This window comes from Cupriavidus sp. 09_S30, assembly GCF_056930435.1.
Window position 1 is genome coordinate 4,268,517 of sequence record NZ_JBXOWI010000001.1, and the last position, 54,743, is coordinate 4,323,259.

Here is a 54,743-nt window from a genome sequence, read left to right on the forward strand (position 1 = left end):
CGGCCGACCTGATGACGCAGGCCTGCGCCGAGTTCAGCAAGGAGGTGCGCCACCGCGCCACGCGCATGGTGCCGCCGCGCGTGGCGGCGCGCAGCGGCGGCCGTCCGGCGGCCTGAAGCCCTGCGCAGCGCCGGCCGCGCGCATCCGCCGTATCTTCGACATCGCGGCGCAAGCATGCCGGCCCGGCCCCGATGGCCCACAATGGCGTCGAGGAGACTAAGCAGACATGGATAAACTCAAACAGATCGAGGCCTTCATCGCCGTGGTGGAGCACGGCAGCATGGCGGCAGCGGCGCTCACCCAGGACGTCACGCCGGTGATGATCGGACGGCGCATCAACGCGCTGGAAGCGCGCATCGGCGTCAAGCTGCTGCACCGCTCCACGCGCCGCATCGTGGTGACCGAGCAGGGCGCCGTCTTCATGGAGCAATGCAAGAAGGCGCTGGCCGACCTCGACCGCGCCGAGCTGCTGATCGCCGAGGGCAAGCACAAGGCCACCGGCCACCTGATCGTGTCGGCGCCGGCCGCTTTCGGCCGCAAGCACGTGGCGCCGCATGCGCCCGCTTTCCTGGCCGCCAACCCCGAGGTGCAGATCTCATTCAACCTGACCGACCGCGTGGTCGACCTGGTGCGCGAAGGCTATGACGTGGGCATTCGTATCGGCGGCGCCATCGACCCCAACTTCGTCGCCATCAAGCTGGCCACCAACAAGCGCGTGGTGTGCGGCACGCCGGCCTATTTCGCCAGGCACGGCGTGCCGCAGACGCTGGACGACCTGGCCCAGCACAACTGCCTGGCTTTCAACCTGCAGGGCGGGCAGCAGCGCGGCTGGTATTTCCGCCAGAACGGCAAGACGGTGACGGTACGCGTGAACGGCAACCTCGATTGCAACGACGGCGAGCTGCTGCACCGCTGGACCGGCGAGAGCCTGGGGCTGGGCTGGCGCTCGACCTGGGAAATCCTGCCGCAGCTGGAGAGCGGCGAACTGGTCACCGTGCTCGACGAGTACGCGCTGCCCGACTACGACATCCTCGCGGTGTACCCGCAGCAGCGCCCGGTGCCGGCCAAGATCCGCTTCTTCATCGAGCACCTGAAGACGCAGTACGCGCAGCCGGGCTACTGGACCGGCCGCACGGAGACCTAGCCATGGCGGCGATGGAAGCGGTGGCAGCGATCGCAGCGGCGCTGGCAGCCGATGCGGTGCTGGTACTCCACCTCGCCTTCATCGCCTTCGTCGCGGCGGGCGCGCTGCTGCTGCTGCGCTGGCCGCGCCTGGCCTGGCTGCACCTGCCGGCGCTGGCCTGGGCCGTGCTGCTGGAATGGAACGGCTGGATCTGCCCGCTGACGCCGCTGGAGAATACGCTGCGCCATGCCGCAGGCCAGGCCGGCTACAGCGGCGGCTTCATCGCGCGCTACCTGCTGCCGCTGATCTATCCGGCCGGGCTGACGCCGGCCATCCAGTGGTGGCTGGGCACCCTGGCAGTGGCGCTCAATCTGGCGCTGTACGCGCTGTGGTGGCGCCGCCGCCACGCGCGCGGGCGGCGCTAGGCGGGTGCCGCCGTTCTGGCGCGGCACCCGGCTTCGCGGTGGTTCAGCCCTCGGCCGGCACGAAGCGCGGCGCGCGCTTCTCCATATTGGCCAGCACGGCCTCGCGCTGGTTGGCGCTGCCGATCAGCCGTTCCTGCTCAACCGATTCCGCCAACAGGATGGCGCCCGCGTCCCCGCCGGCCGCCACCTGCATCAGCCGCTTGGCGGCGCGGATTGCGTCGGGGCTCCTGCCCGCGATCTCGCGTGCGGCAGCGAGCGCCGCCGCGCGCGGGTCCTCGACCACGCGCGTGGCCAGGCCGAGTTCGCAGGCCTCGGTGCCGCTGACAATGCGCCCGGTGTAGATCAGCTCGCGCAGCACATCGTCGCGCACCAGGCCGCGCGTCAGCAGCATGCCGGCCATGTCCGGCACCAGGCCCCACTTGATCTCCATCACCGACAGCTTGGCATCGGCGGTGACGTAGCGCAGGTCGGCGCCCAGCGCCACCTGCAGCCCGCCGCCGAAGGCCACCCCATGCACCGCCGCGATCACGGGCACCGCCAGCTCGCGCCAGACGGTGCAGGCATACTGCGGCGCGTTGCTGATGCCGTGCGTGCGCGGCGCCAGCCGGCCCATGCTGCCGCCCTGGCCAGGCTCCTTGCCGGCGAGGCCGGACATGCTCTGCATGTCCAGCCCCGCGCAGAAAGCCTTGCCCTCGCCGGACAGCACCACCGCGCGCAGGTCCGGCTCACGTGCCAGCCGCATGCCGGTATCGACCAGCGCAGCGAACATGGCCGGGTCCAGCGCGTTCATCTTGTCGGGGCGGTTGAGGCGGACCTCCGCCACGCCGTCCTCGATGGTCAGCGCGATGCGCTGACTGCCTTCTGCACTCATCTGCGTTTCCTCTTTCGTTGTCCTTGTCCTGTCATGCCGGGCCTGCCGCCTGCTCAGGCCGCGCGCGCGCTGGGCAGCACGTAGTCGCGGAACTGCTCGCGCAGCCTGACCTTGAGCAGCTTGCCGGTCGCCGTGTGAGGCAGGCTGTCGACGAAGGCGACATCGTCCGGCACCCACCACTTGGCCACCTTGCCGGCCACGAAGGCCAGCAGTTCGTCGGCACTGACGTCCTGCCCCGGACGCTTGACGATAACCAGCAGCGGCCGCTCCTGCCACTTCGGATGCGACACGCCGATCACCGCGGCCTCGGCCACCGCCGGATGGCCCATGGCGGCGTTCTCCAGGTCGATCGACGAGATCCACTCGCCTCCGGACTTGATCACGTCCTTGGCGCGGTCCACCAGCTGCAGGTAGCCGTCCGGGTCGATGTTGGCGACGTCGCCGGTGTCGAACCAGCCTTCGGCGTCGAGCGCATCGCCCTGCGCCTTGAAATAGGCCGAGGCGATCCACGGCCCGCGCACCTTAAGCCGGCCGAAGGCCACGCCGTCATGCGGCAGCGCGCGGCCTTCGTCGTCCTCGATGCGCAGTTCCACGCCCCACACCGCGCGGCCCTGCTTGGTCTTGATCTTGAGCTGCTCGTCCGCCGGCAGCGATTCCAGCCGCGGCAGCAGCGTGTTGATGACACCAATCGGGCTGGTCTCGGTCATGCCCCAGCCCTGCACCACGCGCGCGCCGAACTGATTCTCGAAGCGCTCGACCATCGCCGCCGGCGCCGCCGAGCCGCCCACGCCGGCGATCTTCAGGCCGAGCGCGCGCGGGTCGATGTCGGGATGCGCGTCCAGGTACTGGAACAGCATCAGCCAGACCGTGGGCACCGAGGTGGAGAAGGTCACACGCTCGTCGCGCAGCAGGGTGTAGACGCTTGCGCCGTCCAGGTGCTGCGCGGGCAGCACCATCTTGGCGCCGGTCATGGCGCAGGCGTAGGGCATGCCCCAGGCGTTGGCATGGAACAGCGGCACCACCAGCAGCACGCTGCTGTCGACGCCCACCGAGAAGGTGTCGGCCGAGCAGGCCTTCAGGCTGTGCAGCACGGTGGAGCGGTGCGAGTAGAGCACGCCCTTCGGATTGCCCGTGGTGCCCGACGTGTAGCACAGCGACGACGCGGTGCGCTCGTCGAACTGCGGCCATTCGTATTCCTCGCTGCTGGCCGCGAGCAGATCCTCGTAGCACAGCAGGTTGGGCAGGTCGAGCGCCGGCATGTGGGCGCGATCGCACATGGCGACGAAATGGCGCACGGTGCTCAGCTTCGGCGCCAGCTTCGCCACCAGTTCGGCGAAGGTGGTGTCGAAGAACAGCACGCTGTCCTCGGCGTGGTTGATGATGTAGTCGATCTGCTCCGGGAACAGCCGCGGGTTGACCGTGTGCAGCACCGCGCCCGAGCCCGACACGCCGAAGTACAGTTCCAGGTGGCGGTGGGTGTTCCAGGCCAAGGTGCCCACGCGGTCGCCCTCACGCACGCCCAGGCCGCCCAGCGCATTGGCCACGCGCTTGGCGCGGCGCTCGACCTCGGCATAGTTGGTGCGCACGGTGCCGCCCTCGACCGTGCGCGACACGATCTCCTGGTCGGGATGGTAGGCCGCGGCGTACTCGATCAGCGAAGAAATCAACAGCGGTTGGTCTTGCATGAGGCCCAGCATGATGTGCGTCTCCTTGTCTTGTGGTGGCGCCGCACCCGGTGGCCGGCGCAGGGCGTGCAGGACGGTGCGTTCAGCGCCCCTTGAAGGCCGGCGCGCGCTTCTCCAGGAAGGCCGCCACGCCCTCGCGGAAGTCTTCGCTGCGGCTGGCCTTCGATTGCAGCGTCGCCTCCAGCTCGAGCTGGGCCGGCAGGTCGTTGCGCATGCTTTCGTTGAGCGCCTGCTTGATCAGGCCGTACGCGAAGGTGGGGGACTGCGCCAGCTTGCGGGCCAGCTTGCCGGCCTCGTCCTGCAGCGCAGCGTCCTCGTGCACCTGCCACACCAGGCCGATGCGATGGGCGTCCTCGGCGCTGATCTTGTCGGCGAGGATGGCCAGCGCGCGGGCGCGCATCTCGCCGGCGTAGCGCGGCAGGAAGTACGTGCTGCCGGCATCCGGCACCAGGCCGATCTTGGAAAAGGCCTGCAGGAAGCTGGCGCTGCGCCCGGCCAGCACCACGTCGCCGGCCAGCGCCAGGCTCATGCCGGCGCCTGCGGCCACGCCGTTCACCGCGCTGACCACCGGCTTCGGCATATTGCGCAGCGCCAGGATGATCGGGTGATAGCGCTCGCGCAGCAGCGTGCCGGAGTCGGCCAGCGCACCGCCGCTGCCTGCAGCGCGGTCGGCAAGGTCGGCACCCGCGCTGAAGCCGCGGCCGTTGCCGGTCAGCACCACCGCGCGCACGGCGTCGTCGGCGGCGGCACGCTCGACCGACTCGCGCAGCGCGCGCATCAGGTCGGCGTTCAGCGCGTTCAGCACGTCGGGGCGGTTCAGGGTAATGGTCGCCACGCCGTCGGCGAAGTGATAGAGCACGGGCGAAGTCATGGGGTCTCCTGGTTGGGGAAGCGGTTGGTTCGGATCAGGCGCGCGGCGGCGGGTTCAGCGCATCGGCCGAGGCGTCGCCCAGCTTGCTGCCGCCGTCGCAGTCGACGATGGTGCCGGTGATGTAGCGTGCGTTGTCGCTGCACAGGAACAGCGCGGTATCGGCGATGTCGCTCTTGCTGCCGTAGTCGCGCAGCGCCAGGCGGGCCTTGTAGCGGCGCTCCATCTCGGGCGTGGGAGCGAGGCGGGCCATGCCCTCGGTGTCGGCGATCGGGCCGGGCGAGATGCCGTTGACACGCACGCCGGCCGGGCCCCATTCCATCGCCAGGCACTTGATCATCATGTTGATGCCGGCCTTGGCGGCGCAGGCATGCACTTGGAACATCATGGCGTTGACCGCCTGCGGCGCCGTGATGGCGAGCAGCGAGGCGCCCGGCTTGTTGAGGTGGGCGAAGCTGGCGCGGAACACGTTGAAAGTGCCGATCAGGTCGATGTCGACCACGGTCTTGAAGCCGTTGGCGGACATGCCCAGCGCCGGCGCCAGGAAGTTGCCGGCGGCGCCGGAGATCACGATGTCGATCGCACCCAGTTCCGCCTGCGTGCGCGCCAGCGCGGCGTCCACCGCGTCGAAGTCGCGCACGTCGGCGGCGATGCCGAGCGCGGTGCCGCCCGCGTCGCGAATGGTGGTGGCGGCGGCCTCGATGCGCGCCGGGTCGCGACTGATCAGCCCGACCTTGGCGCCCGCGCGCGCCAGCGCCTGTGCGATGCCGAGGTTGATGCCGGACGAGCCGCCGGCGACGAATGCCGTCTTGCCGGCGAGTACGTTATCCCTGAATGCGTTGGACATGCGCTTCCCTTCCTCTGGATGGATCAGACAACATGGATTGGACAACGAAATCGAGGGGGATGGCTCGTCGCTTCCGACGAGCGCAGTTCATGCGCGGCCGGCCGGCGCCGCGTGCGAGGGAATCGGCATGCTTGTCTCCTGTCTTGTCATGATGCGTGCCTCTGTGGCGCGGGCCGCTGGTCTGCCGTGGGCGGCACATGGCCGCAGGCTGGCGACATCGTAACCCGAAGCGGCCCGTTGTTCACGCGTGCACTGCACAATGGCTTACGGCGACTGGAGAAACAATGGCTGGAGGGGAGGGGAGGGAAGTCACCGGCGTGGTACGCCGGCGGCCGCAAGGCGGCGCCTCAAAGAAAAAGGCCCGCACCCATTGCGGTGTGCGGGCCGCCCTATAAGGGCACGACTGCCATGAAGCGCGCCCCCGCAGCTACATGGCGATGCCATCATCGCCCGCCGCGGCCCGGCGCGTCTTGACCCAGGTCAAGCGGCCTGCTCGGTAGCGGCGTCAGGCGAGCAGGGCGGCGACCAGGTCCTTGCCCCTGGCGGCCGGCACCTCCTCGAAATGCAGGGCGCCTTCCACATGCCCAAGATGGTCGACCATCAGCGCCACGGCGCGTTCGGTGTCGCCGGCGCGAGCCGCCTCGATGAACTCGCGGTGCTCTGCGGAGGAGCAGGCCGCATCCCGGCGCGACTGATACAGCATCGTGATGACCGCGCTGCGCGTCGACAGCTCGCGCAGCATCTCCGTCAGCACACCATTGCCCACCACTTCGGCCAGCAGGATGTGAAAGTCGCCCAGCAGGCGCGTGCGCAGCTGCGCATCGCTGCCGGCCAGCGCCTTCTTCTCCGCCGCCAGATGCCGGTCGATGCGCTTGTAGTCGGCGGCGCTGGCATGCGCCACGAACTCGCGCGCCAGCGCCGCTTCCAGGATGCGGCGCACGGCGAACACCTCGCGCGCCTCCTCGGCGCTCGGCTTGGCAACGAAGGCGCCCTTGTCCGGCACGATCTGGATGACCTTGTCCTTGGACAGCATCAACAGCGCGGCGCGCACCTTGGTGCGGCTGACGCGGTAGACGCTGGCCAGGGCCTCCTCGCGCAGCTTGGTGCCCGGCGGCAGGCGGTGCGAGACGATCGCGGCGACGATGTCTTCGGCGATCGCTTCTGCGGTCATGTCGGGATCGATATGCTCGGGCATGTGGGTGCGCGCTTGGGGGAATGCCGAGATTCTAGCGCTAGCGCCCCGTAATGGTCTCGGGCAGCGCCGGCGCGGGCTCGGCGGGCATGGGCGGCGACAGGCCCTCGTCGAGTTCGCTGGCCTGCACCCGGCCGTCGAGCACGGCGTGGGCGCGTTCGCGGTCGATGTCCTTTTCCCAGGCGGCCACCACCACGGTGGCCACGCAGTTGCCGACCAGGTTGCCCAGCGCGCGGGCGATGCCGATGAACCAGTCCACCGACAGCACCAGCACCAGGCCGATGGCGGGGATGGCAGGGTGCGCCGACAGCGTGGCGGCCAGGATCACGATGGCCGAACCGGGAATGCCGTGCGCGCCCTTTGAGGTGATCAGCGCCACGGCGAGGATGCCGAGCAGGTCGCCGAAGGCCAGCGGGGTGTTGGTGGCCTGGGCAATGAAGACCGCGGCCAGCGTCAGGTAGATTGAGAAGGCGTCGAGGTTGAAGGAGTAGCCGGTGGGAATCACCAGGCCCACCACCGACTTCTTGATACCCATGAACTCCAGCTTCTTCATCACCTGCGGCAGCACGCTGTCCGAAGAGGCCGTGCCCAGCACCACCAGCAGCTCGGCGCGCAGGTAGCGGATCAGCTTCAGCACGGAGAAGCCGCACAGGCGCATCACGGTGCCGAGTACCACCAGGACGAAGATCGCCACCGCGCCATAGAACAACACGACCAGGAAGCCAAGCTGCTTGAGCGAGCCGATGCCGTACTTGCCCACGGTGAAGGCGACCGCGCCAAGCACGCCCAGCGGCGCGAGCTTGATGATGAAGCCCATCATCTTGAACAGCGTGTGGGAGAAGGTATCGATCAGCGCCACCAGCGGGCGGCCGCGCTCGCCCACCAGCGACAGCGCGCAGCCGAACAGCACGGACACCAGCAGCACCTGCAGCACGTCGCCGCTGGTGAAGGCGCCCATCACGGTGTTCGGGATCAGCTTGAGCAGGAAGTCGACCGCACCGGAACTCTGCATCTTCTGCGCGTTCTCGATGTAGGCGGCCATGGCCGAGGCGTCGAGCGAGCGCGGATTGACATTCATGCCGGTGCCCGGCTCGAACACGTAGGCCAGCACCACGCCCAGCGCCAGCGCGATGGTGGTGACGGCCTCGAAGTAGACCACCGCCTTGATGCCCACGCGGCCCACCTTCTTCAGTTCGCCGGCACCGCAGATACCGGCGACCACCACGCAGAACACGATGGGGCCGATCAGCATCTTGATCAGCTTGATAAAGGCGTCGCCGAGCGGCTTGAGCTTGGCGGCGAACTCGGGGGCGAGCAGGCCGAGCGCGGCGCCGATCACCAGGGCGATCAGGACCTGGCCGAACAAGGAGCGGGTGAAGCGGACGTGGAACGGTGCGCCCTGGCCCTTGCCGGACAGGCCGGAGCCGGGGCGCGACTGGTGTGCGTGCTGCATGGTTGTCTCCATCTCGGCCAGTCCATGCGTGGCTGCGTGGCGCCCGCGTGGCTTGCCGTTTTATCTATGTCGGTGATGCCGGCCGCACGGACCGGCCGGCTTGGCACGCCTGGCCTTGCTTCCGGTGGCAGGAAGCCGGGCCCGCGGGGTGCCGCTCCTGTTGGGGCGGAACCCACGCAATGCGCTCGCCGGACCGGATTGTCCGCGGCGCATTGTCGGCGCGTGCAGGCCAATATAGTGCATATCATTTTTGTATGCAATTTTTGAATTCACTGTGCTAACATGAATCGCACAGAATAGAGAGCCAGGGCTCGCGGGCGCATGCCCCGGGGCCGCCGCCCGGCGCACCGCCGGACGACCGAACAGGCTCGGCACGGTGCTTGCGTCCGGCACGCCGTCGCATCCACGCACTTCAGCAGGAGACACGCATGGCAGCATCCCCGTCGCCGGCCGGCGAGACCGGCACGCGCATCATGGCCTGGGCCGATGCCCTGGCCGTCCATACCGAGCAGCCCGGCTTGCTCACCCGTACCTACCTGACCGAGGCCCACCGCGGCGCCGCCGCGCAGCTCGCGCAGTGGATGGAGGAGGCCGGCATGCAGGTGCGCCGCGATGCCGCGGGCAATGTGATCGGTCGCTACGAGGGCCTGCAGCCCGGCGCGCCGGCACTGCTGACCGGCTCGCACTTCGACACCGTGCGCGACGCCGGCCGCTATGACGGCAACCTCGGCGTGCTGCTGCCGATCGCCTGCGTGGCCGAGTGGCAGCGCCAGGGCAAGCGCTTCCCCTTCGCCATCGAGGTGGTCGGCTTCGCCGAGGAAGAGGGCGTGCGCTTCAAGGCCACGCTGCTGGGCAGCCGCGCCATCGCCGGCACCTTCGACACCAAGGTGCTCGACAACCTGGACGATGACGGCCGCAGCATGCGCGACGTCATGCGCGCCGCCGGCTTCGAGCCGGACAGGCTGCCGGGCGCCGCGCACGCGCGTGACCAGGTGCTGGGCTTCATCGAGGTCCATATCGAGCAGGGCCCGGTGCTGCTCAACGAGAACCTGCCGCTGGGCGTGGTCACCGCCATTTCCGGCGCCAGCCGCTTCCTGGTCGACCTCGAAGGCCTGGCGGGCCACGCCGGCACCGTGCCGATGGACATGCGGCGCGACGCCGCCATGGCCGCGGCCGAGATCGGCCTCTACATCGAGCGCCGTTGCAGCGGCACGGCGGGCCTGGTCGGCACCGTCGGCCAGTTCAACGTGCCCAACGGCGCCACCAACGTGGTGCCCGGGCGCGCCCAGTTCTCCATCGACATCCGCGCCGGCGACGATGCGGTGCGCCAGGCCGCCGTCGCCGACGTGCTGGCCGAGATCGAACGCGTCTGTGCGCGCCGCAAGGTGCACGCCCAGGTGCGCAAGACCCACGAGGCGGCCAGCGTGCCCTGCGCCCCGTGGCTGCAGCAGCAATGGGCCGACGCCATCGCCCGCCAGGGCCTGCCGGTGCGCCACCTGCCGTCCGGCGCCGGCCATGACGCGATGGCCATCGCCGCGCTTGCCGACGTCGCCATGTTGTTCGTGCGCTGCGGCAACGGCGGCATCAGCCACCATCCCACCGAGACCATGACCGCCGCCGACGCCGAGCTGGCCGCGCGCGTCTTTTCCGACTTCGTCGAGCATTTCACGCGGCCGCAATGAGCGTCCCGCCTTGCGGCGAAAGTGTCCTACCATCCCCAGAACAGCACGAGTAAACCTATGACCGCCCGAGACAATATGAGCGTCCAAGACTCCACACTGATCCAGTTCATCGACCAGCACCGCCCGCAGCAGGAGGCCTTCCTGGCCGAGCTGGTCAAGGTGCCGTCGGACAACCCGCCGGGCGACTGCGAGGCCCACGGCAAGCGCGCCAAGGTGCTGCTCGAAGGCCTGGGCTTCCAGGTCGAGGCGCACCAGGTGCCGGACGACAAGGTCAAGGCGGCGGGCATGATCAGCGCCACCAACCTGATCGTGCGCAAGACCTTCGGCAAGGGCGGCCCGACCATCGCCATGAACGCCCACGGCGACGTGGTGCCGCCGGGGCTGGGCTGGACCAAGGATCCGTACGGCGGCGAGATCGCCGACAGCGAGCATGGCCCGGTGATGTACGGCCGCGGCGTGGCGGTGTCCAAGTCGGACTTCGCCACCTACACCTACGCGGTGCTGGCGCTGATGGAGGCCGAGAAGCAGGGCGCGCAGATCAACGGCACGCTCGAGCTGCAGTTCACCTATGACGAGGAGACCGGCGGCGACATCGGTCCCAAGTTCCTGCTCGACGAGGGGCTGAGCAAGCCCGACTACGCCATCTCGGCCGGCTTCTCCTACGGCATCACCTCGGCCCACAACGGCTGCCTGCACGTGGAAGTGACGGTCAAGGGCAAGCAGGGCCACGCCGCCATGCCGCACACCGGCATCGACGCCATCGAGGCCGCCACCCACATCCTGCAGGCCATCTACGGCCTGCGCGCGGAGTTGGCCAAGCGCAAGTCCAAGGTGCCGGGCATCGATACCGCCACGCTGAACGTCGGCCTGATCAAGGGCGGCATCAACACCAATGTGGTGCCCGACCTGGTCACCTTCCGCATCGACCGCCGCATGATCCCCGAGGAACTCGGCTTCGACGCGGAAGGCGAGATCCGCGCCGTGGTCGAGCGGGCCGCCAAGGACCGTCCGGGCATCGAGGTCAAGGTCGAGCGCATCATCCTGGCCGAGCCGCTGTCCGAGCTGCCCGGCGTGGAGAAGCTGATCGGCGCGCTCAAGGGCCGCGCGGAAGCCGTCTTCGGCGTCGATATCCCGGTGCATGGCGTGCCGCTCTACACCGATGCGCGCCACTACACCGCACGTGGCATCCCCACCGTGCTGTACGGCGCCGGCCCGCGCACGCTGATGGAAGCCCGCGGCCACAACTCCGACGAGAACCTGCGCCTGAACGACCTGAACCGCGCCACCAAGGTGGTGGCGCTGGCGCTGTCCGACCTGATGTCCTGATCGCCGCTCCGCCGCCGTGCGGCGGCCACCGGCAGGAAGCCCGCATGCGCGGGCTTTTTTTTGCGCCGGGCGCAGGAGTAAGTACGCAGGGCCGCGCACGGTGGTGCTGGCGCGTGATGCACGACATTCCCCGGATTGAATGTCATCGCGCTACACCGGCACATAACATTTATCCCAAGAATAGTGTGAGATGACTCTTGCTGCCCGGCAGGCGGACGCCGCGCCACATCGCCCGGTCAGCCTTGCAATAAATATAAGAGCACTTATATTATATTCGTGCTCGAACATATTTCGGCCAGCCCGGCCGGAAGCGATTCCTGCCCATCCGACCTCAGGAGAATCCAGATGTCGCAATCACATGCCCGCCTCGAGTATCAGGCGTTCAGCCAGACCGCGCCCGCCGTCCAAGCCGCGCTTACCGCGCTAAGCAAGGCGGTTGACGACGCCGGCCTGGAGAAGTCGCTGACCGAACTGGTCAAGCTGAGGGTCTCGCAGATCAATGGCTGCGCGTTCTGCCTGCAGTACCACCTGAACCTCATCCGCAAACTCGATCTGGACCCGCGCAAGCTCGACTTGCTCGCCGCCTGGCGCGATGCCGGCGTCTACAGCGCGCGCGAACAGGCAGCGCTGGCCTGGGCGGAGGCGCTCACGCGCATCGCGACACATGAAGTCGATGACGCCGCCTACGCCCAGGCCAGCCGGGAATTCGCGCCGCCGGAACTGGCTCACCTGAGCGCAGCCATCGCCAATATCAATGCCTGGAACCGCATCGCCGTCGGTTTCCGCTTCACGCCGCCGCCCGCCGCGCCCAGGAGCGCAGCATGAGCGCCGCCGCCCTGCCGGCGGCAGCCGCACCGGACGCGGGCGAGATCCGCTACGTGGACGACGAGGCCGGCGTGCGCGCCTGTTTTCCGCTGATGCAGCAGTTGCGGCCCCATCTGGAATCGGCCGACGAACTGGTGGCGCGCTGGCGCCGCCAATGCGCGGCGGGCTACCGGCTGATGGCGCTGTGGCAGCACGGCCGGCCGCTGGCGCTGGCCGGCTTCCGGCTGCAGGACAACCTTGTGCACGGCGTGCATTTCTATGTGGACGACCTGGTCACCGACGCCGCGCTGCGCAGCGGCGGGTACGGGCAGCGCCTGATGGCGCGCCTGAAGGAAGAAGGCAGGGCACTGGGCTGCCAGCGCCTCGTGCTCGACACGCCGCTCACGAATGTGCTCGGCCACCGCTTCTACTACCGCAACGGCCTGCTCGCCTCGGCGCTGCGCTTCTACGCGGCGCTCGCATGAACGCCACCATGGACGAGCCGACGGCAGCCGAGAGCCGCTGCATCCTCCATATCGAGGTCAGCAGCCGCGGCGCGGCGTCGCACAGCCGCCGTGCCGGCCGCCGCGTGCTGGCACGGCTGCAGCATGCTCTGGGCCCGCTGCGCGTGCTGGAGTGCGACCTGGGCAGCGCCCCGCCGCCGCACCCCGATGCGGCCATGGTCGAGGCCAGCCTGATGCCGGCGGCACTACGCGGCCCGGTCCAGCACGCGGCGCTTGCCGCTTCCGAGCACTGGATCGCGCAACTGGAGTCGGCCAGCCTGGTGTTGCTGAGCACGCCTGTGCATAACTTCACCGTGCCCTCGGCGCTGAAGGCCTGGATCGACCACGTGGTGCGGCCGGGGCGGACCTTCCGAACTACCGCCGCCGGCAAGGTCGGCCTGCTGGCCGACCGCCCCGTGCTGGTGGTGGCCGCCTGCGGCGGCGCCTTCCACGCCGGCCCCGGCAGCCAGGTCGATTTCTTCACGCCCTACCTGCGCGCGGTGTTCGGCTGCATCGGCCTGCGCCAGGTGGAAGTGCTGCGGCTGGAGAACATGACGCGCGGCCAGGGGTACATCGACGCGGCGCTGGCCGCGCTCGACGACTGGGCGACAGGCATGGCGCGTCAGCTGGCCCGCGCCGCCTGACGGGCAGGGGCCCGCCCACCGCGGCATGGCGCCCTCAACTCTCGGCCGGCGCCACGCTGCTGCCGGCCCCGAGCGGGCGCTGCATTAGCAGCGTGTCGATCCACTGCCCATGCTTGAAGCCGACGGCCTCCAGCCGGCCGATCACGCGGAAGCCGAGTTTTTCGTGCAGCGCGATCGAGCCCGCGCCCTCGCCGCTGGCGGTGCTGGCCACCACGGCCACCATCTGGCGCCAGGGGCCCGTCTCACAGCGCGCCAGCAGTTCGCACAACAGCGCCCGCCCCAGCCCCTCGCCGGCATGGCGGTGGTCGATGTAGACGGAATCCTCGATGGTGAATCGATAGGCGCTGCGCGTGCGGTACGCCGAGGCGTAGGCATAGCCCAGCACTTCGCCGTCGCGCTCCGCCACCAGGTAAGGCAAGCCCTGGCGCAGCACCTCTGCGTGCCGGCGCTGCATCTCTTCCAGCGTCGGCGGCTCCTCCTCGAAGGAAGCCCGGCCGTGGCGCACGTGGTGGGCATAGATGGCCTGGATGGCGGGCAGGTCGCCCGCCGCGGTGGCGCGGATGTGTAAAGGGGGCCGGTGCGCGGCGGGTGCCGGCGCGAGTTCGGGCAGCGGGGCGTTCATGGTCAGTCCAGGGTGGCGGCAGGAGCAGGGGCCGGCGCGGGGCCGGCCGGCGCGCGACACGTCGCCGCAAGGGGCGGGCGTCGGGCGCCATGACGCAACATTAGCCGAGGGGCGTGCTATAAGGGAAGCTTTGGTAGCTTATGTCTTGCATTAGCAAAACTTTGCCATGCGCCCCCTCAATCCCGACCACCTGCGCAGCTTCGCCCTGGTCTGCGAGCTAGGCGGCTTCTCGGCCGCGGCAGACCGCCTCGGCCTGAGCCAGCCGGCCGTCAGCCTGCAGGTGAGGCAGCTCGAACAGCGCTACGGCCTGCGCCTGCTGGAGCGCGTGGGCCGGCGCGCGCGGCCCACGGCGGCGGGCCAGGAACTGCTGCAGCACGCTCACACGGTGGCCGCCGCACTGGCCGCCACCGAGGCCGGCATGGCCCGCCATGGCGCCGATGTGATCGGCCGGGTACGGTTGGGCACCGGCGCCACCGCCTGCATCTACCTGCTGCCGGCGGTGCTGCGCGAACTGCGCCGCCGCTTGCCGGCGCTGGAGATCGTGGTCAGCACCAGCAGTACAGCCGAGGCCTTGAAGGCGGTCGAAGCCAATGCGCTGGACCTGGCCCTGGTCACGCTGCCGGCGGCAGGACGCATGTTCGAAGTGATCCCGGTGCTGGAGGACCCCTTCGTCGCCATCGGCCCGGCCGACGGCGACCCGCTGCCGCCTGCCGTGACGCCGGGCGACCTGGCTGGCCGGCCTCTGGTGCTGTTCTCGCCAAGCGGCAATACGCGCAGCCTGGTCGACGGCTGGCTCGCGCACGCGGGCGTGGACGTGCACCCGGTCATGGAACTGGACAGCGTCGAGGCGATCAAGGAACTGGTGGGCGCCGGCCTGGGCTATTCGGTGCTGCCTTCGATGGCGCTGCCGCACGACCGGCGCGGCGCCGGCATCTCAGTGCGCCCGCTGGCACCGGCGCTCGGCCGCACCCTGGCCATCGTGCTGCGCCGCGACAAGCCGCTGCAGGCGGGGCTGCGCGCCACGGTGGAAGCGCTGATGCGGCTGGGACGCCACGGCGCGCCGTAGCCGGGCGATGGCCGGTGATACGCACCAGCGCGGTGCCTGCCGGCTCCGCACTTGTATATAGTGCCGGTATTCGCATCCAGAGGACTTTGCCATGATCACGATCTACCACAACCCGCGTTGCTCCAAGTCGCGCGAGACGCTTGCCCTGGTCGAAGCAGCGGCCGGCCGGCTCGGCGAGCCCGTGGAAGTGGTCGAATACCTGAAGACGCCGCCCACGCTGGGCACGCTCAAGCAGCTCCATGCCATGCTGGGCGTACCGGTGCGGCAGATGGTGCGGGACAACGAGGCCATCTACCAGGAGCTGGGCCTGGACGATACCGGCCTGACCGACGCCGAGGTGCTGGCGGCGGTGGCCGACCACCCCATCCTGCTGCAGCGGCCGGTGGTGGTGCGCAAGGGCCGCGCCGCCATCGGCCGGCCGCCCGAGAACGTGGCGCCGCTGCTGGGCTGAGCCCAACCCGCCGCAACCCACGTTTCGGGACGCTGAAATGAGGCCGGCCCCCACGCATGGGGGCCGGCCCGGTCAGACAGACGGAGTTGCTTCAGGTGGGTCGTCTAATTGACACCCAGCCAGTGCAAAGCCTCCTGACCGAAAGCTATCCCCGCGAAGGCCACCAGCAACACCAGCAGGGTCATGGAGGCGACATAAAGCGTGGCCTTGGCGACTTCCACGTCGTCATCCGCCGAGTGCTGCAGATGGGGAGCGGCATGGGGGTGCCGTGGCCAGTGCAGGCGGCCTGTCAATTGCCTGAGATGCAGGTCGGGATGGAAACGCATGGTGGACACCTCCTCCGCTCGCCACGCGCGCAACAGGGCGGGACGGGCCATGTCCTTACCGCGCGATACGTCCCGCCGGCGGTGGCCGGCGCATCCATGGTCCGTTCACCTATCAATATAGGCGGGCCGTGGCGGGTTGCGAGGGCGCGCGATGCCGGTACGCGTGCTGGCCCACCAAGCGCCTGGCTAGCCGGCGCCCGCAGCGGGCGGAATGGCCTGCGCGCCGCCTGCGTCACTCCCATCGCCTTGCGACACGGCGGCCAGCGCGGCCTCCCGCTGGCGCAGCGCCGTCAGCATATTGCAGAACAGGGCACCCTGCTCCAGGGCATCGTCCAGTGCCACGTGCGTGTGGGGCAGCGGATCCTTCCATTCGGCCGGCAGTGCCGGCTTGACCGTGCGGCGGTAGGGCAGGCCGGTCAGCGCGAAGCCCAGCGTCTTGATGTCGAGCGCGGCCCAGCCGAAAGGCGAGCGGCCGGCAAAGCGCATCATGTACCAGAACATCCAGGTGAAGTCGAAGCCGGCAGGAAAAGCCACGAAGACCGGCTTGCCGGGCAGGTTCTCGACCCACTCGACATAACGCGGCATCGCGTCTTCCGGCGCCTGCAGGTCGCGCCGGCAGGCCGCCCAGGCTTCGGGCTGGGTCTCCCACCAGCGCATCTGTACCGGATGGCCGCTGGCGCCGGGCAGGGTGTGCAGGTTGGCCGAGAAGGTGCCCACCACGGTCTTGTCGGCCAGCATCGCCGCCGAGGCGAAGGAGAGCATCGAATGCGGGCCCGGAATCGGGCCGTCGGCCTCGATGTCGGTGCTGATGTAGATCTCGGGCCGCCGGTCGGGGGGCTGGTTCTTGGCCATGGGTTTGTGCGCCTGGGCGCAGGGCTCAGGCGGGGTCGATCAGGTGGTCGGCAACGAAGGGATTGTTCTTGCGCTCCTCGCCGAAGGTGGAGACCGGCCCGTGACCGGGCACGAAAGTCACATCGTTGCCCAGCGGCCAGAGCCGCGTGCGGATCGAGCGGACCAGGTCGGCGTGGTTGCCGCGCGGGAAGTCGGTGCGGCCGATGGAGCCGGCGAACAGCACATCGCCGACGATGGCCAGCCGGTTCTGGCGCGAGAAGAACACCACGTGGCCAGGTGTATGGCCGGGGCAGTGGTAGACCTCCAGCGTCTCACTGCCGAACTGCACCGTGTCGCCGTCTTCCAGCCAGCGGTCCGGCTCGAAGGCCTCGGGATGGCCGAAGCCGAAGCGGCGCGTCTGCTCGGGCAGCTGCTCGATCCAGAAACGCTCCTCATGCTGCGGGCCTTCGATCGGGATGCCCAGCTCACGCGACAGCAGGGCGGCGCCGGCGCAGTGGTCCACGTGGCCATGCGTGAGGAAGATCTTCTCGAGCGTCGCCCCTTGCTCCTTGACCGCCGCGAGGATGCGGTCGAGGTCGCCGCCGGGGTCGCAGACCGCAGCGCGGCCGGTGCTCTCATCGATCAGCAGCGAGCAGTTTTGCTGGAAGGGCGTAACCGGAATCAGCAGGACTTTCATGGCGGGGATCAGGGTGGCCGGGCGCGCGTCGGCGACCGATGCAATAGTGGCCGCATTGTAGCCTCCGGCCCCGATCCCCGCCTGGAATTGCCCCTTTTAGTGACTTATGAGGCATGTCAAGACAAAGAGGGCGATTCCCCGGGATCCCGCGCCAGCTGGTGGATAGCCGGGAATTTGGTGCGGATCAAGACAATTCGTAACAAAATCGGCGCAATAGCAACATTCGCATGATGCTAGACTCCGACCGATGAGCCAGCTGCTCCGACTCCCCTCCAATCTGCAACGCCTTGCCCGCTATGGCGCGCACGGCGTCTTCGCCCTCGCGCTGAGTGCTTGCGCGCTGCCACCCACCGCAGGGCCGGGCGACACCGCCGGGCCGCAGCCGATCGGCACGCCCCAGGCCAAGAGCGGCAAGGCCGCGCACGCGCCGACCGGTCTGTCCTCGCGCACGCCGTCAGCCGGGGGCGAGCGCGGCAATGGCTGGAACCTGTTCTCCTGGGGCGGCGGCGAGCCCGGCACGGGCACCGAGGGCGGCCTGGGCCGCCAGGGCTCGCTCGACGGCCTGCGCGCAGACCTCGGTACCTTCGAAGAGCGCGGCGCCGCGTCCTGGTACGGCAGGGGACTGCATGGCCGGCGCACCGCCAACGGCGAACGCTTCGACATGCGCGCCATGACCGCGGCCCACCCCTCGCTGCCGCTGGACAGCTGGGTGCTGGTGCGCAACCTGCGCAACGACAAGGTGGCCGTGCTGCGCATCAACGACCGCGGCCCCTACCACGGCAACCGCATCCTGGACGTCTCCTATGCCGCCGCCAAGCGGCTCGGCTTCGTCGACCATGGCGCCACCCAGGTGGAGATCCGCCGGCTCTCGCGCACCGAAGTGGCGGCGCTGGGCCCGCAGGCCGGCCAGGACAACAGCGTGTCCGACGAGGCGGGCGGCGATGCGGATGACGCCGACGCCGATACCACCGCCAAGCCGAACCGCTCGCGCACGGTACACAAGGCGCACAAGCACGCGGTAAGGCACAAGGCCCGCTGAGGCCGCGCAGACGCCGGTGGCCATGCCCGTGACCGCCAGCGCCTCAACCACTGCAGCGGCGCGCCCGGCACGGCTTGCCGGTACCTGCTGCCATCGCTTTTCTGCCCCCGCCCGACATCCCTGCCGCTGTCCTGACTTCCGATCAGCTGCATTCCGACCCGCTGCCGGTCCGGCACCGGCCGGCCCGCCATCGTGCCGCGCGCCCTGGCGGCCGCTAGCCTTCGCCGTCGCCCTCGCCGCGCCGTGCCAGTGCGAGCCGGTACAGTGCATCGGTGTCGGCGCCGGTGATGGCGGCGGCCAGCTTGGCCGCGCGCTTGGCCGGCAGCTCCGCCAGCAGCAGGGCCAGCACCCGCTGCGCCTGGGCATCCGGCTTGCCGTCGCTTTCGGCCGCGGCGGCGCCTTCGACCACCAGCACGAACTCGCCCTTGGCGCGCGCCGGGTCGGCGGCCAGCCAGGCCGGCCCTTCGGCCACCGTCAGCACCGGCGTTTCCTCGAACAGCTTGGTCAGCTCGCGCCCGATCAGCAGGCGCCGCGTGCCGGGCAGGCCGTCGGCCAGCGCCGCCAGTGTCTCGGCGATGCGATGCGGTGCCTCGTACAACACCCATGCATGGTCCAGCCCGGCCAGCCCGCCGATGGCCTCGGCCCGCGCACGGGCCTTGGCCGGGAGGAAGCCGACGAAGGTGAAGCGGCCTGCGCCGGTGTCGAGCAGGCCGCCGGCGACCGACAGGGCGGCCACCGCGGCGCTCGGCCCGGGCAGCGGCACCACCGCGTGGCCGGCCGCGCGCGCGGCCTCGACCAGCCGCGCGCCCGGATCGGAAATGCCGGGTGTGCCGGCGTCGGAAACGTAGGCGATGCGCTCGCCGGCCGCCAGCCGCGCGACGATGCGCACGGCTGCCTCGCGCTCGTTGTGCTCGTGCACGGCGACCAGCGGGCGCTGCAGTCCCAGCCGGGCGAGCAGTTGCCCGGTGTTGCGCGTGTCTTCGCAGGCAATCGCATCGACCAGGCCAAGCACATGCAGCGCGCGCAGCGACAGGTCCGCGACATTGCCGATCGGTGTGGCCACCACGTACAGCGTGCCCGCGGGATAGGACTGGCCTGCCGCCAGTGAGATCCAGTCACTCATAGCTTGGGAACTTCCATTGAATCGCTCATTCAATACCATCGCACAGACACGCGGCGCGCAGGCCGAGGCACGCGCGCTGGCGCATCTGCAGCGGCACGGTCTCGTGCTCGCCGAGCGCAATTATCGCTGCAAAGGGGGCGAGATCGATCTGGTGATGCTAGCGGAGGACGGCAGCCTGGTCTTCGTCGAGGTACGCCAGCGCAGCAGCTGCGCCTTCGGCGGCGCGGCGGCCAGCGTCACCCCTGCCAAGCAGCGCCGGATCCTGCTGGCCGCCAGCCACTACCTTGCCGCGCTGGAGCGCGTGCCCGGCTGCCGCTTCGATGTGGTCGCCATCGACGGCGCCAGGATGGAATGGCTGCAGGGCGCCTTCGGGCTGGAGGGGTTGTCGGGCGAGGAATGAGGCCGTGGTGCCGCCGTGGTGCGTACGCCGCTGCGTCATAATGCATATTGCCGCGCGATGCGCGGCGGCCCGTGCGCGGGCGCAGTCAGAACAAGCAAAGCAGGCGGAGCATGCCGGTCGGAACCCCATGAGCCATGAGCATTGACAGCATTCACCAGCAATTCCTGGACAGCGCGGACATCAAGCGCCGCGCTGCGGCCGAGATGGCCCCGCATATCGAAGCCGCGATCGAGCGGATCGTGGGCGCGCTGACCAGCGGCAACAAGATCCTCGCCTGCGGCAACGGCGGCTCGGCCGCCGACGCCCAGCACTTCGCCGCCGAACTGGTCGGCCGCTTCGAGCGCGAACGCCCCGGGCTGGCCGCGCTGGCACTGACCACCGACAGCTCGATTCTCACGGCGGTCAGCAACGATTACGATTTCAGCGTGGTCTTCTCCAAGCAGGTCGAGGCGCTGGGCCAGCCCGGCGACATCCTGCTGGCGATCTCCACCTCGGGCAACTCGCTCAATGTGATCCGCGCCATCCAGGCGGCGCGCCAGCGCGACATGTCCGTGATCGCGCTGACCGGCAAGGGCGGCGGCGAGATCGCCGGCCTGCTCGATGAGTTCGATGTGCACCTGTGCGTGCCGAGCGAACGCACCGCCCGCATCCAGGAAGTGCACCTGCTTACCCTGCACTGCCTCTGCGAGGGCATCGACGACGCGCTGCTCGGCGAAGGCTGACCGCCCAGGACACCGGATCCACATCACCGATCGACATCACCGATTCGCATCACAGCAATTGCAAGGAACGCATGACGACGACGAACCCGCTCCAACCGCAAGACACCCCGGCCGCCCGGCAGGCCGCGCGCCACGCCGTTCGCGCCGCCGGACTGCCGCGCCTGGCGCGCACCCTGGTCACCGCGGCGGCGCTGGCCGCCGCCACCACCCAGCTCACCGGCTGTTTTCCCGTGATGGCAGGGGCCATGGCGGGCGGCGTCCTCATGGCGACCGACCGGCGCCCCACCGCCACGCAGACGGTCGACCGCGGCCTGCAGATCGAGGCCGAAAGCACCATCAACTCGCGCTTCGGCGATCGCGCCCGCGTCAGCGTGACGGTCTTCAACCGCAAGGTGCTGCTGACCGGCGAAGCGCAGAACAACGATGTCAAGCAGCAGATCGAGCAGTACGTGCGCGGCCTGTCCAACACGCGCGAGGTGATCAACGAGATCGAGGTCGTCTCCTCGCCGTCCTTCATGACGCGAAGCGAAGACACCTACATCACCAGCAAGGTCAAGACCCAGCTGATGACGGCCGAGGGGGTGCCCTCGAACTCGATCAAGGTGGTCACGGAGAAGGGCGTGGTCTACCTGATGGGCATCGTCACCAATAGCGAAGGCGACCGAGCCACCGATGTGGCACGCAACGTCGGCGGCGTGACCAAGGTCGTCAAGACCTTCGACTACGTCAACGATGCCGAGCGCAACCGCCTCGACAAGGCGGCCAGCTCGCAGAACCCGGCGCCGGTCGAGACGCCCGAGGAGGGCGTGCGCAATGGCGTGGGCGCTGCACCCGCAACGGCCGCGCCGGCGTCCAGCGCGCCGGCCGAAGTCACCACCAGCCCGATCGACAGCCCGGCCGCCTCGCCGGTACCGCTGCCGCCTGGCCGCAACCTGCCCTGATCCTCGGCGCCGCGACGCTGCGTCGCGTTCGGCGGGCCGGTAGCGCGGAGGCATCCGCAGGCACCCGGCCCGGCGCAATGTGCTAGGGTAGGCACGCCTTTGCACCGGTGTGCCGGCCCTTGCGCCGTGCGCCCGCCCCACGGAGCGACATCATGAGCAAGTCCCCGCTGCCGGCCGCGCCGGCCCTGGCGCTGCTGGCCACGATCGTGCTGCCCGCCGCCGCAGCGGACCTCGGCACGACCCTGCAGGCGCGCGACTGGGCCGCGGCCTGTGCCAATTGCCACGGCTACGGTGGCCGGCCCCCGGCCGGCAGCCCGATCCCCGCGCTGGCCGGCCGCCCAGCCGCGCAGCTGATCGCGCAGATGGCCGACTTCAAGTCGGACCGGCGCGATGGCACCGTGATGCCACAGATCGCCAAGGGCTACAGCGAGGCGCAGGTCGCCGCCATCGCCGCCTGGTTCGCCGCATCGCGCGGGCAAGGGGACTGATATGCAGCGACGCCGTTTCCTGGGCATGGCTGCTGCCCTTGCCGCGGGACTGCCAGCCGGCGTGCGCGCGCAGACGTCGGCGCGCGCCAGGGGCGCCAAGGTCGTAGTTGTCGGCGCGGGCTATGGCGGCGCCACCGCTGCGCGCTACCTGCGCGCCTGGAGCGGGAATGCCGTCGACGTGACGCTGGTCGAGCCCGATGCCAGCTTCGTCTCCTGCCCCTTGTCCAACCTGGTGATCGGTGGCGCCCGCACCATGGCCGACATCACCCTGCCGTATGACGCACTGGCCGCGCGCCACGGCGTGCGCCTGGTGCGCGACCGCGCCACTGCTATCGACGCGCAGCGGCGGCAGGTGCGGCTGGCCGGCGGCGCGGTGCTTCCCTACGACCGGCTGGTGCTGTCGCCCGGTGTCGACTTCCTCTCCAGCGAGATCCCCGGCCTGGCGCAAGCGGGCGGCGAGCACATCCTGCACGCCTGGAAGGCAGGGCCGCAGACCGCGGCCCTGCGCGCGCAGCTGGAGGCGATGCGCGACGGCGGCACCTTCATCATCTCGATCCCCCTCGCTCCCTACCGCTGCCCGCCCGGGCCGTATGAGCGGGCCTGCCTGGTCGCGCACTACCTGAAACGGCACAAGCCGCGCAGCAAGGTGCTGATCCTCGACGCCAATCCCGACGTGACCTCCAAGGGCGAGCTGTTCAAGCGCGTCTGGGCCACGCAATACGCCGGCATGATCGAATACCGGCCGCAGTACAACGCCGTCGACGTCGACGCGGCCACGCGTACGCTCAAGTTCGATGTGCAGGACGATGAGCGCGCTGACGTGCTCAACCTCCTGCCGCCGCAGCGCGCTGGCGCCATCGCGGTGTCGGCCGGCCTGGCCACCGCCAACGGACGCTGGTGCGAGGTGGACTTCCTCAGCTTCGAGTCGCGCGTGGCACCCGGCATCCACGTGCTCGGCGATGCCATCCAGATCGCGCCCCTGATGCCGAAATCCGGCCACATGGCCAACCAGCACGGCAAGACCGCGGCGGCCGCCATCGTGGCAATGCTCTCGGGCCACGCGCCCAATCCCGAGCCGCTCTACAACAACACCTGCTACAGCTTCACCAGCGACACCGAGGCCATGCATATCGCCAGCGTCCATCGCTACGACGCCGCGCAGCAGACCATGGTGACCGTGCCCGGCGCGGGCGGCCTGTCAGCCGCACCCAACGCGCAGGAAGGCAACTACGCGCTGGGGTGGGCGCGGGGCATCTGGAACGAGATGCTGGGCTAGCGGCCCGCTGCCGCGATTCCGCGCTTCCGGCCCGCATGCCGGCTTGTCTGTGCTGTCGCGCAGCAGGGGGTAAACGATATATGCGCATAAACGCATATACGAATATATTAGACGCCATGGAAGAACTGGACCGCGTATTCGAGAAGGTGTCGGGCTACTTCAGCCTGCTGGCGGAGCCGACCCGGCTCAAGATCCTCCACGCCCTGTGCGATGGCGAAAAGCCGGTCGGCACCGTGGTGGAGACGGTCGGCTCCTCGCAGACCAATGTGTCGCGGCACCTGAACGCGATGTACCGCGCCGGCGTGCTGGCGCGGCGCAAGGAGGCCAACCTGGTCTTCTATGCGATTGCCGACGAAAGCGTGATCGCGCTTTGCCGCACCGTGTGCGTGCAGGTCGCGAGCCAGCTCGAAGAGGAGGCGCTGCCGCTGAAGGCGGTGGACAGCTTCATGCCGCAGGCGCCCGCGCGCAAACGCGGGCAGCGCTGAGAGCTGCCGGAACTTCCGGCAGGCAAGGGGCCGCGGCAGCAGGCAAGAATTCAGCAAGACGCAGCAAGAAAAAGCAGGGCAGGCAGAGCAGCAAAGTCACAGGCCGGTTCGCACAGGCAGGGGCAGCGACGCCCTCCGGCAACCCGGCACCGTCCACAGAAGACAAGGCGCGCCGCCAGCCGAGCGCGCCACTGGAGACCGCCGTGCCGGATCGCGACAGGCCCGGGCGCGTCGTGCGCGCGCCCGAAGGTTTCATCAGCGCATCTCTGCAGCAAGATATCTCGCGTCATGGCCTCGACGGCCCGCGGCGCGCCTTCCTGCGCAAGACTTTCGCCAGCGCGGCAGCGGCCGTGGCAGCCACGGGCCTGGCCCGCGGCGCGCGTGCTGCGGCCGCCACGCCTGCGGACCAGGGCGATCCCGCCATCCTCGAACCCCAGCCATGGGCCACCACGCTCGGGCAGCCCGTCGCGGCGCGGCCCTATGGCCAGCCGTCGGTGCACGAGCAGAACCTGGTGCGGCGCGAATCGCCCGGCCTGACGCGCGTGGCGGCAGCCTCGGTGGCCTTCTCGCCGCTGCAGGGCTTGTTCGGCATCATCACGCCAAACGGCCTGCACTTCGAGCGCCACCACCAGGGCTGGCAGGACATCGATCCGGCCCGCCACCGCCTGATGGTCAACGGCCTGGTGCGCGAAGCGCGCGTCTACACCATGGACGACCTGATGCGCCTGCCGGCGGTGTCGCGCATCCACTTCATCGAGTGCGGCGCCAACACGGGCATGGAGTGGGGCAACGTCGCCGTGCCCACCGTGCAGTACACCCACGGCATGCTTTCCTGCTGCGAATTCACCGGCGTACCGCTCAAGGTGCTGCTCGACGACGCCGGCGCCGACTTCCGGCGCGGCCGCTACCTGCTGGCTGAGGGCGGCGATGGCTCGTCGATGACGCGCACCATCCCGATGGAACTGGCCGACGAGATCATCGTCGCCTGGGCCATGAACGGCGAGATGCTGCGGCCGGAGAACGGCTATCCGCTGCGCCTGGTGGTGCCCGGCGTGCAGGGCGTGTCCTGGGTCAAGTGGCTGCGCCGGCTCAAGCTGGGCGACCAGCCCTGGAACACCAAGGACGAGACGGTGCACTACGTCGACATGATGCCCGACGGCACGCAGCGCCAGTACACCTCGATCCAGGAATGCAAGTCCGTGATCACCACGCCGTCGGGCGGCCAGCAGCTGGTGGGGCGGGGCTTCTACAACATCAGTGGGCTGGCGTGGTCGGGACGCGGGAGAGTCAAGCGCGTCGACGTCTCCACCGACGGCGGCCGCAACTGGCGCACCGCACGCCTGGAGACGCCGGTGCTGTCCAAATGCCTGACCCGCTTCAACCTGGACTGGGTCTGGGACGGCGGGCCCGCCATCCTGCAAAGCCGCGCCATCGACGAAACCGGCTATGTGCAGCCGAAGATGGCGCAGCTGCGCGCCGTGCGCGGCACGCGCTCCATCTACCACAACAACGCCATCCAGAGCTGGCAGGTGGCGTCAGGCGGCGAGGTCTCCAATGTCCACGTGGATTGATCGCAGCCGGCTGCTGGCAGCCTCCTTTGCGGCAGCGCTGGCGCTGGGCCTGCCGGCCGGCCCGGCATACAGCGCGGCCGACGGCAGCACCGCGGCAGCGCGCGTGTCGCTGGGCCGCGCGGCGACGCCCGCGGAGGTCAAGGCCTGGGACATCGACGTGCGCCCAGACTTCCAGGGCCTGCCGCGCGGCAGCGGCAGCGTGGCCCAGGGGCAGGCGATCTGGGACGGCAAATGCGCTTCCTGCCACGGCGACTTCGGCGAGTCGAATGAAGTCTTCTCGCCGCTGGTCGGCGGCACCACCGCGGACGACATCCGCCGCGGCCGCGTGGCAGCACTGACGGGCAACCAGCCTTACCGCACCACGCTGATGAAGGTCAGCACAGTCAGCACGCTGTGGGACTATATCCGCCGCGCGATGCCGTGGAATGCACCCAAGAGCCTGTCGACCGACGATGTCTATGCCGTCACCGCCTACCTGCTGAACCTGGGCGAGATCGTGCCGGCCGACTTCGTGCTGTCCGACGCCAACATCGCCGAGGTCCAGCAGCGCATGCCCAACCGCAACGGCATGAGCACGGCGCACGGCATGTGGCCGGGGCGAGGCCAACCCGATACGCACAATACGGCGTGCATGCGCGACTGCGCGCCCAGCGTGAAGGTGGTGTCATCGATGCCGGAATACGCGCGCGACGCACATGGCGACCTGGCGCGCCAGCAGCGAGAATTCGGCCCCACGCGCGGCGTCGGGTCCGGTGCGCCGCGGGCCGCCTCGGCGCCGGCCGCCGCGCAGGCCGTGGCGGGCGCCGCCTTGGCCAGCCGCTACCAGTGCGTGGCCTGCCATGCCGCCGAGCGCAAGCTGGTCGGGCCCTCGTTCGCGGACATCGCGCACAAGTATCGTGGCCAGGATGCGGGTGCCGTGCTTGCGCAGAAGATCAGGGCGGGTGGGCAGGGCACCTGGGGCAGCGTGCCGATGCCGCCGCAGGCACAGGTACCCGATTCCGAGACTGCAGACCTTGGTCGGGTGGATTCTTGAGGCAAAATAGCGCACTGGCCGCTGCCCCCACGCCCCCAGCGCGGCGGCCGGTGCCGCCGCGCCGCAAGGGGCAAGGTATGACAGCGCGGCCCCACGCGCCGTTTCGACGGTCATTAGAAAATCTCGGAGCACAAAGAGAATGAAGCAGTTTGTCATCGCAACGCTGATGCTGGCCGCCGCCGCATCGGCCCACGCAGTCGATGCCGCAAAGGCGCAGGAAATCGCCAACAAGAACGCCTGCATGGGCTGCCACCAGGTGGACAAGAAGCTGGTCGGCCCCGCCTACAAGGATGTGGCCGCCAAGTACAAGGGCGACAAGAACGCCGAAGCGACCCTGATGAAGAAGGTCAAGTCCGGCGGTTCCGGCGTGTGGGGCCCGATCCCGATGCCGGCCAACGCCGGCCTCAGCGATGCTGACCTGAAGACCGTGGTGGAATGGGTGCTGGCCGGCGCACCGGCCAAGTAAGGCAGCAGCAGTAGCAGACGCCGGACAAGTGGCAACGGGCCCGCCGCGGCGGGCCCGTGAAGACAACACGATGCGGCAACACAGCGCGACAGGCAGTCACGACAACGCAGTGTGACAGCGCGGCGCGGCCACGCAAGGCGACCATGCCCGGTGCGGCGCGACGGCGCGGCCACCCGGGGCGATGGCTTGAAGAGGCGGAAGCGGAGACGCAGGAGAAAAACGCAATGAATCCCAAACGACGAGAAATGCTGCGGGTGACGGCGGTGCTGTCGCTGATGGCCGCGACCGGCCTGATCAGCGAAGCGCAGGCCGCCGAGTGGAACAAGACGGCCTTCGACGGCAAGAGCGTGGCCGACGTGATCAAGGCCCTGGGCGGCAGCAGCACCGAGAAGAGCACGGCCATCGTGTTCACCGCGCCGGACATCGCCGAGAACGGCGCCGTGGTGCCGGTGGCGGTGACCAGCAACATCCCGGGCACCGAGCAGATCGCCATCCTGGTGGAAAAGAACCCCAACACGCTGGCGGCGGACTTCGCCATTCCCGCCGGCACCGAGCCCTTCGTCTCCACGCGCGTGAAGATGGGCCAGACCTCGGTCGTGCACGCGGCGGTCAAGGCGGGCGGCAAGTGGTACGTGGCGTCCAAGGAAATCAAGGTGACGCTGGGCGGTTGCGGCGGCTGAAGCCGGCAACCGCAGCGGCATTCCGCCTCAATCGATTCAGCCGTAACAGGAGAGCAGCATGGCAGACCCGATGCGCGTACGCGCCACCGAGAACGGTGGCGTCGTCGACGTCAAGATCCTGATGAAGCACGACATGGAAACCGGCCAGCGCAAGGACAGCGCCGGCAAGACCATCCCGGCCTGGCACATCCAGACCGTGGTGGCACAGTGCAATGGCAAGGAAGTGTTCCGCGCCCAGTTCGGCCCCGCGGTGTCCAAGGATCCGTTCCTGAACTTCAAGTTCAAGGGCGGCAACAAGGGCGACAAGGTCAGCGTCACCTGGACCGACAACCACAGCGACACCCGCACCGATTCGGCGACCATCGCCTGAGTGCGCTGCGGGCGCCGGCGGGAAGCGCGGTCCTCTGCTAAGGTTCTTTTTCTGCCGGTCGCCCGGTCCCGCGCCGTCGCGCGGGGGGGACGCGGTGTGAAAGGAAGATCATGCGGCGAGCATTCATGCGAGCAACGGCGGCCCTGGCCGCCATCGGACTGGCGGCCAAGGCCTCGGCCCAGGCCGGCCCCGAAGGGCGCAAGGGTGGACGGGTCAAGGTGGTCTACCAGTTGTCGGAAGGCATCGACCAGGCGGTGCGCGCGATGGCCAATCTGCGCAATCACCTGAACGGGGCGCCCGGCACCAAGATCGTGGTGGTGGCCTTCGGCTACGGCGTCGATTTCCTCGTCGAAGGTGCGCGCGACTCTCGCGGCAACACCTTCGAGGCGCCGGTCAGCGCACTGGCCTCGGACGGTGTGGAGTTCCGCGTCTGCCACAACACGCTGGCGGCGCGCAGGATTTCCGAAACGAGCCTGCGGATGGAGGCCAAGGTGGTCCCGGCCGGCGTCGTGGAAGTGGCGCGGTTGCAGTACGAAGAAAACTACGCCTACATCAAGCCCTGAGCCATCGCTGGGCCATTGCGCCCGGCGCAAGGGAAGAACGCACAAGAACGCAGCGGCCCGTCCCCGGGCGAAGCCGCGAGGAGAAGTCCCATGAAACGAATCCGAGCGTCCCTGCCGGCGGCGGGCGCCATCGCCATCTCTGCCGCCGCGGCCGTGGCCGCCTTCGCTGCCTGCGCCGCGCATGCGCAGGACAATACCGCCGAAGAAATCGCCAAGTACCGGCAGATGCTGGCCGAGGGCAATCCCGCCGAACTGTGGGAGGCCGCCGGCGAAGAGCTGTGGAAAAAGCCGGCCGGCCCCAAGAACGTCTCGCTCGAACAGTGCGACCTGGGCAAGGGGCCGGGCGTGGTCAAGGGCGCCTATGCCGAGTTGCCGCGCTTCTTTGCCGACACCGGCAAGGTGATGGACCTGGAGCAGCGCCTGGCCTACTGCCGCATCACGCTGCAGGGACTGACGCGCGAAGAGGCCATGCGCAATCCCTTCTCCGCGCAGGGCAAGCCCTCCGACATCGAGCGCCTGGTCTCGTACATCACCTCCGAGTCGCGCGGCATCAAGATGAACGTGCAGCTCAACCATGCGGAAGAGAAGCGCGTCTACGCGCTGGGCCAGAAGATGTTCTTCTACCGCGGCGGCGCCTACGATTTCGCCTGCGCCACCTGCCACGCCGTCGACGGCCAGCGCATCCGCCTGCAGGACCTGCCCAATCTGCTGACGCAGAAGGGCGCGCAGGCCGCCTACACCACGTGGCCGGCCTACCGCGTTTCGCAGGGCGAGGTGCGCACCATGCAGCACCGCCTCTATGACTGCCTGCGCCAGCAGCGCTTCCCCGAGCCCGCCTACGGCTCGGACGTGATCACCGCGCTGTCGCTGTTCCTGGCGCGCAACGCCAATGGCGGCACCTACGACGGTCCGTCGATGAAACGCTGAGGCAGGGGGAACGCGAGATGAAGCCATACCAGAAGAACCGCGCGGCACATGCCGCCGTGCTCGCCGCGATCGCTGCCTGCCTGGGCACCGCCGCGCATGCGCAGGACAGCGGCAAGACCGCGCGTGCCGCCAAGGCACCGGCAGTCAGTGATGCCGACGTGCGCCAGATGATCGAACACTCCTTCACCTCCAAGGGGCCGGCCACCGTGGCCGGCGTGCTGGAGCAGGACGCGATGCAGCAGGCCTGCAGCCAGTACCCGGACCGCTCGAAAGTGCCGGACAAGGTGGCCAAGAAGATTGAGGCAGCCGAGCTGCGCCAGGTCAAGTATCCGGCCGACAATCAATGGCTGGGCGACTGGAAGGAAGGCGAGAAGGTCGCGCAGAACGGGCGCGGCCTGCAGTTCACCGATCCGGTCGGCGGCACCAATGGCGGCAACTGCTATGCCTGCCACCAGCTCACCAAGGCCGAGATCTCCTTCGGCAACATCGGGCCCTCCCTGTACCAGTACGGCAAACTGCGCGGCAACTCCGAGGCAGTGCTTAAGTACACCTGGGGCAAGATCTGGGATTCGAGCGCCTACGCCGCCTGTTCCAACATGCCGCGCTTCGGCCACAAGGGCATCCTGACGGAGCAGCAGATTCGCGATGTGATGGCGCTGCTGATGGACCCGGCCTCGCCGGTCAACCAGTAAATGTACGCCGCCATGCCGCGCCAGGGCCGCCGCCGCTTCGCCGCGCGCCTGGCCTGCGCCTTCGCTGTGACCGCGCTGGCCCACGTTGGCGCGGCACAGGCGCTGGAGGTGGGCGATACCGTGCGCCTGCCCGCCGTGCAGTTGCTGGACGGCCGCAGCGTGCCGCCTTCGCACTGGGCCGGCAAGCCGCTGGTGATCGAGGTCTGGGCCTCCTGGTGCCCCTTCTGCGCAATGCAGAACCCGCGCCTGCAGAAGCTCTACGACGCCACGCGCGGTACGCAGCTGCAGGTGCTGACCATCAGCCTCGACAAGACGCCGGGCGAGGCCAAGGCCTACCTGAAGAAACACGGCTACACCTTCCCCGCCGCACTGGACACGCCCGATCTGCGCAGCGCGATCGGCCCGCGCAAGGGCCTGCCCGAACTCTATGTGCTCGACTCTCGCGGCCGCGTGGTGCAGAAGGAGGTGGGCGAGATGCTGGAAGACGAAGTGGCCGCGCTGGCGAAGTACGCGCGGCCCTGAATGCGGCCCTGAACGCGACCCAGAAGCACCGAGCCGCGCGCTGACCTGGCGCGGCACCCTACGAAAACAGAACCGCCGCGGCAGCGCCGCGCGGTCCGACCTGCCGCCGCGCCCGGACACAGCCTGCGCGGCGAACCTTGCACAGGAAGAGACGATGAACCGACGCGAGTTCCTGCAGATGCTGGCCGTTGCCGGCGCCGCCGGCATGACCTTTCCCGCCAGCGAAGCGCTGGCCGCCAGCCAGCAGCGCAGCCTCTACGAGCTGCCGCGCTTCGGCAATGTCCACCTGCTGCACTTCACCGACTGCCACGCGCAATTGCGCCCGGTCTACTTCCGCGAGCCCAACGTCAACCTGGGCGTCGACGACTACGCCGGCAAGCCGCCGCACCTGGTCGGCGCGGCGCTGCTGCGCCACTACGGCATCGCGCCCGGCAGCCGCGAGGCCCACGCCTTCACCTATCTCGACTTCGCCGAGGCGGCACGCCGCTACGGCAAGGTCGGCGGCTTCGCCCATCTCGCCACGCTGGTCAAGCGCCTGAAGGCGGACCGCCCGGGCGCGCTGCTGCTCGACGGCGGCGACACCTGGCAAGGCTCGGCCACCGCGCTGTGGACGCGCGGCCAGGACATGGTCGACGCCGCGCTGGCGCTGGGCGTCGATGTGATGACGCCGCACTGGGAGATGACCCTGGGCGCGGAGCGCGTCAAGGAGATCGTCGAGCGCGACTTCAAGGGCAAGGTGTCCTTCCTCGCGCAGAACATCAAGACCAACGACTTCGGCGACCCGGTCTTCGACGCCTACGTGATGCGCGAGATCAACGGCGTGCCAGTCGCCATCATCGGCCAGGCCTTTCCCTACACGCCCATCGCCAACCCGCGCTACCTGGTGCCCGACTGGACCTTCGGCATCCAGGAGGAAAACCTGCAGCAGGTCATCGACGAGGCGCGCGCCAAGGGCGCAGCCGCCGTGGTGCTGCTGTCGCACAACGGCATGGACGTGGACCTCAAGCTCGCCTCGCGCGTACGCGGGCTCGACGCCATCCTCGGCGGCCATACGCACGACGGCGTGCCGACGCCGGTGCAGGTCAAGAACGCCGGCGGCGTCACCCTGGTCACCAACGCCGGCTCCAACGGCAAGTTCCTCGGCGTGCTCGACTTCGACGTGCAGGGCAAGCGCGTGCGCGACTTCCGCTACCGCCTGCTGCCAGTGTTCGCCGACTCTCTGCCGGCCGACCCCGCCATGGACGCGCTGATCAACAAGGTGCGCGCGCCCTACGAGGCCAAGCTCGGCGAAGTGCTGGCGGTCAACCGCGGCCTGCTGTACCGGCGCGGCAACTTCAACGGCACCTTCGACCAGTTGATCCTCGACGGCCTGATGCAGGCGCAGGATGCCGAGATCGCCTTCTCGCCCGGCTTCCGCTGGGGCACCAGCCTGCTGCCGGGTGAAGCCATCACCATGGAACACCTGATGGACCAGACCGCCATCACCTATCCGTACACCACGGTGACGCAGATGAGCGGCGAGACCATCAAGACCATCCTGGAAGACGTGGCCGACAACCTGTTCAACCCGGACCCGTACTACCAGCAGGGCGGCGACATGGTGCGCGTGGGCGGCCTGCAGTACGCCATCGACCCCAATGCGTCCATGGGCAAGCGCATCAGCGACATGCGGCTCAAGGGCCGGCCCATCGAGGCCGGCAAGACCTACAAGGTGGCCGGCTGGGCGCCGGTGGCCGAGGAAGCACGCCAGAGCGGCGGCCGTCCCATCTGGGAACTGATGGCCGACTGGCTGCGCGGCCAGCGCGAAGTGGATGCCCGCCCGCTCAACCTGCCGCGCGTGCTCGGCATGGACGGCAACCCCGGCGTGGCGGCCTGAGTGCATGCCGTCGCAAGCCGGCATCGGCCGGCTTGAATGCTGTCGGAATCTTGCGCTACAATCTTTCGCTACGGGCCGATAGCTCAGCTGGGAGAGCGCTGCGTTCGCAATGCAGAGGTCGGGAGTTCGATCCTCCTTCGGTCCACCAGGATTTTCCTCAACGCCCCGGAACACGCTGTGTTCCGGGGCGTTGTCGTTTCTGCTGGTCTCGATCGCCAGCGGGGGCATGCGCCCCTCGCGCGACATCGATGGCTGCGCGCGCCAATCCACGCACGCGCGAGGCCTTGCCGGTCCCGCCCAGCATGGCCGGCGGCCTGACGCGATGCTATGGCGGCACCCCAATCCTCTCCCGCCTCGAAATCGCTCCCCCAAGGCTGCGCTCAAGCATCGAGAGGCAGCATCAGCGCGAGCAGCTCAATGCAGCGCGCGGTCAGCGCAGAGCCGTCCCCGCCGTGCTGGAGCAACAGCGCGGCGCGCAATTCCTTGATGCGGGTATTGAGCACGGCCGGATCGGTGTCGGCGGCCTGCTGCAGTGCGCGGAAGTTGAGCGGGCCGCCGCGCAGGAAAGCCGGCGCCCGGCGCTTTCCGCACGGCATGCCGGCGGGGAATTGAGCGCTCCCGGGCCGCGTTCCGCCCGCCAGTAGCGGGCATTTCCACTGTGTCTGCAAAAACCTGGGCAGGGGGGCTTCACAATCGCGGCGAGCCGCGTTATAGTAGCGCCCCTCACGACGCAAAACGCAACGCAGTGCGAAACGCGTCGATGACCTGGTTCCTGTCCCCTTCGTCTAGAGGCCTAGGACATCACCCTTTCACGGTGAGTACAGGGGTTCGAATCCCCTAGGGGACGCCAAATCCGCGTGAGCCGCCAACGGCGGCCGCGTGTGGCGGCGGGGCGCAAGCCTCGCGCCAGGGAGTGGTAGTTCAGTTGGTTAGAATACCGGCCTGTCACGCCGGGGGTCGCGGGTTCGAGCCCCGTCCACTCCGCCAGCATCAGAAGCCCGCCGATGGCAACATCGGCGGGCTTTTTCATTTCTCCCTCGGCATGTGCATCACGGATGCCAGCGCTAGCGCAGTTCGCTGCGCCGGTACAGGCTCAGCGCCACCGCCAGTCCCGCCAGCATGCCGGCGCAACCACGATTGAGCCAGCGCAGTGCCCGTACGGACAGCAGCCGCATGGCGTGATGGCCACCGAGCGCGTAAACACTCATCAGCGCGATGTCGATCAGCGCCGTCAGCACCCCCAGCGTCGCGTACTGCGGCGCTACCGCAAGCTCCGGCCGCACAAACTGCGGCAGGAAGGCCGAAAAGAACAGCAGGCCCTTGGGATTGGACAAGGCCACCAGCAGCGAGCGCACGAAGGCGGCACGTCCGCTGCGCGCGCCGGCCACCGCGGCCGCCTCGGCCTGCGGCAGGCCGGGCTGCGCACGCCACAACGCCCAGGCCAGGTAGAGCAGATAGGCCGCTCCCACCCATTTGACGAGCGTAAACAGTTGCTCGGACGCCCGCAGGATGGCACCGAGCCCGCAGCCCACCGCACCGATCAGGATCAGGTCGGACAAGGCCGCGCCGGCGATGCCGCAGGCGGCTACGCGCATGCCGCGCGTGGCTCCGTTGTTGAGTGCAAGCAGCATGGTCGGCCCGGGCGTGACCGTCACGGCCGATACGGCAATCACATAGAGGAGCAGGGTCGTCGAATCCATCTGGAATCTCCATCGATGAGGCGTTGGCGCCGCTGCTTCACCTTGGTCTTTGGCCGCGCGGGTTGTGGACAGGTGGGGCCAAAGCCTGGGGATAAGCGCCTGAACAAGCTGTGCCCTGCCTGGGGGTGCCATGTGGGGCGTATACGGAAAAGTCGGACGTATACCAGATGCGTGTCAGGTATACATCCGGCTTCTTCCCATTTCGCCAGCATCGCTCCCCGGGGTTGTCTTTACTGCAAGCCCTTGATGGATAAGGAGAAAACGTGCTTATCCACGGCGAGAAGGGACGTTTACCTACTACTACTATCTTTGTATACGTAAACAATATCTGTATCAGATAAAGGATCGTTTCCGTATACGTGGTGCGCCCGGGGATACCGCGCCGCCCCACGCGCTGCTATTGCGGCACCCATGTCGCGTCGACGTATACGTCGTGCGATGCGTGGCAGGCTGCCTGTCGGCCCCGTTTACTTCGGCACCTTGAACGCATTGCGGGCGCGCAATGCCGCTTCGCGCGTCGAGCAGCCGTCCTGGTGATCGTTAACCAGGCCCATCGCCTGCATCAGTGCGTACATTGTGGTGGGCCCGACGAAGCGCCAGCCGCGCCGCTTCAGGTCCTTGGACAGGGCTGTTGCCTCGGGCGAAGTCGTCATGCCGCGCAGCACCTCCGGGGTGAGCTTAGCCGGACGGCTGGCGGGATCCGGCTCGAAGCGCCAGAAGTAGGCCGCCAGCGAGGATTCCGTCTCGAGCAGCTCACGCGCGCGCTGAGCGTTGTTGATGGCGGCCTCGATCTTGCCGCGGTGGCGCACGATGCCGGCGTCGCCCAGCAGCCGCTGGATGTCGCGCTCGCCGAAGCGGGCCACCTTGTCAATGTCGAAGTTGGCGAAGGCACGGCGAAAGGCCTCGCGCTTGCGCAGGATGGTCAGCCAGCTCAGGCCGGCCTGGAAGCCTTCCAGGCAGATCTTCTCGAACAGCCTGCGGTCGTCGTCGACGGGAAAGCCCCATTCGTGGTCGTGGTAGTGGCAATAGTCCTCGAGGGTCCCGCACCAGCCGCAGCGTTGCGGTACCAGTGCGGCATTGTCCTTGGCCATGGTCAGTCGTCTCCTTGCGAGACCCTATGTTAATCGGACGCCGCAGCCGGCCGGAAAAGAAAAAAGCCAGCGCATGGCTGGCTTTCTCCTGACTGCTGGCGCAGTGGGCCGCTCAGGCCAGCGGCTTGCCGGTGCGGTCGTGCATGAAGATCAGCGCGATGAGGCTGGCGACGGCGGCCGCGATCACATAGAAGGCGGGCGCCAGCTTGTTGCCGCTGGATTCGATCAGCCAGGTCACGATCAGCGGGGCGAAGCCGCCGAAGATGGTGACTGCGAAGTTATAGGCCAGCGACAGGCCGGTGGAGCGCACTTCCGTCGGGAATTGCTCGGCCAGCACCGCCGGTGCCGGGCCGGTGAAGGCGGCCAGCAGCACGCCCAGCACGACCTGCACCTGCAGCAGGGTCTGCGAGGTCGGGCTGACGTTCAGCCAGTGGAAGAGCGGGTAGGCCAGCGCGGCGATGGCCACTGCCACCACGCTCAGCATGCGCTTGCGGCCGACGCGGTCGGACAGCGTGCCCATCAGCGGGCACAGCACCAGGATGATGGCGCCGCACAGCGCGGTGGAGTTGAAGGTCGCACCCAGCGGCAGGCCGAGCTGCTGCTTGGCGTAGGACGGCATGTAGAACACCAGCACGTAGGTGCAGACCGTCCACAGGATGGTCACGCCCAGGCCGGCCACGACCTCACGCGGGTGGTCGCGCAGCACCTGCGACAGCGGCGAGAACTTGACCTTGGCGGCCTTGCGCTCGGCGCGCCGCTGCTCGAAGGCGGGCGGCTCTTCCAGGTGGGAGCGGATGTACATGCCGACCGGGCCGATCAGCAGGCCGAACAGGAAGGGGATGCGCCAGCCCCAGGCATCCACCTGCGCCGGCTCCAGGCCATTGATGACCAGCGCGCCCATGGCCGCGCCCAGCATGAAGGAGATGCCCTGGCTGGCCTGCTGCCAGCTGGCGTACAGGCCGCGCTTGGCGTCGGGCGAGTTCTCGATCAGGAAGGCCGTCGCGCCGCCGACCTCGCCGCCGGCGGAGAAGCCCTGGATCAGGCGGGCCAGCACGATCAGCGCCGGCGCCCACATGCCGATCTGGTCGTAGGTGGGGGCCAGGCCGATGATGGCCGTGCCCAGCGCCATCAGCAGGATGGTCAGCGTCAGCGCCGCTTTGCGGCCGACGCGGTCGGCGTAGACGCCCAGCACGATCGCGCCGACCGGGCGCATGAAGAAGCCCACGCCGAAGGTGGCGACGGTCAGCAGGAAGGAGGTGAGCTCATTGCCGGTGGGGAAGAACAGCTTGGCGATGACGACCGCGAAAAAGCTGTAGACGGTGAAGTCGAACCACTCCAGCCCGTTGCCGATGGTGGCGGCCAGGATGGCCTTGCGTCGGTGGGCGGGGGAGACTTGATGGGTTGGGTAGGCAGTGCCTTGCATAGTGTAGTTATTGCTGCGATGAAAAGACCCGAGGCTGCGCGCGACGAAGCGCGCTGACACAGCCTTGTGAAGTGAATATTAAGCGATCCGGCGCAATCGTCCTGCGCATGGCCCGGTCGGAGGCCGCTTATGCGCACGCATTGGCGTGCCCCGGTATCCCAGCGGGGGCACGCCGCGCGTCTTTGTCGCCAGGGTCAGACCAGGGAATTGGCGCCGTTGCGCACCACAGTGGCCGTGGCGGGCAGAAACGCCGGCCGGGGCGCCGTCCGATTCAGCCCACACGCTTGCGCGTGGGTGCGGCAGGCCGCGGTGCCTTGCTGTGCGGCTCGGCGCCCGCCTCGGGGCGCCTGCGGGTCAGCCATAGCCGCAGGCCCGAGAACAGCCAGCCGGCTACGAACAAGGTATCGCCGATGTGATTGAGGATGGCCGCGAGATGGGGCCCGCCAAGCCCGGCGAGCCAGTCGGCAGGCAGGCGCGCCAGGCTCCACAGGGCCACCGCGGGCAGGCTGGCGAACACGCCTGGCTGCCACCAGTGTGCTGGTGGCGTCTTGAGCCAGTCTACGGTCCGCTTTGCCACGGTCTTCTCCAGCCTGGGCGCATGCGCGCCATGTCGATCGGGGCGCCGCTGCGCACCCTTCGTGAATCATAAGCCGATTGCGCCTGTCGTGCAGTACGGTGCACGCCTGCTTTGTGCGCTACCTGACGCGGTGCCTGGTCGCATGGTTCAAAATTCTTGAGCGAAGTGTCCGCAAATGCTGACAGCACGCCTTGCGTTTCTTTGCCAAACTGGTGCACAAGTCCACAAAGTATTTGAAGGCGGAAAGCCATGCTACCGACGCTCTTTCTTTCGCACGGTTCGCCGATGCTGGCGCTCGATCCCGGCCCCACCGGCGCGGCGTTCGATGCGCTCGGCGAGCGCCTGCGCGGCGCAGCTCCGCGCGCGGTGCTGGTCATCTCGGCGCACTGGATCTACAGCACGCTGGCCGTCAGCACGCGCGAGCGCCAGGAAGCCTGGCACGACTTTGGCGGCTTTCCGCGCGAACTCTATGCACTGCGCTATGACGCGCCAGGCGCGCCCGCGCTGGCCGCGCGGGTGAAGGCGTTGGTGGAGGCGGCCGCGATTCCGGGTGCCGCCTTCGTGGCCGAGGACGAAGACCGGCCGCTCGACCACGGCGCCTGGCTGCCGCTGCGCCATCTGTTTCCCGATGCCGGCGTGCCGGTGGTGCAGTTCGCGCTCAATCCCTACCTGGCGCCGGCCGTCCAGATCGAGATCGGCCGCGCGCTGGCGCCGCTGCGTGCGGAGGGCGTGCTGGTGATCGGTTCGGGCAGCTTCACGCACAATCTGCAGGACGTGTTCGGCAGCGGCCGCCGCGAGCAGCACGGCCCGGCACCGGAGCCCTATGTGGAAGCCTTCCGCGGCTGGATGCACGATGCGCTGGACGAAGCGCTGTCCAGCGGCGACACCGCGCGCCTGGCCGATTACCGGGCCCAGGCGCCGTACGCGCGCCGCGCCCACCCCACCGACGAGCACCTGCTGCCGTTCTATGTGGCGCTGGGCGCCGCACTGGGGCCGCGCAGCGCGGCGCCGACCGGCGAGGCCGCGCCGGCACGTGCGGCGCGCATCGCTGACGAGGTCACCTATGGCGTGCTGGCCATGGATAGCTTCGTCTTCGAAGGCATGGGTACCGCACGGCATTCCGAGCCGCAGGCAGCCTGAGCGGCCTGCCTGCGCGCGGGCGTCCGGTCAGCCGGCCGGCCTGGCCCGATACTCAGGCCGGCGCCGCATCCGTGCCGGGACGCAGCAGGCCTCGCTGCTGCAGCGCGAAGGCAAAGGCGCCGAGCGCCGCCAGCGCCAGCGCCACCATCACCCACAGCATCAGCCAGTAGCCGCCGGCCGCCCGCCACAGCAGCGCGCCCAGCCAGGGCGCGGCGGCCTGCATCAGCAGCACCGGCGTCATCATCAGGCCATTGAGGGTGGCGTAGTGGTGCCGGGAGATCAGTTCGGGCATGGCCATCGCGCGCAGCATGGTGTTGACGCCGTTGGCGCAGCCGTAAATGGCCGCGGCCACCATCAGCCAGCCGCCATAGCCCACGGCGAAGCCGAGCAGGCCCAGGGACATCACTACGTAGACCGGCATCGACAACCGTACCGGATGCTGAATCGGCAGGCGCATCATCACCGAGCGGCCCACCACCTGGGCCGGGCCGATCAGCGCCGCCACCACCAGTTGCTGCGACAGTGGCAGGCCCTTCTCCGTCAGCATCGGGATCAGGTGGGCGCCCAGCAGCGAGGCGATCACGGCGGTTGCCGTGAAGGCGAGCACCACGGCCCAGAACACCGGCTGGCGCAGCGTGGTGCGCGCAATGCCGGCGCCGGCCGCGCCCTCGGGCAGCGGCGAGGCCGGTGCCGCATAGCTCCTGTGGATGGCGTAGCGCATGCGTGCATGAAGCGGCGCGCAGACCAGCAGGTTGAGCGCCGCGAAGGCGAGCAGTGTGGGCCGCCAGCCAAAGTGCAGCACCAGCCATTGCGCCAGCGGCACGAAGATCGTGCTGGCGAAGCCTGCAATCAGCGTGACGTTCAGGATGGGCTTCTGGTAGCCCTCGCCGAAGGCCTGGCGCAGCACGAGGAAGGCCGGTTCGTACAGCGTGGTCGCCATCGCCAGGCCGATCGGCACCCAGGTCAGCAGGAAGACCGCTGGCGACGGCGACCAGGCCCACAGCAGCAGCCCGGCGCCGGCCAGCAGCGAGCCGGCGCACATCACGCGGCGCGCGGGCACCCGGTCGAGCAGGCGCCCGACGGCGAAGGAGCACATCGCCCAGACCAGCAGGCCGAGCGAGAAGCCGCCGGCCAGGAAGGGCTTGGAGTAGCCCAATGTCTCGCTCATCGGGCCGATGAAGACGGTGAAGGCGAAGTAGAGCGTGCCCCAGGAAATGACTTCGGTGATGCCCAAGGTCCAGACCAGCCGGCGCGGCGCACCGGCCGGGTGTTCGACGGGCGCGGAATGCGCGCCCGCAGGTGTGTCGTGTTCTTGTTTTGTCATGGCGCGCGCAGGCGGCCGGGGCGCCGGTGGCGCGGGCCTCCTCGCAGGTCTCGCAGGTCTCGGGAAGCGGACGCGCGCGAGCGGAAGCAAGGGGGATCCGGCGCGGCGTCCTGCAGCGTCGATTGTAGCGGCGGGCGGCGCCGGCCGGGGCCGGATTGTGGCGCCCGGCGCACGGCCAGGCTATGCCGACGGTGGGCCTTTCAGCTCGACCACGTTGCCGTCCGGGTCCCGCACATAGAGCGAAGGGCCCAGGCCTTCGGCGCCGAAGCGCTGCTCGACCGGGCCCGGGGCCGCGCCGTGCGCACGCAGCAGCGCAGCCAGCGCCTCGGGGTCGAAGGGTGACACACGCAGGCAGAAGTGGTCGAGGTTGCGGCCTTGTTCACCCGGCCCGGTGCCGCCGGCGCGCCCCAGCGGGCCGTCCAGCGTGACCAGGTCGATCAGGCCGCTGCCGGCACGCAGCTGGGTCAGCCCGAGCTCGGGTCGTTCGCGCTCGATTGTGCAGCCGAGCACGTCGACGTAGAAGCGCAGCATGGCGGCCACGTTGCCGCTGCGTAGTACCAGATGGTCGATGCCGAGGATGCGGAACATGGCGGTTCGCCGCTACATGCTGCGCCCGTCGAAGTCGACCACCTTGAGCGCATCGAGGTCGACGTCGTCCAGGCAGCGCACGTTGACTGCCGCCATCGCCTTGCCCTCCTTGTCGGTGCCATCGGCAAAGGGCGCCACCCCGCAGACCGGGCAGAAGTGGTGGGCGATGTGCATCTTGTTGAAGCGGTAGGTGGCGTAGTCGGCCTCCGGCGTGGCCAGCCGGAACTGGCCGCGCGGCACGAACCACAGCAGGCTGCCGCGCCGGCGGCAGATCGAGCAATTGCACTGGACCACGTAGGGAATCTCGCCCTCCACCTCGAAGGCGATGCGTCCGCAGTGGCAACTACCCTGGTATGTCATGCGTCGCCTCCTCGTCGCCGCCGGACGCGGCCAAAGTCGGGATTCCGACAGTGTAGTCGCATCTTTGATGACACAATCACCGCACGGACAACGACGCGGCCACGCCGCCACAGGAGACCCCATGAGCACGACCGAAGCCGGCCACGGCGCGCACGCGCGCGCTACCTTCAGCCACATGGAGCAGGGCACCCGCGAAGACTGGGCCGCCATCTCGTCTGAGTTCATGCCCTACGCGCAGGCGCTGCCCGAGCGCGTGCTGGCGCACCTGAAGCTGCTGGACGGCGATTTCGGCGGTTTCCCGGTCGACCGCCTGACCCACTCGCTGCAGACGGCGACACTGGCGCACCGCGACGGGCGCGACGAGGAATACGTGGTCTGCGCGCTGCTGCACGATATCGGCGACACGCTCGGCAGCTACAACCACCCCGATATCGCGGCCGCCATCCTGAAGCCCTTCGTCAGCCCCGAGAACCTGTGGATGGTGGAAAAGCACGGTGTCTTCCAGGGCTACTACTTCTTCCACCACCTGGGCCTGGACCGCAACCTGCGCGAGCAATTCCGCGACCAGCCCGAGCTGTTCGCCCGCACCGCGGAGTTCTGCCAGAAGTACGACGCCGCCGCCTTCATGACGGACTACGACACGCTGCCGCTGTCCTTCTTCGAGCCGATGGTGCGCCGCGTGCTGGCGCGCCCGCGCAACTCGATGTACGTGAAGCCGGGTGAGGACAAGCTGGCCGGCGCGGCCTGAAGCCCGTACGGCCCGGGGCACCGGGCACGAAAAAAGGGGCGCGATCCGCGCCCCTTCGTCCTTGCGCCCGCCTTGCCTCAGGCCGCCCGTTGCGCCGCCTGCGGGTTGCGGAACTGCGCCAGCAGCGTGGCCCAGCGGCCGCGCACCGCCTTCAGGTTGTTTTCCTTGACGTGGCCGAAGCCGCGGATGTCATCGGGCAGGGTTGCCAGCGTGACCGCCGTGGCGTGGTTGGCCGCCTTCAGCCCGCCGCGCAGTTCGTCGAGCAGCGCGCGGTACTCGCCGATCAGCGCGCGCTCGGTACGCCGCTCCTCGGTCTTGCCGAAGATGTCCAGCGCGCCGCCGCGCAGGCCCTTGAGCTTCGCCAGCAGCCTGAACAGCGTCATCGTCGACGGACCGAAGCTGCGCTTGACGAGGTGGCCCTGGTCGTCGCGCTTGGCCAGCAGCGGCGGTGCCAGCCAGAAGCTGAGCTGGTAGTCGCGTCCGGGCTCGCCCTCGAACTGGGCGCGCAGCTTGTCGAGGAAGGCCGGGTCCGTATAGAGCCGCGCCACTTCGTACTCGTCCTTGTACGCCATCAGCTTGGCCAGGTTGCGCGCCGCCGCCTCGGTCAGCGGCAGCGGCTTGCCGGCGCCGACCAGCGCGCTCTCGGCCGCGCGCACCTGGTCGATGGCTTCGCGGTAGGTGCGAGCGTAGGCTGCGTCCTGGTAGGCCGTCAGGTGCTCTGCGCGGCCGGCGATCAGCTTGTCGAGCAGCGCGCCGGACGAGGTCGGCAGCTTGACCACCTCGGCGCCTTCGGCCGTGCTCTGCAGCTTGCCGGCCAGCGCCAGCACGCGCTCGGGGTCGTACGCCATGTGGCGGCCCCAGTCGAAGGCGGCACGGTTCTTCTCCACCGCCACGCCGTTGAGCTCGATGGCACGCAGCATCGCGTCCAGCGACAGCGGCAGCCAGCCCTTCTGCCAGGCGAAGCCCAGCACCAGCGGATTGGTGAAGATGGTGTCGCCCAGCAGCGTGACGGCCAGGCCCGAGGCGTTGATGAACTCGCAGGCCTCGCCCACCGCGTTGCGCAGGTCCTGCTCGGCCGACAGGCCGGGGAACTGCCACTTCGGGTTCTTGATGAAGTCGGCGGTCGGGGTTTGCGCAGTGTTGACCACGGCACGCGTGCGCCCGGACTGCGTCTTGGAGATGACCTCGTCGCTGGCCGAGACGATGGCGTCGCAGCCGATCACCAGGTCGGCCTCGCCCATGGCGATGCGGGTGGCATGCAGGTCATCCGGGCGCGCGGCGATCTGCACGTGCGACAGCACCGCGCCACCCTTCTGCGCCAGGCCGGCCATGTCGAGCACGGTCACGCCCTTGTTCTCCAGGTGGGCCGCCATGCCCAGCAGGCCGCCGATGGTGACCACGCCGGTGCCGCCCACGCCCGTTACCAGCACCCCATACGGATGCGCCAGGCCAGGCAGCGCGGGCTCGGGCAGCGCCGGCAGGCTGTCCATCGACACGCCGTGCCGCTCGGGCTTGCGCAGCTGCGCGCCCTCGGCGGTGATGAAGCTCGGGCAGAAGCCGTTGACGCAGGAGAAGTCCTTGTTGCACGAAGACTGGTTGATCTTGCGCTTGGTGCCCAGTTCGGTTTCCAGCGGCTCCACCGACAGGCAGTTGGACTTGACCGAGCAATCGCCGCAGCCTTCGCATACCGCATCGTTGATGAAGGCGCGCCGTGCCGGGTCCGCCATCGTGCCGCGCTTGCGGCGGCGCCGCTTCTCGGTGGCGCAGGTCTGGTCGTAGATCAGGATGGTGGCGCCCGGCACCTCGCGCAGCTCGCGCTGGATGCGGTCCAGCTCGTCGCGGTGGTGCACGGTCACGCCGGCGGGCAGCTTGATGCCGGCGTTGTACTTCTCCGGCTGGTCCGTGACGATCTCGATGCGCTTCGCGCCCTCGGCCGCCACCTGGAAGGCGATGTCCTGCACCGAGAGCTGGCCGTCGACCGGCTGGCCGCCGGTCATCGCCACCGCGTCGTTGTACAGGATCTTGTAGGTAATGTTGACGTTGGCCGCGATGGACGCGCGGATCGCCAGCAGGCCGGAGTGGAAGTAGGTGCCGTCGCCCAGGTTGGCGAACACATGCTTGTCGCCGGCGAACGGCGCCTGGCCGATCCAGGCCACGCCTTCGCCGCCCATCTGGCTGAAGGTGCTGGTCTTGCGGTCCATCCACACCGTCATGTAGTGGCAGCCGATGCCGGCCAGCGCGCGCGAGCCCTCGGGCACATTGGTCGAGGTGTTGTGCGGGCAGCCCGAGCAGAACCAGGGCTTGCGCTCGACCGCTACGCGCGGCGTGGCCAACGCCTTTTCCTTGGCCTCGATGATGGCCAGGCGTGCCGCGATGCGGGCGCGCACGTCGGAGGGCAGCTCGAACTTTTCCAGCCGCGTGGCGATGGCCTTGGCGATGATGGCGGGCGACAGCTCATAGTGCGCCGGCAGCAGCCAGTTGCTGCGCGGGATCGACCACTCGCCGCCCGCATTGTCCTTCTCGTCGAACTTGCCGTAGACCTTGGGCCGCACGTCGTCGCGCCAGTTGTACAGCTCTTCCTTGAGCGCGTACTCCATGATCTGGCGCTTCTCTTCCACCACCAGGATTTCCTGCAGGCCCTCGGCGAAGGCGCGTGCGCCCTGCGCTTCGAGCGGCCACACGCAGCCCACCTTGTAGAGCCGGATGCCGATGCGCGCGCAGGTCTCGTTGTCCAGGCCCAGGTCGGACAGCGCCTGGCGCGTGTCGAGGTAGGCCTTGCCGCCGGTCATGATGCCGAAGCGCGCGTGCGGCGAGTCGATCTCGATGCGGTCGATCTTGTTGGCGCGCACGTATGCGAGGCCGGCGTACCACTTGTGGTCGAGCAGCCGCGCCTCCTGGTCCAGCGGCGGGTCGGGCCAGCGGATGTTCAGGCCGCCCGGCGGCATGACGAAGTCATCGGGCAGCACGATCTGCACGCGGTGCGGATCCAGTTCCACTGACGCCGACGATTCCACCACGTCGGTCACGCATTTCATCGCCACCCACAGCCCCGAGTAGCGGCTCATGGCCCAGCCGTGCAGGCCGTAGTCGAGATACTCCTGCACGTTCGACGGATAGAGCACGGGCAGGCCGCAGGCCTTGAACATATGCTCCGACTGGTGCGCCAGCGTGGAGGACTTGGCTGCGTGGTCGTCGCCGGCCAGCACCAGCACGCCGCCGTGCTTCGAGGAGCCGGCCGAGTTGGCGTGCTTGAAGACGTCGCCCGTGCGGTCCACGCCAGGGCCCTTGCCGTACCACATGCCGAAGACGCCGTCGAACTTCGCGTCCGGGTACATGTTGACCTGCTGCGAGCCCCATACCGAGGTGGCAGCCAGGTCCTCGTTCAGTCCCGCCTGGAACACGATGTTGTGCCCGGCCAGGTGCTTTTTGGCCTTCCATAGCGACTGGTCCAGCACGCCCAGCGGCGAGCCGCGGTAGCCGGAAATAAAGCCGGCCGTATTGAGGCCCGCGGCGCGGTCGCGCTCCTGCTGCAGCATCGGCAGGCGTACCAGGGCCTGCGTGCCGCTGATGTAGATGCGGCCTCGCTCGAGCGTGTACTTGTCGTCCAGGGAAACGTTGGCGAGCGCCTCGCGGAGGGCGTCGCTCACAGGCGGGGTCAGGGGGGCATTCATGCGTGCTCCTCTCTCTTGGCTTGTTGCCGGGATCACCGGGCTTCGGTTGTGGGCAGCCGCTGGTGCCTCTTGTGAAGGCGGGACGCGGCTGTGTCTCTGCGCGGCATGGTAGCACCACCCCCGATCGCGCGAAATCTTGCGACGCAACAAAAAACGGCCCGGGCAGGGCCGTGTTTTCCCGTATGGACGCGCCTTCGCGTGTACACTGCGTTGCATTCAAGAAGGCGTCCGAGATGGGCGCAAGCCGGGCCCGCGTCACATCGTGCAAGGTGCAACCTGCCCCCGAACCGGGGCGCCCGGCACATCAGGAAACGACATGACCATTTCCCCCCGCCAGGGCACCGCGACCCTGGCCGTGCTGATCGACGCCGACAACGCGGCGCCCGCCATCGTCGAAGGCCTGCTGGCCGAAGTGGCCAAGTACGGCGTGGCCGCCGTCAAGCGCATCTACGGCGACTGGACCAAGCCCAACCTGGCCGGCTGGAAGGAGCGCCTGCTGTCGCACTCGATCCAGCCGATCCAGCAGTTCCGCTACACCGTGGGCAAGAACGCCACCGACAGCGCGATGATCATCGACGCGATGGATCTGCTGTACACCGGCCGCTTCGACGGCTTCTGCATCGTCTCCAGCGACAGCGACTTCACCCGCCTGGCCTCGCGCATCCGCGAGCAGGGCCTGATTGTCTACGGCTTCGGCGAGCGCAAGACGCCCAAGCCCTTCGTCACCGCCTGCGACAAGTTCATCTACTCCGACGTGCTGCGCGCCGATGCCGAGGCCGCCGACGAGACCGCCGCGCCGGCCAAGCGCCGCAGCGGCGGCGAGCTGCGCCAGGACTCGCGCCTGGTGCGCCTGCTGCAAAGCGCCTCGCAGGCGGTGTCGGATGAAGACGGCTGGGCCACGCTGGGTGGCATCGGCAGCCATATCGCCAAGCAGGCGCCGGAGTTCGACTCGCGCAACTACGGCTACGGCAAGCTCTCCGAGCTGGTCGTTGCCACCGGTCTGTTCGAGGTGGAGACGCGCAATGGCGGCAACAACAAGACCATCTGGGTGCGCCTGAAGAAGCGCTCGCGCAATGTGCCCGAGGTGGACGGCAGGGGGCAGTCGCCGGCTCTGGCACCGGCTCCGCAAGCGCAGCCGGAACGGCAGCAGGGTCAGCAGCAGGTTCAGCAGCAAGGTCAGGGCCAGGCGCGCGGAGAGGGGCGAGGCCAGGAGCGCCATGCATCGCAGCGGCAGGCTGCGGCGCCTGAAGTGCAAGCCGCTGCCGTGGCACCGGCTGTACCGGTCGCACCCGAGCCCGAGGAGGTCGTTGCCGCGGCGCCCGTACCCGAGGCTGCGCCTACTCCTGAACCCGTAGCCGAAGCCGCGCCGGAGCCGGTTGCTGAGCCGGAAGCGCAGGTGTCCGAAGCGGTCGCGGCCGAATCCGAACCCGCCAAGGCCAAGCCGGCCGGCCGTGCCAAGCGTCCGGCCAAGCGGCCCGAGGTGGTGCTGAACGAAACGCCGTGGCCGATCGAGGCGTCGGTCTTTGCTGCGCCGGGGGCGACGGTGTTGACGGCTGGGGTGCCGGGAGATGAGCCTGCCACCGAGGCGGCCGCCGCGGAAGCGGTTGTGGCCGAGCCGGCAGCCAAGGCGGCGCCGGCCAAGAAGGCGCGGGCGGCTGCGCCGCGGAAGCGGGCGGTGAAGAAGGTGGCGAAGGTGGAGGAGTGAGATTGGCTGCCGGCGTAGTGGTTTGATCGACGCCGGTTTGGATAGCTCAGGCCGATTTGGTCTGCGAGGCAAAAGCCTGTTTCAACTCCCTGCGGGAGCCGATCTGCTCTAGCGGTATTGGTCTGCGAGGCAACAGCCTGTTTCGGCTCCCCGCCGGGGAGTCGAAACAGGCCGTTGGCACGATCAACCCACGCCGCTAAAACAAAGCCCAAGAGCCCAAGAGCCCACCCCTACCTCACCAACTGATTAATCTCAATAATCGGCATCAACACCGCCAACACAATCAACAGCACCACCACCCCCATCGTCAGGATCAGCAGCGGCTCCAACAGGCTGGTCAAGAACAGCGTACGCCGTTCCAGTTCCTGCGCTTCACCCTGCGCAGCGCGCTCCAGCATGATAGGAAGATTGCCAGTGGCCTCGCCCGAGCGGATCAGGTGCACCAGCACCGGCGGAAACTGGTTCTGCGCCGCCAGCGCGCGTGCCAGCGAGGCGCCTTCGCGCACCCGCGTGGTGGCGTCGTCGACGTTGGCCTTCAGCGCCTCATTGGCGAGCGTCTCCCCAGCGGCCTGCAGGCTGCGCAGGATGGGCACGCCGGCCGAGACCAGGATGGCCAGCGTGCTGGCGAAGCGCGCCGAGTCGTAGCCGCGGATCAGCTTGCCGGCCAGCGGTGCGGTCAGCAGCCAGCGGTGCCACGACAGCCGCACGCCGGGCTGGCGCAGCAGCGCGCGGATCCCCAGCGCCACCGCGGCGAAGAAGGCGAGGGCGGCCCACCACCAGTTGCGCACGAAATCCGACAGCGCCAGCATGATCACGGTCAGCGTGGGCAGCTTCTGCTTGGTGTTGGCGAACACGCTCACCACCTGCGGCACCACGTAGGAGAGCAGGAAGATGACGATGGCGAAGGCTACCACCGTGACGATGGCCGGGTAGGTGAAGGCCAGGAGGATCTTGCCGGTCAGTGCGTTGCGCGCTTCCACGTAGTCGGCCAGCCGTTCCAGCACCACGCCCAGGTGGCCGGAGTGCTCGCCGGCCGAGACCAGCGCGCGGTAGATGTCGGGGAAGTCGCGCGGATGCTGCGACAGTGCCGCCGACAGTGAGTTGCCGCCCATCACGTCCGCGCGAATGCCGGCCAGCAGCTCGTGCACGTAGTTGCGTTCGGCCTGGTCGGCCAGCGCGCCCAGCGCCTCGTCCAGCGGCAGGCCGGCCACGATCAGGCTGGCCAGCTGGCGCGTGAACAGCGCCTGTTCCTGCTTGGTCAGGCGGCGCACCAGTCCGCTGGACTTGCCGCGCTCGGCGGTGCCGCCGGCGCCGAGCGCTTCAACCGCGAGCGGGGTCAGGCCGCGCGCGCGCAGGTGCGCGCGGGCCTGCTTGGGGCTGTCGGCGTCGACGACGCCGCGGTCGGTCTTGCCGGCAGAGTCGACGGCCTCGTAGCGGAAGGCTGGCATGTCCCGGACCTCCGTTTAGTCGCGCGTCACGCGCAGCACTTCCTCGAGCGAGGTGGCGCCGCTGTCGATCCAGCGCTGCGCGTCGCCGCGCATGGTGTGCATGCCGCGCCGCAGCGCCGCCTGCTTGATCTCGGACTCCGCGGTCTGGCGGTGGATCATGGTGCGGATCTCGTCGTCCACGCTCAGCAGCTCGTACACGCCCATGCGGCCCTGGTAGCCGGACTGGCCGCACTTGTCGCAGCCCACCGCGTGCCACACGCGCTGCAGCGGCTTGCCCTGCGCCTGCATTGTCTCGGCTTCGCCGGGCGTGACCTCGATCAGCTCCTCGCGCTTGCAGTGCTGGCACAGCCGGCGCACCAGCCGCTGCGCCAGCACTCCCAGCAGCGAGGACGACAGCAGGAAGGGTTCGATGCCCATGTCCACCAGCCGGGTCACCGCCGAGGCCGAGTCATTGGTGTGCAGCGTGGCCAGCACCAGGTGGCCGGTCAGCGAGGCCTGCACGGCGATCTGTGCCGTTTCCAGGTCGCGGATCTCGCCGATCATCACCACGTCCGGGTCCTGGCGCAGGATGGCGCGCAGGGCCTTGGCGAAGGTCATGTCGATGCGGGCGTTGACCTGGGTCTGGCCGATGCCGTCGAGGTCGTACTCGATCGGGTCCTCCACCGTCATGATGTTGGTGCTGTGCGAGTCGAGCCGCGACAGCGCCGCGTACAACGTGGTGGTCTTGCCCGAGCCGGTGGGGCCGGTGACCAGCACGATGCCGTGCGGCTGGCGGATCAGGTCGTCGAAGCCGGCCAGCGTGCCCGGCGCCATGCCGAGCTTGGCCAGGTCGAGGCGGCCGGCTTCCTTGTCCAGCAGGCGCAGCACCGCGCGCTCGCCGTGGCCGGTGGGCAGCGTGGAGACGCGCACGTCGACCGGGCGCCCGCCCACGCGCAGCGTGATGCGGCCGTCCTGCGGCAGGCGCTTCTCGGCGATATCGAGCTGGGCCATGATCTTGATGCGCGAGATCAGCGCGCCGTGCAGGGCCTTCTTCGGGCGCACCACGTCACGCAGCGTGCCGTCCACGCGGAAGCGCACCACCGAGGCCGATTCGAAGGGCTCGATATGGATGTCGGAGGCGCCTTCGCGCGCCGCCTGCGTCAGCAGCGCGTTGATCATGCGGATGATCGGTGCGTCGTCCTCGGACTCCAGCAGGTCTTCGACCGCCGGGATGTCCTGCATCAGGCGCGACAGGTCGACCTCGCCCTCGACCTCGCCCACCACCTGGGCGGCGCTGCCGTCCTGGCGGTTGTAGGCATCGGACATGGCGCGCTCCAGCGCCTCCGGCTCGAGCACGCGCAGCCGCAGCGGGCCGTGCACGCGTGCCACCTCGGCCAGCGCGGCGGGCGAGGTGGCGCGGCTGACCCAGACCTCGAGGCCGTCGGCGCGCTGGTGCGCGACCAGCAGCTTGCCTTCGCGCGCGAACGAGTACGAGACCAGCCGGGCCGCCATCGGCGAGGGCGGCTCAAAAGGGATCTCCGACGGAGTCTCCGGCGATACCGTTCCGGCGAAAGTTGTCACGGGCGTGTCGGTTGCCATGATGATGTTCAGCCTTGCGTGCCCTGACCCTGGAGGCCTTGAGACAGCGGCCGCGGCGGCGCCTGCGGTGCGGACTGAGGCCCAGACTGGGGCACGGGCGGCTGCCCCGGCGAGAGCGGCAGCGGACTTTGCACAGGACCGTTATAGCGCGGATCAACGAACGGCGCGGTCGGCGCGTCGGCAGGCGGCAGCACCGGCGTGTCCGACTCTCGGACCACCATGTTCGGCGACACGAAGCCCTGCTGCTGACCGCGGATGTAGTCGTAGCGGTCCTGTGTCAGGCGATCGGTGGCACTGCCCGTGCGCATCACGTAAGGTCGCAGGAATACAAGCAGGTTGGTCTTCGAGCGATTCTTGTTCTCGAAGCGGAACAGCGAGCCAAGGTACGGAATGTCGCCGAGCAGCGGCACCTTCTGCACGTTGTCGCCGTAGTTGTCTTCGATCAGGCCACCGAGCACGATGATCTGGCCGTCGTCGACCAGCACGTTGGTCTCGATCGAACGCACATTGGTCGTGGGGCCCTGCGGTAGCGTGAGCGTGCCGGGCACGACCGTCGAGGATTCCTGGTAGATCTGCATCTTGACCAGCCCGCCTTCGGAGATCGTCGGGCGCACGCGCAGCGTGATGCCGACGTCCTTGCGGTCGAAGGTCTGGAACGGCGTCACCGTGGCCGTGCTGCCAGTCTGTGCGTACGAACCGGTCGTGATTGGAATGTTCTGGCCGATGAGGATCTTCGCTTCTTCGTTCTCGAGCGTGATCAGGTTCGGCGTCGACAGCAGGTTCACGCTGGTGTTCGCGCCCAGCGCGTGCAGCAGCGCACCGAGGCCAATCGCCTTGTTGACCACGCCGAGATTCAGCCCGCCCACATCGGGCACCAGGTTGGTGATGGCGGCCAGGCCAGCCGTCTTGTTCTGGTTGAAGAGCGCCGCGGCCGCGGTCAGGTTGATGATGTTCTGTCCGCCCGTGCCGAAGTTGGTCCCGGCAAAGCCGACCGTGTTGCCGCCCGAATTGATCAGCCCCTGCCACTGGATGCCAAGCTGGCTGTCCAGCGTGCCGCTGACTTCCACGATCATCGACTCGATGTAGACCTGCGCGCGCCGCGCGTCGAGGTCGTCGATCACGCCGCGCAGGTTGCGGTAGACCGGCTCGCTGGCGGTGATGATCAGCGAATTCGTCGCGGGGTCGGCCTGGATGATGCCGCCCGTGGTCGGTTGCTGGTTGACCGCGAACGACGCCGAGAAAGCATTGCTGCCGCCACCGCCGAAGCTGCTGCCCATGCGGTTGGAGGTGTTGGTGTTGCCTCCGGTGTATTGCCCGCTTTGTGTCGATGAGGTGGTCTGCAAGGCTGCGCCGCCGACGCCGGCCGCGCCGCCACCCGATTGGGTCGAACTCGAGAAGCTGCCGTCGGCCGCCACGATGGCGCGCAGCGTCGCGGCAAGCTTCACGGCATCGGCGTTCTTGAGCGGCACCACCCAGATGTTGCCGGGGCGCGCGAACGGTTGGTCGATCCTCTCGATCAACTGGCGCGCCTGCTGCACGCGTGCGCGGCTGGACGCGCGGATCATCAGCGAGTTGCTGCGCGGCTCCGCCACCACGGTGGTGCGCAGGCTGGAGTCGGTGGCGCCGCCGCCAGCGCCGCCGGCGGCCGATGGGTCGAGCAGTTTCTGCAGGACGACTGCCGCATCGCTGGCCACGGCGTTCCTGAGTGGCACCAGTTCCACTTCGCCCGACGCCGGTGCGTCCACGGCGGCGATGATGCGGGCCAGCCGGCGCAGGTTGTCCGCGTAGTCGGTGATGACCAGCGTGTTGTTGGCCGGGTACGCGGTGATGGTGTTGTTCGGCGCGATCATCGGCCGCAGCACCGGCACCAGGTTGTTGGCCGATTCGTAGTTCAGGCGGAAGACCTGGGTGACGACCTGCTCGCCGCGCCCGTCGCTGTGCACAGGGGTGCTGCCGACCACGGTGGGCGAGCCCTGCAGCTTGGCGTCGGCTTCGGGCACCACCTTGGTGAAGCCGTTGCTCTCGACCATCGCATAGCCCTGCATGCGCAGCACCGAGCCCAGCGTGGCCAGGGCCTGCGCGCGCGTGACCGGTTGTTCGGTGACGAGGTTGACCGAGCCCTTCACGCGCGGGTCGATCACGAAATTCTTCCCGGTGGCCTGGCCGACCGCCTTCACCACCGATTCGAGATCGGCATTGACGAAGTTGAGCACCACCGGATCGCGCCCGTTCGCGGCGGCGGGTTGCTGGGCCCACAGCGGGGCCGGCGCCAGCAGGGAGAGGCCGCATGCCAGCGCGGTCGCGCGCTTGGTGGCGGTGAGCAGAAACGGTCGGAAAGCTTGTCTTTTCATAATCGGTTCATGGCTGCGGGCATGGCCGGCTGGCGCCCGTCGCCAAGGTCAGAACTGCAGCCTTGTCACATTGTCTTCGCGTCGTCCCAGCAGGCTCAGCAGGCCCACCAGCTGATTGGCGGCGTCGGGGTCGGCATGGGCCGTGCCCTCGAAGCGTGCCTGGCGCCCCAGCGCGCCTTCGCCCTCGAGGTGCAGCGGCCCGTTGACGGTACGCAACTGGAGCCTGCCGGCACCGCCACTCCAGTCGATCTCGGCACGGTAGCTGCCCAGCGGCCGCAGCCGGCTGATGGCTGACGACATATTGTCCAGGCGTAGCGTCAGGTGCCCGGCGACCTGGTTGTCCCGCGCCGAAAAACTTCCGCTCAGCGCCGACCAGTCGAGCTGCATGCGCCCGTCCGGGCGCAGGCTGTTGAACGGCGCGCCCAGTCCTTCGAGCAGCGCGGCCGGCAGGCGCAGGGCGCCGGCCTGGGCCTGCCAGCCGGCGGGCGTCACGGTGAGCGTCACGGGGCCGCTCATGGCCTCCGTGTGGTTGAGCGTCACGCGCAGCCTGCCGGCGAACAGCGGCCAGAACGCCAGCGACCATTGCAGCCGGCCCGGCAGCACCGTGGCCGTTTCGCTGCCGCTGCCGGCCGACAGCGCCAGCGTGGCACTGCCTTGCCACAGGGTGCCCTGCGCGTCGGCCAGCAGCAGCCGGTTCTGCGTCTGCCCGGCCACGGCATCGGCGATCCAGGCTGCGGGCAGCGCTGCCAGCACCGTGGTGCCCGCCACCGCCAGCCCGAGCGCGAGCCAGCCCAGGCTGCGCCAGCCGCGCGGGCCGTGCGCGGGGCGTCGGGACAGGCGCAGAGCCTCCAGCCGTGCCATCAGCGCTGGCCGCCGTTGGCGGCGGGGCCCTGCAGGGTCGCGCTCATATTGACCAGCGCGGTCGCGCCGACGTAGGTCAGCTTCGCGTCGATCACCTTCAGCCGCTGCTGCTGGCGCACGTCCTGCAGCCAGGCCGCGACCGCACCGAACGGCACCTTGTCGAGCTGGAGCTGCACGCTGCCGTCGCCGCCGGCCGCCAGCCGCGTCGCCTTCAGGCCCTGCTGGGTCAGGCTGGCCTGCAGCGCCTGGGTCAGGGCCTCGCCGTGCAGTGACGGCGGCGGATTGCTGTTCAGGCTGCGTGCTTCCTGGGCCAGGGTCTCCATCTCGGCCAGGTCGGCGCGCTGCTGGGGCAGGCTGCGCTGCAGCCGGGCGCTGCCTTCGGCGGCGGGCTCCCACAGCAGGCTGTAGCCGGCCACCACCGCCAGGATGGCGGCGCCGCCGGCCAGGATCCATTGTTCGCGCGGATTGCGCGCCGACCAGAAGGCATGGAAGCGTTCCCGCCAGGCATCGGGCAGGCGAGGGCGCACCAGGCGGGACAGGCTGGCCAGGCGGGACAGGGGGCGGCGCGCCGGTTTGCCGCCGGGTGCGGCCAGGCCCGGTGCGCGGCCGGGGGCGGAGTCTTTGGTCGGTGTCACGTTGCGTTCCTGGGCACAGGGGCGGGCAGGGCGTGGCGCATGGCGCCGCTGTCGGCGCGACTCATAGGGCGGGCTTGACCGTCCAGCGCGACCCTGCCTGGGCCTGGCTGCCCTCGCGGGGGCTGTTGTCTTCGTCCATCGCGAGCCCGGCCTGGCGGGCGGCGCTGCGCAGGCCGGCGGTGTCGGTGCCGGGCTTGAGTGTCACGTACAGCGTGCGGGCGCGGTATTCCATGGCCTGCAGGCCGTCGGGCGGCAGCTGGCGGGCGGCCTGGGCGAAACGGTCGGCCAGCGGCAGGAAGTCTTCCGGCACGCTGCGTCCGCTGGCCAGGCGCAATTGCTCGACCTGGCGGCGCATCTGCAGCGGCGGGTCCACCACCACCGGCAATTGCGGAAAGGCACTGCGCAGGGCCTGCACCTGGGCCGCCGCGAGACGCTGCTGTTCCTGGCGCAGCAGCATCCATTGAATGTTCATGCCTGCGAGCTGCACCAGCAGCAGGCCGGCGGCCAGTGCCAGCGGCAGGCGCCACGCCTGCAGGTTCCAGCGCTCGGCGCGGCCCTGCGCGAACTCGAACTGGGCCAGGTCAAGCGCCGGCTCGCGCAGGCATTGCTGCGCGCCGTCCAGCCACAGGGACCAGCCAAGCGAAGCGGGCGGTACCGGCAGGCGGGCATGGTGGCCGGCTTGACGGTCCGCATGCCAGGTGCCGGCCGGCGCCAGCGCGTGCCAGGCGGCAAGGGCCTCGTCGCCCAGCTGCAGGCCGTAGCCGGCATGCGCGCCGGTACGCACCGTCACCTGCCACAGGCGCTGTGCCTGGGGATGCGCGGCAAAGGCGTCGCCGGCAAGCAGGCCGTCGTCCTCGGCCAGCGTCGGTGTGGCGTCCTCGATGGCGAGCGTGGCGGGCGGCGCTGCCGCGCTGCCGCCTTCCTGGCCGTCCGTCGTTGTGGGCGAGGCGGCG

54 protein-coding genes, 3 tRNA genes and 2 pseudogenes (2 of these 59 cut by a window edge) are annotated in these 54,743 nt (G+C 69.1%); 33 read left to right on the plus strand and 26 right to left on the minus strand.

The features are described from left to right. The 3 genes from AC1Z3O_RS19810 to AC1Z3O_RS19820 all read left to right on the plus strand — a co-directional run. On the plus strand, positions 1-116 hold the 3' end of the coding sequence (locus AC1Z3O_RS19810; protein ID WP_483517396.1) for a LysR family transcriptional regulator. The gene continues 838 nt to the left of window position 1, outside the view; 116 of the gene's 954 nt are visible here — the last part of the coding sequence; its start codon lies beyond the left edge, outside the window; its stop codon occupies positions 114-116. Positions 117-226: 110 nt separating this feature from the next. Further along, positions 227-1,144 carry a LysR family transcriptional regulator gene (locus AC1Z3O_RS19815; protein WP_483517397.1) on the plus strand — a complete coding sequence of 306 codons (918 nt, stop codon included), beginning with the start codon at positions 227-229 and terminating at the stop codon, positions 1,142-1,144. 2 nt (positions 1,145-1,146) lie between these two features. After that, positions 1,147-1,548 carry a DUF2784 domain-containing protein gene (locus tag AC1Z3O_RS19820; RefSeq protein ID WP_483517398.1) on the plus strand — a complete coding sequence of 134 codons (402 nt, stop codon included), beginning with the start codon at positions 1,147-1,149 and terminating at the stop codon, positions 1,546-1,548. A 43-nt stretch (positions 1,549-1,591) separates the two neighbouring features. Here AC1Z3O_RS19820 and AC1Z3O_RS19825 read toward each other — a convergent pair whose 3' ends face one another. From AC1Z3O_RS19825 to AC1Z3O_RS19850, 6 genes are all read right to left on the minus strand, one after another. Beyond that, positions 1,592-2,419 (minus strand): crotonase/enoyl-CoA hydratase family protein, encoded by an 828-nt coding sequence (locus AC1Z3O_RS19825; RefSeq protein WP_483517399.1) that lies wholly within the window; start codon positions 2,417-2,419, stop codon positions 1,592-1,594. A 53-nt stretch (positions 2,420-2,472) separates the two neighbouring features. Continuing rightward, positions 2,473-4,116 carry a 3-(methylthio)propionyl-CoA ligase gene (locus tag AC1Z3O_RS19830; protein ID WP_483517400.1) on the minus strand — a complete coding sequence of 548 codons (1,644 nt, stop codon included), beginning with the start codon at positions 4,114-4,116 and terminating at the stop codon, positions 2,473-2,475. A 70-nt stretch (positions 4,117-4,186) separates the two neighbouring features. Continuing rightward, positions 4,187-4,975: an enoyl-CoA hydratase-related protein gene (locus tag AC1Z3O_RS19835; protein WP_483517401.1), complete on the minus strand. Its 789-nt coding sequence runs from the start codon at positions 4,973-4,975 to the stop codon at positions 4,187-4,189. A gap of 34 nt (positions 4,976-5,009) precedes the next feature. After that, the gene (locus tag AC1Z3O_RS19840) at positions 5,010-5,819 is read right to left on the minus strand and encodes an SDR family oxidoreductase (protein WP_483517402.1); all 810 of its coding nucleotides are present in this window, start codon (positions 5,817-5,819) and stop codon (positions 5,010-5,012) included. 505 nt (positions 5,820-6,324) lie between these two features. Continuing rightward, the gene (locus AC1Z3O_RS19845) at positions 6,325-7,014 is read right to left on the minus strand and encodes a GntR family transcriptional regulator (protein WP_483517403.1); all 690 of its coding nucleotides are present in this window, start codon (positions 7,012-7,014) and stop codon (positions 6,325-6,327) included. A gap of 37 nt (positions 7,015-7,051) precedes the next feature. Continuing rightward, positions 7,052-8,464: a C4-dicarboxylate transporter DctA gene (locus tag AC1Z3O_RS19850; protein ID WP_483517404.1), complete on the minus strand. Its 1,413-nt coding sequence runs from the start codon at positions 8,462-8,464 to the stop codon at positions 7,052-7,054. A gap of 428 nt (positions 8,465-8,892) precedes the next feature. On the opposite strand from AC1Z3O_RS19850, the gene AC1Z3O_RS19855 reads away from it, so the two are divergent. From AC1Z3O_RS19855 to AC1Z3O_RS19875, 5 genes are all read left to right on the plus strand, one after another. Next, on the plus strand, positions 8,893-10,146 hold the full coding sequence (locus AC1Z3O_RS19855; RefSeq protein ID WP_483517405.1) for an allantoate amidohydrolase: 1,254 nt from the start codon (positions 8,893-8,895) through the stop codon (positions 10,144-10,146). Between the two features lie 57 nt (positions 10,147-10,203). After that, complete coding sequence (locus tag AC1Z3O_RS19860) at positions 10,204-11,472, plus strand: M20/M25/M40 family metallo-hydrolase (protein ID WP_483517406.1); 1,269 nt, start codon at positions 10,204-10,206, stop codon at positions 11,470-11,472. Positions 11,473-11,817: 345 nt separating this feature from the next. Further along, positions 11,818-12,297, plus strand: coding sequence for a carboxymuconolactone decarboxylase family protein (locus AC1Z3O_RS19865; RefSeq protein WP_483517407.1), 480 nt, complete (start codon positions 11,818-11,820; stop codon positions 12,295-12,297). Further along, positions 12,294-12,761: a GNAT family N-acetyltransferase gene (locus AC1Z3O_RS19870; protein ID WP_483517408.1), complete on the plus strand. Its 468-nt coding sequence runs from the start codon at positions 12,294-12,296 to the stop codon at positions 12,759-12,761. The genes AC1Z3O_RS19865 and AC1Z3O_RS19870 overlap by 4 nt, the downstream gene beginning before the upstream one ends. Further along, positions 12,758-13,423 carry an FMN-dependent NADH-azoreductase gene (locus tag AC1Z3O_RS19875; protein WP_483517409.1) on the plus strand — a complete coding sequence of 222 codons (666 nt, stop codon included), beginning with the start codon at positions 12,758-12,760 and terminating at the stop codon, positions 13,421-13,423. The genes AC1Z3O_RS19870 and AC1Z3O_RS19875 overlap by 4 nt, the downstream gene beginning before the upstream one ends. A 34-nt stretch (positions 13,424-13,457) precedes the next feature. Here the strand turns inward: AC1Z3O_RS19875 and AC1Z3O_RS19880 are convergent, their stop codons facing one another. After that, a complete protein-coding gene (locus AC1Z3O_RS19880) occupies positions 13,458-14,045 on the minus strand; it encodes an N-acetyltransferase family protein (protein ID WP_483517410.1) in 588 nt (195 codons plus the stop codon). 166 nt (positions 14,046-14,211) lie between these two features. Here AC1Z3O_RS19880 and AC1Z3O_RS19885 point away from each other — a divergent pair, with 166 nt between their 5' ends. Both AC1Z3O_RS19885 and arsC read left to right on the plus strand, forming a co-directional pair. Beyond that, positions 14,212-15,111: a LysR family transcriptional regulator gene (locus AC1Z3O_RS19885; RefSeq protein ID WP_483517411.1), complete on the plus strand. Its 900-nt coding sequence runs from the start codon at positions 14,212-14,214 to the stop codon at positions 15,109-15,111. 91 nt (positions 15,112-15,202) lie between these two features. Continuing rightward, complete coding sequence (gene arsC, locus AC1Z3O_RS19890) at positions 15,203-15,562, plus strand: arsenate reductase (glutaredoxin) (protein WP_483517412.1); 360 nt, start codon at positions 15,203-15,205, stop codon at positions 15,560-15,562. Between the two features lie 104 nt (positions 15,563-15,666). Here arsC and AC1Z3O_RS19895 read toward each other — a convergent pair whose 3' ends face one another. From AC1Z3O_RS19895 to AC1Z3O_RS19905, 3 genes are all read right to left on the minus strand, one after another. Then, a complete protein-coding gene (locus AC1Z3O_RS19895; protein WP_483517413.1) occupies positions 15,667-15,888 on the minus strand; it encodes a hypothetical protein in 222 nt (73 codons plus the stop codon). Positions 15,889-16,074: 186 nt separating this feature from the next. Continuing rightward, positions 16,075-16,740, minus strand: coding sequence for a 3'-5' exonuclease family protein (locus AC1Z3O_RS19900; RefSeq protein WP_483517414.1), 666 nt, complete (start codon positions 16,738-16,740; stop codon positions 16,075-16,077). A 25-nt stretch (positions 16,741-16,765) separates the two neighbouring features. Next, on the minus strand, positions 16,766-17,416 hold the full coding sequence (locus tag AC1Z3O_RS19905; protein ID WP_483517415.1) for an MBL fold metallo-hydrolase: 651 nt from the start codon (positions 17,414-17,416) through the stop codon (positions 16,766-16,768). Positions 17,417-17,663: 247 nt separating this feature from the next. On the opposite strand from AC1Z3O_RS19905, the gene AC1Z3O_RS19910 reads away from it, so the two are divergent. Beyond that, a complete protein-coding gene (locus AC1Z3O_RS19910) occupies positions 17,664-18,455 on the plus strand; it encodes a septal ring lytic transglycosylase RlpA family protein (RefSeq protein WP_483517416.1) in 792 nt (263 codons plus the stop codon). Positions 18,456-18,669: 214 nt separating this feature from the next. Here the strand turns inward: AC1Z3O_RS19910 and rsmI are convergent, their stop codons facing one another. Then, positions 18,670-19,578 carry a 16S rRNA (cytidine(1402)-2'-O)-methyltransferase gene (rsmI, locus tag AC1Z3O_RS19915; protein ID WP_483517417.1) on the minus strand — a complete coding sequence of 303 codons (909 nt, stop codon included), beginning with the start codon at positions 19,576-19,578 and terminating at the stop codon, positions 18,670-18,672. A 16-nt stretch (positions 19,579-19,594) separates the two neighbouring features. On the opposite strand from rsmI, the gene AC1Z3O_RS19920 reads away from it, so the two are divergent. The 17 genes and pseudogenes from AC1Z3O_RS19920 to AC1Z3O_RS20000 all read left to right on the plus strand — a co-directional run bounded on the left by AC1Z3O_RS19920 (position 19,595) and on the right by AC1Z3O_RS20000 (position 32,738). Continuing rightward, on the plus strand, positions 19,595-19,978 hold the full coding sequence (locus AC1Z3O_RS19920) for a YraN family protein (RefSeq protein ID WP_483517418.1): 384 nt from the start codon (positions 19,595-19,597) through the stop codon (positions 19,976-19,978). A gap of 134 nt (positions 19,979-20,112) precedes the next feature. Next, complete coding sequence (locus tag AC1Z3O_RS19925) at positions 20,113-20,700, plus strand: phosphoheptose isomerase (protein WP_483517419.1); 588 nt, start codon at positions 20,113-20,115, stop codon at positions 20,698-20,700. Positions 20,701-20,771: 71 nt separating this feature from the next. Further along, positions 20,772-21,641: a BON domain-containing protein gene (locus AC1Z3O_RS19930; RefSeq protein ID WP_483517420.1), complete on the plus strand. Its 870-nt coding sequence runs from the start codon at positions 20,772-20,774 to the stop codon at positions 21,639-21,641. Positions 21,642-21,793: 152 nt separating this feature from the next. Next, positions 21,794-22,129, plus strand: coding sequence for a c-type cytochrome (locus tag AC1Z3O_RS19935; RefSeq protein ID WP_483517421.1), 336 nt, complete (start codon positions 21,794-21,796; stop codon positions 22,127-22,129). 1 nt (position 22,130) lies between these two features. After that, a complete protein-coding gene (locus tag AC1Z3O_RS19940) occupies positions 22,131-23,405 on the plus strand; it encodes an FCSD flavin-binding domain-containing protein (RefSeq protein ID WP_483517422.1) in 1,275 nt (424 codons plus the stop codon). Between the two features lie 80 nt (positions 23,406-23,485). Then, on the plus strand, positions 23,486-23,890 hold the full coding sequence (locus tag AC1Z3O_RS19945) for an ArsR/SmtB family transcription factor (RefSeq protein ID WP_483517423.1): 405 nt from the start codon (positions 23,486-23,488) through the stop codon (positions 23,888-23,890). Positions 23,891-24,093: 203 nt separating this feature from the next. Beyond that, positions 24,094-25,461 (plus strand): sulfite dehydrogenase, encoded by a 1,368-nt coding sequence (gene soxC, locus AC1Z3O_RS19950; protein ID WP_483517424.1) that lies wholly within the window; start codon positions 24,094-24,096, stop codon positions 25,459-25,461. After that, a pseudogene (locus tag AC1Z3O_RS19955) lies at positions 25,445-26,504 on the plus strand (c-type cytochrome). Before soxC ends, AC1Z3O_RS19955 begins: the two are co-directional and overlap by 17 nt. 129 nt (positions 26,505-26,633) lie before the next feature. Beyond that, complete coding sequence (locus AC1Z3O_RS19960; protein ID WP_483517425.1) at positions 26,634-26,960, plus strand: c-type cytochrome; 327 nt, start codon at positions 26,634-26,636, stop codon at positions 26,958-26,960. A 224-nt stretch (positions 26,961-27,184) separates the two neighbouring features. Next, complete coding sequence (gene soxY, locus AC1Z3O_RS19965; RefSeq protein WP_483517426.1) at positions 27,185-27,640, plus strand: thiosulfate oxidation carrier protein SoxY; 456 nt, start codon at positions 27,185-27,187, stop codon at positions 27,638-27,640. Between the two features lie 58 nt (positions 27,641-27,698). Continuing rightward, positions 27,699-28,010: a thiosulfate oxidation carrier complex protein SoxZ gene (soxZ, locus tag AC1Z3O_RS19970; protein WP_483517427.1), complete on the plus strand. Its 312-nt coding sequence runs from the start codon at positions 27,699-27,701 to the stop codon at positions 28,008-28,010. Between the two features lie 110 nt (positions 28,011-28,120). Continuing rightward, complete coding sequence (locus AC1Z3O_RS19975) at positions 28,121-28,573, plus strand: DsrE family protein (RefSeq protein ID WP_483517428.1); 453 nt, start codon at positions 28,121-28,123, stop codon at positions 28,571-28,573. A 90-nt stretch (positions 28,574-28,663) separates the two neighbouring features. Then, positions 28,664-29,500, plus strand: a complete 837-nt coding sequence (gene soxA / locus AC1Z3O_RS19980; RefSeq protein ID WP_483517429.1) for a sulfur oxidation c-type cytochrome SoxA — start codon at positions 28,664-28,666, stop codon at positions 29,498-29,500. A 17-nt stretch (positions 29,501-29,517) separates the two neighbouring features. Continuing rightward, positions 29,518-30,192 carry a sulfur oxidation c-type cytochrome SoxX gene (soxX, locus tag AC1Z3O_RS19985; protein ID WP_483517430.1) on the plus strand — a complete coding sequence of 225 codons (675 nt, stop codon included), beginning with the start codon at positions 29,518-29,520 and terminating at the stop codon, positions 30,190-30,192. Next, on the plus strand, positions 30,193-30,714 hold the full coding sequence (locus AC1Z3O_RS19990) for a TlpA family protein disulfide reductase (RefSeq protein WP_483517431.1): 522 nt from the start codon (positions 30,193-30,195) through the stop codon (positions 30,712-30,714). Between the two features lie 154 nt (positions 30,715-30,868). After that, the gene (gene soxB / locus AC1Z3O_RS19995) at positions 30,869-32,590 is read left to right on the plus strand and encodes a thiosulfohydrolase SoxB (RefSeq protein WP_483517432.1); all 1,722 of its coding nucleotides are present in this window, start codon (positions 30,869-30,871) and stop codon (positions 32,588-32,590) included. Positions 32,591-32,662: 72 nt separating this feature from the next. Continuing rightward, positions 32,663-32,738 (plus strand) — tRNA-Ala (locus AC1Z3O_RS20000). 232 nt (positions 32,739-32,970) lie between these two features. On the opposite strand, the gene AC1Z3O_RS20005 is transcribed toward AC1Z3O_RS20000, so the two are convergent. Continuing rightward, the gene (locus AC1Z3O_RS20005) at positions 32,971-33,186 is read right to left on the minus strand and encodes a hypothetical protein (protein ID WP_483517433.1); all 216 of its coding nucleotides are present in this window, start codon (positions 33,184-33,186) and stop codon (positions 32,971-32,973) included. Positions 33,187-33,364: 178 nt separating this feature from the next. On the opposite strand from AC1Z3O_RS20005, the gene AC1Z3O_RS20010 reads away from it, so the two are divergent. Together AC1Z3O_RS20010 and AC1Z3O_RS20015 are read left to right on the plus strand one after the other, a co-directional pair. Next, positions 33,365-33,440: transfer RNA gene (locus AC1Z3O_RS20010), tRNA-Glu, on the plus strand. A gap of 60 nt (positions 33,441-33,500) precedes the next feature. After that, positions 33,501-33,577, plus strand: a tRNA-Asp gene (locus tag AC1Z3O_RS20015). Between the two features lie 77 nt (positions 33,578-33,654). Here the strand turns inward: AC1Z3O_RS20015 and AC1Z3O_RS20020 are convergent. The 4 genes from AC1Z3O_RS20020 to AC1Z3O_RS20035 all read right to left on the minus strand — a co-directional run bounded on the left by AC1Z3O_RS20020 (position 33,655) and on the right by AC1Z3O_RS20035 (position 37,381). Beyond that, a complete protein-coding gene (locus AC1Z3O_RS20020; protein ID WP_483517434.1) occupies positions 33,655-34,290 on the minus strand; it encodes a LysE family translocator in 636 nt (211 codons plus the stop codon). A gap of 467 nt (positions 34,291-34,757) precedes the next feature. Continuing rightward, positions 34,758-35,381, minus strand: a complete 624-nt coding sequence (locus tag AC1Z3O_RS20025) for a DNA-3-methyladenine glycosylase I (RefSeq protein WP_483517435.1) — start codon at positions 35,379-35,381, stop codon at positions 34,758-34,760. A 112-nt stretch (positions 35,382-35,493) separates the two neighbouring features. Then, positions 35,494-36,804 (minus strand): MFS transporter, encoded by a 1,311-nt coding sequence (locus tag AC1Z3O_RS20030; protein ID WP_483517436.1) that lies wholly within the window; start codon positions 36,802-36,804, stop codon positions 35,494-35,496. A gap of 271 nt (positions 36,805-37,075) precedes the next feature. Beyond that, a complete protein-coding gene (locus AC1Z3O_RS20035) occupies positions 37,076-37,381 on the minus strand; it encodes a hypothetical protein (RefSeq protein WP_483517437.1) in 306 nt (101 codons plus the stop codon). A gap of 249 nt (positions 37,382-37,630) precedes the next feature. On the opposite strand from AC1Z3O_RS20035, the gene AC1Z3O_RS20040 reads away from it, so the two are divergent. Then, a complete protein-coding gene (locus AC1Z3O_RS20040; protein ID WP_483517438.1) occupies positions 37,631-38,521 on the plus strand; it encodes a DODA-type extradiol aromatic ring-opening family dioxygenase in 891 nt (296 codons plus the stop codon). A gap of 52 nt (positions 38,522-38,573) precedes the next feature. On the opposite strand, the pseudogene AC1Z3O_RS20045 reads toward AC1Z3O_RS20040, so the two are convergent. The 3 genes and pseudogenes from AC1Z3O_RS20045 to AC1Z3O_RS20055 form a co-directional block, all read right to left on the minus strand. Next, positions 38,574-39,854, minus strand: a pseudogene (locus tag AC1Z3O_RS20045) (MFS transporter); the annotation flags it as partial. Between the two features lie 171 nt (positions 39,855-40,025). Next, positions 40,026-40,433, minus strand: coding sequence for a VOC family protein (locus AC1Z3O_RS20050; protein ID WP_483517439.1), 408 nt, complete (start codon positions 40,431-40,433; stop codon positions 40,026-40,028). 12 nt (positions 40,434-40,445) lie between these two features. Next, complete coding sequence (locus AC1Z3O_RS20055; protein WP_483517440.1) at positions 40,446-40,793, minus strand: GFA family protein; 348 nt, start codon at positions 40,791-40,793, stop codon at positions 40,446-40,448. A 121-nt stretch (positions 40,794-40,914) separates the two neighbouring features. Between AC1Z3O_RS20055 and AC1Z3O_RS20060 the strand changes: the two genes are divergently transcribed. Further along, on the plus strand, positions 40,915-41,541 hold the full coding sequence (locus AC1Z3O_RS20060; protein ID WP_483517441.1) for an HD domain-containing protein: 627 nt from the start codon (positions 40,915-40,917) through the stop codon (positions 41,539-41,541). A 77-nt stretch (positions 41,542-41,618) separates the two neighbouring features. Here AC1Z3O_RS20060 and AC1Z3O_RS20065 read toward each other — a convergent pair whose 3' ends face one another. Continuing rightward, positions 41,619-45,212 (minus strand): indolepyruvate ferredoxin oxidoreductase family protein, encoded by a 3,594-nt coding sequence (locus AC1Z3O_RS20065; protein ID WP_483517442.1) that lies wholly within the window; start codon positions 45,210-45,212, stop codon positions 41,619-41,621. Positions 45,213-45,528: 316 nt separating this feature from the next. Between AC1Z3O_RS20065 and AC1Z3O_RS20070 the strand changes: the two genes are divergently transcribed. Next, positions 45,529-46,917 (plus strand): NYN domain-containing protein, encoded by a 1,389-nt coding sequence (locus tag AC1Z3O_RS20070; RefSeq protein WP_483517443.1) that lies wholly within the window; start codon positions 45,529-45,531, stop codon positions 46,915-46,917. 230 nt (positions 46,918-47,147) lie between these two features. Here AC1Z3O_RS20070 and gspF read toward each other — a convergent pair whose 3' ends face one another. The 6 genes from gspF to gspL all read right to left on the minus strand — a co-directional run. After that, complete coding sequence (gene gspF / locus AC1Z3O_RS20075) at positions 47,148-48,365, minus strand: type II secretion system inner membrane protein GspF (protein ID WP_483517444.1); 1,218 nt, start codon at positions 48,363-48,365, stop codon at positions 47,148-47,150. Between the two features lie 15 nt (positions 48,366-48,380). Then, positions 48,381-49,943 carry a type II secretion system ATPase GspE gene (gspE, locus tag AC1Z3O_RS20080; RefSeq protein WP_483517445.1) on the minus strand — a complete coding sequence of 521 codons (1,563 nt, stop codon included), beginning with the start codon at positions 49,941-49,943 and terminating at the stop codon, positions 48,381-48,383. Between the two features lie 8 nt (positions 49,944-49,951). Next, positions 49,952-52,294 (minus strand): type II secretion system secretin GspD, encoded by a 2,343-nt coding sequence (gspD, locus tag AC1Z3O_RS20085; RefSeq protein ID WP_483517446.1) that lies wholly within the window; start codon positions 52,292-52,294, stop codon positions 49,952-49,954. A 48-nt stretch (positions 52,295-52,342) separates the two neighbouring features. Further along, positions 52,343-53,155, minus strand: a complete 813-nt coding sequence (locus tag AC1Z3O_RS20090) for a type II secretion system protein N (protein ID WP_483517447.1) — start codon at positions 53,153-53,155, stop codon at positions 52,343-52,345. Further along, positions 53,155-53,790 carry a type II secretion system protein M gene (locus AC1Z3O_RS20095; protein WP_483517448.1) on the minus strand — a complete coding sequence of 212 codons (636 nt, stop codon included), beginning with the start codon at positions 53,788-53,790 and terminating at the stop codon, positions 53,155-53,157. The genes AC1Z3O_RS20090 and AC1Z3O_RS20095 overlap by 1 nt, the downstream gene beginning before the upstream one ends. A 61-nt stretch (positions 53,791-53,851) precedes the next feature. Continuing rightward, a protein-coding gene (gene gspL / locus AC1Z3O_RS20100) for a type II secretion system protein GspL (RefSeq protein ID WP_483517449.1) crosses the window boundary here: on the minus strand, positions 53,852-54,743 show its 3' portion. The gene runs 539 nt beyond the window's last position; only the last 892 of its 1,431 coding nucleotides appear in the window; its start codon lies beyond the right edge, outside the window; its stop codon occupies positions 53,852-53,854.

Bases quoted from the DNA above. Each gene is read 5' to 3' on its own strand.
- AC1Z3O_RS19815 (WP_483517397.1), top strand. From the start codon at position 227: ATGGATAAACTCAAACAGATCGAGGCCTTCATCGCCGTGGTGGAGCAC.
- AC1Z3O_RS19820 (WP_483517398.1), top strand. From the start codon at position 1,147: ATGGCGGCGATGGAAGCGGTGGCAGCGATCGCAGCGGCGCTGGCAGCC.
- AC1Z3O_RS19825 (WP_483517399.1), bottom strand. From the start codon at position 2,419: ATGAGTGCAGAAGGCAGTCAGCGCATCGCGCTGACCATCGAGGACGGC.
- AC1Z3O_RS19830 (WP_483517400.1), bottom strand. From the start codon at position 4,116: ATGCTGGGCCTCATGCAAGACCAACCGCTGTTGATTTCTTCGCTGATC.
- AC1Z3O_RS19835 (WP_483517401.1), bottom strand. From the start codon at position 4,975: ATGACTTCGCCCGTGCTCTATCACTTCGCCGACGGCGTGGCGACCATT.
- AC1Z3O_RS19840 (WP_483517402.1), bottom strand. From the start codon at position 5,819: ATGTCCAACGCATTCAGGGATAACGTACTCGCCGGCAAGACGGCATTC.
- AC1Z3O_RS19845 (WP_483517403.1), bottom strand. From the start codon at position 7,014: ATGCCCGAGCATATCGATCCCGACATGACCGCAGAAGCGATCGCCGAA.
- AC1Z3O_RS19850 (WP_483517404.1), bottom strand. From the start codon at position 8,464: ATGCAGCACGCACACCAGTCGCGCCCCGGCTCCGGCCTGTCCGGCAAG.
- AC1Z3O_RS19855 (WP_483517405.1), top strand. From the start codon at position 8,893: ATGGCAGCATCCCCGTCGCCGGCCGGCGAGACCGGCACGCGCATCATG.
- AC1Z3O_RS19860 (WP_483517406.1), top strand. From the start codon at position 10,204: ATGACCGCCCGAGACAATATGAGCGTCCAAGACTCCACACTGATCCAG.
- AC1Z3O_RS19865 (WP_483517407.1), top strand. From the start codon at position 11,818: ATGTCGCAATCACATGCCCGCCTCGAGTATCAGGCGTTCAGCCAGACC.
- AC1Z3O_RS19870 (WP_483517408.1), top strand. From the start codon at position 12,294: ATGAGCGCCGCCGCCCTGCCGGCGGCAGCCGCACCGGACGCGGGCGAG.
- AC1Z3O_RS19875 (WP_483517409.1), top strand. From the start codon at position 12,758: ATGAACGCCACCATGGACGAGCCGACGGCAGCCGAGAGCCGCTGCATC.
- AC1Z3O_RS19880 (WP_483517410.1), bottom strand. From the start codon at position 14,045: ATGAACGCCCCGCTGCCCGAACTCGCGCCGGCACCCGCCGCGCACCGG.
- AC1Z3O_RS19885 (WP_483517411.1), top strand. From the start codon at position 14,212: ATGCGCCCCCTCAATCCCGACCACCTGCGCAGCTTCGCCCTGGTCTGC.
- arsC (WP_483517412.1), top strand. From the start codon at position 15,203: ATGATCACGATCTACCACAACCCGCGTTGCTCCAAGTCGCGCGAGACG.
- AC1Z3O_RS19895 (WP_483517413.1), bottom strand. From the start codon at position 15,888: ATGCGTTTCCATCCCGACCTGCATCTCAGGCAATTGACAGGCCGCCTG.
- AC1Z3O_RS19900 (WP_483517414.1), bottom strand. From the start codon at position 16,740: ATGGCCAAGAACCAGCCCCCCGACCGGCGGCCCGAGATCTACATCAGC.
- AC1Z3O_RS19905 (WP_483517415.1), bottom strand. From the start codon at position 17,416: ATGAAAGTCCTGCTGATTCCGGTTACGCCCTTCCAGCAAAACTGCTCG.
- AC1Z3O_RS19910 (WP_483517416.1), top strand. From the start codon at position 17,664: ATGAGCCAGCTGCTCCGACTCCCCTCCAATCTGCAACGCCTTGCCCGC.
- rsmI (WP_483517417.1), bottom strand. From the start codon at position 19,578: ATGAGTGACTGGATCTCACTGGCGGCAGGCCAGTCCTATCCCGCGGGC.
- AC1Z3O_RS19925 (WP_483517419.1), top strand. From the start codon at position 20,113: ATGAGCATTGACAGCATTCACCAGCAATTCCTGGACAGCGCGGACATC.
- AC1Z3O_RS19930 (WP_483517420.1), top strand. From the start codon at position 20,772: ATGACGACGACGAACCCGCTCCAACCGCAAGACACCCCGGCCGCCCGG.
- AC1Z3O_RS19935 (WP_483517421.1), top strand. From the start codon at position 21,794: ATGAGCAAGTCCCCGCTGCCGGCCGCGCCGGCCCTGGCGCTGCTGGCC.
- AC1Z3O_RS19940 (WP_483517422.1), top strand. From the start codon at position 22,131: ATGCAGCGACGCCGTTTCCTGGGCATGGCTGCTGCCCTTGCCGCGGGA.
- AC1Z3O_RS19945 (WP_483517423.1), top strand. From the start codon at position 23,486: ATGCGCATAAACGCATATACGAATATATTAGACGCCATGGAAGAACTG.
- AC1Z3O_RS19960 (WP_483517425.1), top strand. From the start codon at position 26,634: ATGAAGCAGTTTGTCATCGCAACGCTGATGCTGGCCGCCGCCGCATCG.
- soxY (WP_483517426.1), top strand. From the start codon at position 27,185: ATGAATCCCAAACGACGAGAAATGCTGCGGGTGACGGCGGTGCTGTCG.
- soxZ (WP_483517427.1), top strand. From the start codon at position 27,699: ATGGCAGACCCGATGCGCGTACGCGCCACCGAGAACGGTGGCGTCGTC.
- AC1Z3O_RS19975 (WP_483517428.1), top strand. From the start codon at position 28,121: ATGCGGCGAGCATTCATGCGAGCAACGGCGGCCCTGGCCGCCATCGGA.
- soxA (WP_483517429.1), top strand. From the start codon at position 28,664: ATGAAACGAATCCGAGCGTCCCTGCCGGCGGCGGGCGCCATCGCCATC.
- soxX (WP_483517430.1), top strand. From the start codon at position 29,518: ATGAAGCCATACCAGAAGAACCGCGCGGCACATGCCGCCGTGCTCGCC.
- AC1Z3O_RS19990 (WP_483517431.1), top strand. From the start codon at position 30,193: ATGTACGCCGCCATGCCGCGCCAGGGCCGCCGCCGCTTCGCCGCGCGC.
- soxB (WP_483517432.1), top strand. From the start codon at position 30,869: ATGAACCGACGCGAGTTCCTGCAGATGCTGGCCGTTGCCGGCGCCGCC.
- AC1Z3O_RS20005 (WP_483517433.1), bottom strand. From the start codon at position 33,186: ATGCCGTGCGGAAAGCGCCGGGCGCCGGCTTTCCTGCGCGGCGGCCCG.
- AC1Z3O_RS20020 (WP_483517434.1), bottom strand. From the start codon at position 34,290: ATGGATTCGACGACCCTGCTCCTCTATGTGATTGCCGTATCGGCCGTG.
- AC1Z3O_RS20025 (WP_483517435.1), bottom strand. From the start codon at position 35,381: ATGGCCAAGGACAATGCCGCACTGGTACCGCAACGCTGCGGCTGGTGC.
- AC1Z3O_RS20030 (WP_483517436.1), bottom strand. From the start codon at position 36,804: ATGCAAGGCACTGCCTACCCAACCCATCAAGTCTCCCCCGCCCACCGA.
- AC1Z3O_RS20040 (WP_483517438.1), top strand. From the start codon at position 37,631: ATGCTACCGACGCTCTTTCTTTCGCACGGTTCGCCGATGCTGGCGCTC.
- AC1Z3O_RS20050 (WP_483517439.1), bottom strand. From the start codon at position 40,433: ATGTTCCGCATCCTCGGCATCGACCATCTGGTACTACGCAGCGGCAAC.
- AC1Z3O_RS20055 (WP_483517440.1), bottom strand. From the start codon at position 40,793: ATGACATACCAGGGTAGTTGCCACTGCGGACGCATCGCCTTCGAGGTG.
- AC1Z3O_RS20060 (WP_483517441.1), top strand. From the start codon at position 40,915: ATGAGCACGACCGAAGCCGGCCACGGCGCGCACGCGCGCGCTACCTTC.
- AC1Z3O_RS20065 (WP_483517442.1), bottom strand. From the start codon at position 45,212: ATGAATGCCCCCCTGACCCCGCCTGTGAGCGACGCCCTCCGCGAGGCG.
- AC1Z3O_RS20070 (WP_483517443.1), top strand. From the start codon at position 45,529: ATGACCATTTCCCCCCGCCAGGGCACCGCGACCCTGGCCGTGCTGATC.
- gspF (WP_483517444.1), bottom strand. From the start codon at position 48,365: ATGCCAGCCTTCCGCTACGAGGCCGTCGACTCTGCCGGCAAGACCGAC.
- gspE (WP_483517445.1), bottom strand. From the start codon at position 49,943: ATGGCAACCGACACGCCCGTGACAACTTTCGCCGGAACGGTATCGCCG.
- gspD (WP_483517446.1), bottom strand. From the start codon at position 52,294: ATGAAAAGACAAGCTTTCCGACCGTTTCTGCTCACCGCCACCAAGCGC.
- AC1Z3O_RS20090 (WP_483517447.1), bottom strand. From the start codon at position 53,155: ATGGCACGGCTGGAGGCTCTGCGCCTGTCCCGACGCCCCGCGCACGGC.